Source organism: Frankia sp. CeCAU1 (genome assembly GCF_977971845.1).
The window spans coordinates 1-57257 of the sequence record NZ_CDWWXA010000003.1 but is presented as its reverse complement, the minus strand read 5'-3'; the positions used below and the strand labels follow the sequence as shown (position 1 = coordinate 57257).

General features: G+C 70.3%; 54 protein-coding genes, 2 pseudogenes and 1 riboswitch (1 of these 57 running past the window's edge). Of the genes and pseudogenes, 43 read left to right on the top strand and 13 right to left on the bottom strand.

Annotated features, from left to right (window positions below):
- The 19 genes from rplE to truA all read left to right on the top strand — a co-directional run.
- On the top strand, positions 1-94 hold the end of the coding sequence (rplE, locus tag AC08OO_RS01305; protein ID WP_011435049.1) for a 50S ribosomal protein L5. 506 nt of this gene lie to the left of the window's left edge; only the last 94 of its 600 coding nucleotides appear in the window; its start codon lies beyond the left edge, outside the window; the stop codon is at positions 92-94.
- 4 nt (positions 95-98) lie between these two features.
- Positions 99-284: a type Z 30S ribosomal protein S14 gene (locus tag AC08OO_RS01300; protein WP_011435050.1), complete on the top strand. Its 186-nt coding sequence runs from the start codon at positions 99-101 to the stop codon at positions 282-284.
- A gap of 154 nt (positions 285-438) precedes the next feature.
- Positions 439-849: a 30S ribosomal protein S8 gene (gene rpsH, locus AC08OO_RS01295; RefSeq protein ID WP_011435051.1), complete on the top strand. Its 411-nt coding sequence runs from the start codon at positions 439-441 to the stop codon at positions 847-849.
- A 12-nt stretch (positions 850-861) separates the two neighbouring features.
- Positions 862-1398 (top strand): 50S ribosomal protein L6, encoded by a 537-nt coding sequence (rplF, locus tag AC08OO_RS01290; RefSeq protein WP_011435052.1) that lies wholly within the window; start codon positions 862-864, stop codon positions 1396-1398.
- A gap of 10 nt (positions 1399-1408) precedes the next feature.
- The gene (rplR, locus tag AC08OO_RS01285; RefSeq protein WP_476608876.1) at positions 1409-1783 is read left to right on the top strand and encodes a 50S ribosomal protein L18; all 375 of its coding nucleotides are present in this window, start codon (positions 1409-1411) and stop codon (positions 1781-1783) included.
- Positions 1784-1854: 71 nt separating this feature from the next.
- The gene (rpsE, locus tag AC08OO_RS01280; RefSeq protein ID WP_011435054.1) at positions 1855-2463 is read left to right on the top strand and encodes a 30S ribosomal protein S5; all 609 of its coding nucleotides are present in this window, start codon (positions 1855-1857) and stop codon (positions 2461-2463) included.
- Positions 2463-2648 (top strand): 50S ribosomal protein L30, encoded by a 186-nt coding sequence (rpmD, locus tag AC08OO_RS01275; RefSeq protein ID WP_011435055.1) that lies wholly within the window; start codon positions 2463-2465, stop codon positions 2646-2648. Before rpsE ends, rpmD begins: the two co-directional genes overlap by 1 nt.
- 2 nt (positions 2649-2650) lie before the next feature.
- Entirely contained in the window at positions 2651-3181 is a 531-nt protein-coding gene (rplO, locus tag AC08OO_RS01270) for a 50S ribosomal protein L15 (protein WP_476608877.1), read from the top strand.
- A 261-nt stretch (positions 3182-3442) separates the two neighbouring features.
- The gene (gene secY, locus AC08OO_RS01265; protein WP_476605947.1) at positions 3443-4735 is read left to right on the top strand and encodes a preprotein translocase subunit SecY; all 1293 of its coding nucleotides are present in this window, start codon (positions 3443-3445) and stop codon (positions 4733-4735) included.
- Positions 4735-5388, top strand: coding sequence for an adenylate kinase (locus tag AC08OO_RS01260; protein ID WP_476608878.1), 654 nt, complete (start codon positions 4735-4737; stop codon positions 5386-5388). Before secY ends, AC08OO_RS01260 begins: the two co-directional genes overlap by 1 nt.
- Before the next feature lie 141 nt (positions 5389-5529).
- Positions 5530-6375, top strand: a complete 846-nt coding sequence (map, locus tag AC08OO_RS01255) for a type I methionyl aminopeptidase (RefSeq protein ID WP_476608879.1) — start codon at positions 5530-5532, stop codon at positions 6373-6375.
- A 300-nt stretch (positions 6376-6675) separates the two neighbouring features.
- Entirely contained in the window at positions 6676-6897 is a 222-nt protein-coding gene (gene infA, locus AC08OO_RS01250) for a translation initiation factor IF-1 (protein ID WP_006541558.1), read from the top strand.
- A 79-nt stretch (positions 6898-6976) separates the two neighbouring features.
- Positions 6977-7090, top strand: coding sequence for a 50S ribosomal protein L36 (gene rpmJ / locus AC08OO_RS01245; protein ID WP_003956441.1), 114 nt, complete (start codon positions 6977-6979; stop codon positions 7088-7090).
- A 200-nt stretch (positions 7091-7290) separates the two neighbouring features.
- The gene (gene rpsM / locus AC08OO_RS01240) at positions 7291-7671 is read left to right on the top strand and encodes a 30S ribosomal protein S13 (protein ID WP_462202433.1); all 381 of its coding nucleotides are present in this window, start codon (positions 7291-7293) and stop codon (positions 7669-7671) included.
- Between the two features lie 78 nt (positions 7672-7749).
- On the top strand, positions 7750-8154 hold the full coding sequence (gene rpsK / locus AC08OO_RS01235; protein ID WP_011435061.1) for a 30S ribosomal protein S11: 405 nt from the start codon (positions 7750-7752) through the stop codon (positions 8152-8154).
- A 95-nt stretch (positions 8155-8249) separates the two neighbouring features.
- Positions 8250-8879 carry a 30S ribosomal protein S4 gene (rpsD, locus tag AC08OO_RS01230; RefSeq protein WP_476605950.1) on the top strand — a complete coding sequence of 210 codons (630 nt, stop codon included), beginning with the start codon at positions 8250-8252 and terminating at the stop codon, positions 8877-8879.
- 176 nt (positions 8880-9055) lie between these two features.
- Positions 9056-10105 (top strand): DNA-directed RNA polymerase subunit alpha, encoded by a 1050-nt coding sequence (locus tag AC08OO_RS01225; RefSeq protein WP_011435063.1) that lies wholly within the window; start codon positions 9056-9058, stop codon positions 10103-10105.
- A 132-nt stretch (positions 10106-10237) separates the two neighbouring features.
- Positions 10238-10858 (top strand): 50S ribosomal protein L17, encoded by a 621-nt coding sequence (gene rplQ, locus AC08OO_RS01220; protein WP_476608882.1) that lies wholly within the window; start codon positions 10238-10240, stop codon positions 10856-10858.
- Between the two features lie 214 nt (positions 10859-11072).
- Positions 11073-11897, top strand: coding sequence for a tRNA pseudouridine(38-40) synthase TruA (gene truA / locus AC08OO_RS01215; RefSeq protein ID WP_476605954.1), 825 nt, complete (start codon positions 11073-11075; stop codon positions 11895-11897).
- A 58-nt stretch (positions 11898-11955) separates the two neighbouring features.
- Here the strand turns inward: truA and AC08OO_RS01210 are convergent, their stop codons facing one another.
- A complete protein-coding gene (locus AC08OO_RS01210; RefSeq protein WP_476608883.1) occupies positions 11956-13419 on the bottom strand; it encodes a hypothetical protein in 1464 nt (487 codons plus the stop codon).
- A 306-nt stretch (positions 13420-13725) separates the two neighbouring features.
- Here AC08OO_RS01210 and rplM point away from each other — a divergent pair, with 306 nt between their 5' ends.
- The 4 genes from rplM to glmS all read left to right on the top strand — a co-directional run bounded on the left by rplM (position 13726) and on the right by glmS (position 18157).
- Positions 13726-14169: a 50S ribosomal protein L13 gene (gene rplM / locus AC08OO_RS01205; RefSeq protein WP_476618156.1), complete on the top strand. Its 444-nt coding sequence runs from the start codon at positions 13726-13728 to the stop codon at positions 14167-14169.
- Positions 14170-14262: 93 nt separating this feature from the next.
- Positions 14263-14670 (top strand): 30S ribosomal protein S9, encoded by a 408-nt coding sequence (rpsI, locus tag AC08OO_RS01200; RefSeq protein ID WP_011435068.1) that lies wholly within the window; start codon positions 14263-14265, stop codon positions 14668-14670.
- A gap of 109 nt (positions 14671-14779) precedes the next feature.
- Positions 14780-16147, top strand: coding sequence for a phosphoglucosamine mutase (glmM, locus tag AC08OO_RS01195; protein ID WP_476608885.1), 1368 nt, complete (start codon positions 14780-14782; stop codon positions 16145-16147).
- A 105-nt stretch (positions 16148-16252) separates the two neighbouring features.
- Positions 16253-18157 carry a glutamine--fructose-6-phosphate transaminase (isomerizing) gene (gene glmS, locus AC08OO_RS01190; protein ID WP_476608886.1) on the top strand — a complete coding sequence of 635 codons (1905 nt, stop codon included), beginning with the start codon at positions 16253-16255 and terminating at the stop codon, positions 18155-18157.
- A 365-nt stretch (positions 18158-18522) separates the two neighbouring features.
- Here glmS and AC08OO_RS01185 read toward each other — a convergent pair whose 3' ends face one another.
- Positions 18523-19086, bottom strand: coding sequence for an SWIM zinc finger family protein (locus AC08OO_RS01185; RefSeq protein WP_476605958.1), 564 nt, complete (start codon positions 19084-19086; stop codon positions 18523-18525).
- 142 nt (positions 19087-19228) lie between these two features.
- Here AC08OO_RS01185 and AC08OO_RS01180 point away from each other — a divergent pair, with 142 nt between their 5' ends.
- The 4 genes from AC08OO_RS01180 to alr all read left to right on the top strand — a co-directional run bounded on the left by AC08OO_RS01180 (position 19229) and on the right by alr (position 23501).
- Complete coding sequence (locus AC08OO_RS01180; RefSeq protein WP_476608887.1) at positions 19229-20170, top strand: PadR family transcriptional regulator; 942 nt, start codon at positions 19229-19231, stop codon at positions 20168-20170.
- 129 nt (positions 20171-20299) lie between these two features.
- Positions 20300-20656: a holo-ACP synthase gene (locus AC08OO_RS01175; RefSeq protein WP_011435073.1), complete on the top strand. Its 357-nt coding sequence runs from the start codon at positions 20300-20302 to the stop codon at positions 20654-20656.
- Between the two features lie 81 nt (positions 20657-20737).
- Positions 20738-22342 carry an NAD(P)H-hydrate dehydratase gene (locus AC08OO_RS01170; protein WP_476608888.1) on the top strand — a complete coding sequence of 535 codons (1605 nt, stop codon included), beginning with the start codon at positions 20738-20740 and terminating at the stop codon, positions 22340-22342.
- A 4-nt stretch (positions 22343-22346) separates the two neighbouring features.
- Positions 22347-23501: an alanine racemase gene (gene alr / locus AC08OO_RS01165; RefSeq protein WP_476608889.1), complete on the top strand. Its 1155-nt coding sequence runs from the start codon at positions 22347-22349 to the stop codon at positions 23499-23501.
- Positions 23502-23548: 47 nt separating this feature from the next.
- On the opposite strand, the gene AC08OO_RS01160 is transcribed toward alr, so the two are convergent.
- Positions 23549-23872, bottom strand: coding sequence for a hypothetical protein (locus AC08OO_RS01160; protein WP_476608890.1), 324 nt, complete (start codon positions 23870-23872; stop codon positions 23549-23551).
- Between the two features lie 287 nt (positions 23873-24159).
- Positions 24160-24246, top strand: a riboswitch (ZMP/ZTP riboswitch).
- Between the two features lie 27 nt (positions 24247-24273).
- Between AC08OO_RS01160 and AC08OO_RS01155 the strand changes: the two genes are divergently transcribed.
- The 5 genes from AC08OO_RS01155 to rimI all read left to right on the top strand — a co-directional run bounded on the left by AC08OO_RS01155 (position 24274) and on the right by rimI (position 28837).
- Positions 24274-25536, top strand: coding sequence for a serine hydroxymethyltransferase (locus AC08OO_RS01155; RefSeq protein ID WP_476608899.1), 1263 nt, complete (start codon positions 24274-24276; stop codon positions 25534-25536).
- A 161-nt stretch (positions 25537-25697) separates the two neighbouring features.
- Positions 25698-26906 (top strand): alpha/beta fold hydrolase, encoded by a 1209-nt coding sequence (locus tag AC08OO_RS01150; RefSeq protein ID WP_476608891.1) that lies wholly within the window; start codon positions 25698-25700, stop codon positions 26904-26906.
- Entirely contained in the window at positions 26903-27376 is a 474-nt protein-coding gene (gene tsaE / locus AC08OO_RS01145) for a tRNA (adenosine(37)-N6)-threonylcarbamoyltransferase complex ATPase subunit type 1 TsaE (protein ID WP_476605964.1), read from the top strand. The genes AC08OO_RS01150 and tsaE overlap by 4 nt, the downstream gene beginning before the upstream one ends.
- Before the next feature lie 112 nt (positions 27377-27488).
- Positions 27489-28253, top strand: a complete 765-nt coding sequence (gene tsaB / locus AC08OO_RS01140; protein ID WP_476608892.1) for a tRNA (adenosine(37)-N6)-threonylcarbamoyltransferase complex dimerization subunit type 1 TsaB — start codon at positions 27489-27491, stop codon at positions 28251-28253.
- Positions 28250-28837 (top strand): ribosomal protein S18-alanine N-acetyltransferase, encoded by a 588-nt coding sequence (gene rimI, locus AC08OO_RS01135; protein WP_476616427.1) that lies wholly within the window; start codon positions 28250-28252, stop codon positions 28835-28837. The genes tsaB and rimI overlap by 4 nt, the downstream gene beginning before the upstream one ends.
- 141 nt (positions 28838-28978) lie before the next feature.
- On the opposite strand, the gene AC08OO_RS01130 is transcribed toward rimI, so the two are convergent.
- Entirely contained in the window at positions 28979-29614 is a 636-nt protein-coding gene (locus AC08OO_RS01130; protein WP_011435082.1) for an FMN-dependent NADH-azoreductase, read from the bottom strand.
- A gap of 151 nt (positions 29615-29765) precedes the next feature.
- Here AC08OO_RS01130 and AC08OO_RS01125 point away from each other — a divergent pair, with 151 nt between their 5' ends.
- A complete protein-coding gene (locus tag AC08OO_RS01125; protein ID WP_476605968.1) occupies positions 29766-30365 on the top strand; it encodes a MarR family winged helix-turn-helix transcriptional regulator in 600 nt (199 codons plus the stop codon).
- Positions 30366-30501: 136 nt separating this feature from the next.
- On the opposite strand, the gene AC08OO_RS01120 is transcribed toward AC08OO_RS01125, so the two are convergent.
- Entirely contained in the window at positions 30502-30804 is a 303-nt protein-coding gene (locus tag AC08OO_RS01120) for a hypothetical protein (protein ID WP_476605969.1), read from the bottom strand.
- Between the two features lie 313 nt (positions 30805-31117).
- Here AC08OO_RS01120 and groES point away from each other — a divergent pair, with 313 nt between their 5' ends.
- On the top strand, positions 31118-31423 hold the full coding sequence (groES, locus tag AC08OO_RS01115) for a co-chaperone GroES (protein ID WP_011435085.1): 306 nt from the start codon (positions 31118-31120) through the stop codon (positions 31421-31423).
- 124 nt (positions 31424-31547) lie between these two features.
- A complete protein-coding gene (gene groL, locus AC08OO_RS01110) occupies positions 31548-33188 on the top strand; it encodes a chaperonin GroEL (protein WP_476608893.1) in 1641 nt (546 codons plus the stop codon).
- A gap of 216 nt (positions 33189-33404) precedes the next feature.
- On the opposite strand, the gene AC08OO_RS01105 is transcribed toward groL, so the two are convergent.
- Both AC08OO_RS01105 and AC08OO_RS01100 read right to left on the bottom strand, forming a co-directional pair.
- Positions 33405-33737, bottom strand: a complete 333-nt coding sequence (locus AC08OO_RS01105; protein ID WP_011435087.1) for a WhiB family transcriptional regulator — start codon at positions 33735-33737, stop codon at positions 33405-33407.
- Positions 33738-34179: 442 nt separating this feature from the next.
- Positions 34180-34596, bottom strand: a complete 417-nt coding sequence (locus tag AC08OO_RS01100) for a DUF5319 domain-containing protein (RefSeq protein WP_476605971.1) — start codon at positions 34594-34596, stop codon at positions 34180-34182.
- Positions 34597-34990: 394 nt separating this feature from the next.
- Here AC08OO_RS01100 and guaB point away from each other — a divergent pair, with 394 nt between their 5' ends.
- The 5 genes from guaB (at position 34991) to AC08OO_RS01075 (ending at position 44150) form a co-directional block, all read left to right on the top strand.
- Positions 34991-36592, top strand: a complete 1602-nt coding sequence (gene guaB / locus AC08OO_RS01095; RefSeq protein WP_476608894.1) for an IMP dehydrogenase — start codon at positions 34991-34993, stop codon at positions 36590-36592.
- A 212-nt stretch (positions 36593-36804) separates the two neighbouring features.
- Positions 36805-37935 carry a GuaB3 family IMP dehydrogenase-related protein gene (locus AC08OO_RS01090; protein ID WP_476608895.1) on the top strand — a complete coding sequence of 377 codons (1131 nt, stop codon included), beginning with the start codon at positions 36805-36807 and terminating at the stop codon, positions 37933-37935.
- A 193-nt stretch (positions 37936-38128) separates the two neighbouring features.
- The gene (locus AC08OO_RS01085) at positions 38129-39346 is read left to right on the top strand and encodes a hypothetical protein (RefSeq protein WP_476608896.1); all 1218 of its coding nucleotides are present in this window, start codon (positions 38129-38131) and stop codon (positions 39344-39346) included.
- Between the two features lie 1568 nt (positions 39347-40914).
- Entirely contained in the window at positions 40915-42594 is a 1680-nt protein-coding gene (locus tag AC08OO_RS01080; RefSeq protein ID WP_476610686.1) for a hypothetical protein, read from the top strand.
- Between the two features lie 134 nt (positions 42595-42728).
- Complete coding sequence (locus tag AC08OO_RS01075; protein WP_476618155.1) at positions 42729-44150, top strand: ABC transporter substrate-binding protein; 1422 nt, start codon at positions 42729-42731, stop codon at positions 44148-44150.
- 59 nt (positions 44151-44209) lie between these two features.
- Here AC08OO_RS01075 and AC08OO_RS01070 read toward each other — a convergent pair whose 3' ends face one another.
- From AC08OO_RS01070 to AC08OO_RS01055, 4 genes are read right to left on the bottom strand one after another with little or no spacing between them, the layout of a single operon-like run.
- A complete protein-coding gene (locus tag AC08OO_RS01070) occupies positions 44210-44806 on the bottom strand; it encodes a GTP-binding protein (RefSeq protein ID WP_011435094.1) in 597 nt (198 codons plus the stop codon).
- A complete protein-coding gene (locus tag AC08OO_RS01065) occupies positions 44787-45146 on the bottom strand; it encodes a DUF742 domain-containing protein (RefSeq protein ID WP_011435095.1) in 360 nt (119 codons plus the stop codon). The genes AC08OO_RS01070 and AC08OO_RS01065 overlap by 20 nt, the downstream gene beginning before the upstream one ends.
- 25 nt (positions 45147-45171) lie before the next feature.
- Positions 45172-45594, bottom strand: coding sequence for a roadblock/LC7 domain-containing protein (locus AC08OO_RS01060; RefSeq protein ID WP_011435096.1), 423 nt, complete (start codon positions 45592-45594; stop codon positions 45172-45174).
- Entirely contained in the window at positions 45591-49505 is a 3915-nt protein-coding gene (locus tag AC08OO_RS01055; RefSeq protein WP_476618154.1) for a nitrate- and nitrite sensing domain-containing protein, read from the bottom strand. The genes AC08OO_RS01060 and AC08OO_RS01055 overlap by 4 nt, the downstream gene beginning before the upstream one ends.
- Before the next feature lie 539 nt (positions 49506-50044).
- On the opposite strand from AC08OO_RS01055, the gene guaA reads away from it, so the two are divergent.
- The 3 genes from guaA (at position 50045) to pcrA (ending at position 55836) form a co-directional block, all read left to right on the top strand.
- A complete protein-coding gene (guaA, locus tag AC08OO_RS01050; protein WP_476610687.1) occupies positions 50045-51613 on the top strand; it encodes a glutamine-hydrolyzing GMP synthase in 1569 nt (522 codons plus the stop codon).
- A gap of 232 nt (positions 51614-51845) precedes the next feature.
- Entirely contained in the window at positions 51846-53000 is a 1155-nt protein-coding gene (locus tag AC08OO_RS01045; RefSeq protein ID WP_476610683.1) for a threonine ammonia-lyase, read from the top strand.
- Positions 53001-53319: 319 nt separating this feature from the next.
- Positions 53320-55836, top strand: coding sequence for a DNA helicase PcrA (gene pcrA / locus AC08OO_RS01040; protein ID WP_476610682.1), 2517 nt, complete (start codon positions 53320-53322; stop codon positions 55834-55836).
- A gap of 288 nt (positions 55837-56124) precedes the next feature.
- On the opposite strand, the pseudogene AC08OO_RS01035 reads toward pcrA, so the two are convergent.
- Together AC08OO_RS01035 and AC08OO_RS01030 are read right to left on the bottom strand one after the other, a co-directional pair.
- Positions 56125-56607: pseudogene (locus AC08OO_RS01035) on the bottom strand (esterase/lipase family protein); the annotation flags it as partial.
- Positions 56608-56852: 245 nt separating this feature from the next.
- Positions 56853-57257 (bottom strand): annotated as a pseudogene (locus tag AC08OO_RS01030) (carboxyl transferase domain-containing protein); the annotation flags it as partial.

Here is a 57257-nt window from a genome sequence, read left to right as displayed (position 1 = left end):
GGGCATGGACATCACGGTCGTCACCACCGCGACCACCGACGACGAGGGCCGGGCGCTCCTGCGGGCGCTGGGCTTCCCCTTCCGGGAGAACTAGAGAGATGGCCAAGAAAGCACTGATCGAGAAGTCGAACCGTAAGCCGAAGTACGCGGTCCGGGGTTACACCCGATGCCAGCGCTGCGGCCGGTCCCGCTCGGTGTACCGGGGCTTCGGGCTCTGCCGGGTGTGCCTGCGGCAGATGGCGCACCGCGGCGAGCTGCCCGGCGTCACCAAGAGCTCCTGGTAGGCCGGTACCGCGGCCCCGGACCGGGGCCGGAACGGCGGCACCGGCAGCACGGTTCCACCGCACCACCACCGCACCTCCACCCGATCGCGGCAGGCCCGGCGGCCGAGGACGACCTCGGCACTGGCGGGAACCGCCGTGAGAAAGGCGTCAAGCCATGACGATGACCGATCCGATTGCGGACATGCTCACGCGTGTCCGCAACGCCAGCCGGGCGTACCACGACCGCGTGGTGATGCCCCACAGCAAGATCAAGACGCACATCGCCGAGATCCTCCAGCAGGAGGGATACATCTCCGGCTGGCACGTCGAGGACGCGACCTCGGCTGGCGGCGTCGGCCACACCCTGGTCATCGATCTGAAGTACGGCCCCAACCGGGAACGCTCGATCGCCGGGATCAAGCGCATCAGCAAGCCGGGTCTGCGGGTCTATGCCAAGGCGACGAACCTCCCGAAGGTCCTCGGGGGCCTGGGCGTCGCCATCATCTCCACCTCGTCGGGTTTGCTGACCGACAAGCAGGCGGGCAAGCGGGGCGTGGGCGGGGAAGTCCTCGCCTACATCTGGTAAGGAGGGCGAGCGATGTCACGGATCGGGCGCCTGCCCATTCCCGTCCCCAGCGGTGTCGATATCACCGTCGAGGGAGCCACCATCACCGTCAAGGGGCCCAAAGGGACCCTGAGCCACGTCGTGGCCGAGCCGATCGTGGTGAACACCGAGGACGGTCGGCTCCTCGTGACCCGGCCCGACGATGAGCGTCGCTCCCGGTCGCTGCACGGCCTGACTCGCACCCTGGTCTCCAACATGGTCACCGGCGTCACCGCCGGATACTCGAAGACCCTGGAGATCGTCGGCGTCGGTTACCGTGTCCAGGCCAAGGGCTCCGACCTGGAGTTCGCCCTCGGGTACAGCCACCCGGTGCCGGTCAAGGCCCCGGAGGGCATCCGCTTCGAGGTGCAGACCCCGACCCGCTTCGTGGTCCACGGGATCGACAAGCAGCTGGTCGGTGAGGTCTCCGCGAAGATCCGCGGGCTGCGCAAGCCTGACCCGTACAAGGGCAAGGGCGTGCGCTACCAGGGCGAGGTCGTCCGCCGCAAGGTCGGGAAGACCGGGAAGTAGGAGATAGATCATGGCAGTGAGCCTCGGCGCCAGCTCGCGTCGACGGACCGCGAAGCTCCGTCGGCACGTCCGGGTGCGCAAGAAGGTGGCGGGCACCCCGTCTCGCCCACGGCTCGTCGTCACCCGGTCCTCGCGGCACATCTACGCCCAGGTCATCGACGACGTCGCCGGCCACACGCTGGCGTCGGCGTCCACCCTGGACGTGTCGCTGCGCGGCGGCGAGGGGGACAAGACCGAGCAGGCCCGCAAGGTCGGCGCCCTGGTCGCCGAGCGCGCGAAGGCGGCCGGGATCGCCGCGGTCGTGTTTGACCGCGGCGGGCGGACCTACTCCGGCCGCATCGCCGCGCTCGCGGACGCGGCGCGGGGGAGCGGGCTGGACTTCTGATGACTGCCCCCAGCCTTTACAGTCAGTCCAGCCTTTACCGCCAGTACAGCCAGAACAGGGAGATGTTGTAGATGCCAGGCCAGCAGCGCCGCGGCGGCGGCTCCGGCGGCTCGGACCGTCGGGAACGCCGGGACCGGTCGGGCAGCGGCCCGGCGCAGGAGAAGAACGCCTACGTCGAGCGGGTTGTCGCGATCAACCGCGTGGCGAAGGTTGTCAAGGGCGGACGCCGGTTCAGCTTCACGGCGCTCGTTGTGGTCGGTGACGCGGACGGGACCGTGGGCGTCGGCTATGGCAAGGCCAAGGAGGTTCCGGCCGCCATCGCCAAGGGCGTCGAAGAAGCCAAGAAGCACTTCTTCAAGGTGCCCCGGATCGGTTCGACGATTCCGCACCCGGTGCAGGGCGAGGAGGCGGCAGGCGTCGTGCTGCTCAAGCCCGCCTCGCCCGGTACCGGGGTCATCGCCGGTGGTCCGGTCCGTGCCGTGCTGGAGTGCGCCGGTGTGCACGACGTGCTCTCGAAGTCGCTCGGCTCGTCGAATCCGATCAACATCGTGCACGCGACGGTCGCCGCTCTGCGTGGCCTGATGCGTCCCGAGGAGATTGCCGCCCGTCGCGGCCTGCCGCTGGAGGATGTCGCTCCGCCGGCCATGCTGCGTGCCCGTGCGGCGGGAGCCAGCGTCTGATGGCCAAGCTGCGCATCACACAGATCCGGTCGGGGATCGGTGGTACCTCGAACCAGCGGGCCACGCTGCGTACCCTTGGTCTGCGGAAGATCAACGCGACGACCGTCCGTGATGATCGTCCCGAGATTCGCGGGATGATTAGAACTGTGACCCATCTTGTCCGGGTCGAGGAGGTGGACTCCTAGCCATGGCCGAACTGACGAAGACCGACGCCGGTGACGACACCGGCGCCACCGGCGTGGGCACCGAGGCCGGCTCGGCGCCGGCCGTCCGTGGCCGCGGTCTGAAGGTGCACCACCTCCGGCCGGCCCCCGGCGCCCATAAGTCCAAGATCCGCGTCGGTCGCGGTGAGGGTTCCAAGGGCAAGACCGCCGGACGGGGCACCAAGGGCTCGAAGGCCCGCAAGCAGGTGCCCGCCCGGTTCGAGGGTGGCCAGATGCCCCTGCACATGCGCCTGCCCAAGCTGAAGGGCTTCCGCAACCGGTTCCGCGTCGAGTACCAGGTCGTGAACGTCGCCACCCTCGCGGAACTGTTCCCGCAGGGTGGTGAGGTCACCAAGGCCGACCTCGTGGCCAGGGGTGCGGTGCGGGGCAAGTCGCCGGTGAAGGTGCTGGGCAACGGTGACATCAACGTCGCGCTGCACGTGAGCGCGGACGCGTTTTCGGCCTCCGCGAAGGAGAAGATCGCAGCTGCCGGCGGGAGCGTCACACAGAGCTGAGAGCATGGGTGGGGGTGTGGGCCATGTCACCCAGCTCCCACCCCGGCCCCGCCCGTCCGGACCCCTCGCCAGACGGCCGTGCGCCTCGGCGCCAGCCGTCTCTTGCCGTCCACCATCGCTTACCCATGGTGATGTCGGGACGAGTGGGCCGGGTGTCCTGTTACAGTCGCCTAACCGACCTCGGCGACCGGCCGGGGGAGGCGATCCGCACCGGGCAGGATGTCCACTTCCCGTCGGTCCGCAATCCCAGCAGGAGGAGCCGTGCTCACCGCCTTCACGCGGGCATTCCGCACGCCTGACCTGCGCAAGAAGCTGCTGTTCACCGTCGGTATCGTGATGCTGTTCCGGTTCGGCAGCGTCATGCCGTCGCCGGGTGTCTCGACGTCCGCAGTGAACACCTGTCTGGACTCGGCGAGTGCCGACAGCAGCAACGTCTACTCGCTGATCAACCTGTTCAGTGGTGGGGCTCTGCTGCAGCTGTCCATCTTCGCGCTTGGCATCATGCCGTACATCACATCGAGTATCATCATTCAGTTGCTCGTTGTGGTGATCCCTCGGCTGGAGCAGCTGAAGAAGGAGGGCAGCTCGGGCGAGCAGAAGCTTACGCAGTACACCCGGTACCTGACGATCGCCCTCGGTCTTCTGCAGGCCACCGGCATCGTGGCGCTGGCCCGCAGCGGCCGGCTGTTCCCCAGCTGTTCGGCAGCCATCATCCCGGACACGAGCCTGTTCCGGATCGCGACAATTGTCATCACGATGACGGCGGGTACCTCGGTCATCATGTGGATGGGTGAGTTGATCACCGCCCGGGGGGTCGGTAACGGCATGTCGCTGCTGATCTTCACCTCGATCGCGGCAAGGCTTCCCTCCGAGGGCGGACGCATCCTCCAGGTCGCCGGCGGTGTGGTGTTTAGCCTGGTGCTCCTGCTCGGTCTCGCGATCGTCGTGTTCGTCGTGTTTGTCGAGCAGTCTCAGCGTCGCATCCCGGTCCAGTACGCCAAGCGCCTGATCGGGCGGCGGATGTACGGCGGGACGTCGACCTACCTGCCGATCAAGGTCAACCAGGCCGGGATCATCCCCGTCATCTTCGCGTCCTCGCTGCTGCAGCTCCCTCAACTCGCCGGGCAGGTGTGGAGCAACCGGAGCTTCCAGGACTTCGAGCAAAGATATCTCTCCAGGGGAGACCATCCACTCTATCTGGTGACATACTTCGCACTCATCATCTTCTTCACCTATTTTTATGTTGCGATCACCTTCAACCCAACGGAGGTCGCGGACAACATGAAGAAGTATGGTGGGTTCATCCCCGGGATCAGGCCGGGGAACCCGACGGCGGAGTACCTCAAACACGTACTCGACCGGATCACGCTCCCGGGATCGCTGTTCCTTGGCGTGATCACGGTCCTTCCGTTGGCACTGTTGAACCTGACCAAGGACCAGCCGTTCCCCTTCGCGGGCACGTCGGTCCTGATCATGGTGGGGGTTGGGCTGGAAACCGTGAAGCAGATCGAAAGCCAGCTCATGCTCCGCAATTACGAAGGTTTCCTCCGGTAGTGCGCCTCGTACTGGTCGGGCCGCCCGGTGCCGGAAAGGGCACCCAGGCCGCGTTCATTGCCCAGGCGCGGTCGATCCCTAAGATCTCCACCGGGGACATCTTCCGGGCGAACGTGCGACAGGGAACCGAACTGGGCGTCAAGGCCAAGACCTTCATGGATGTCGGTGATCTCGTACCGGACGAGATCACCATCGGTATGGTCCGCAACCGCTTGGCCGAGGACGACGCGGTCAAGGGATTCCTGCTCGATGGTTTTCCTCGCAACGTCCCGCAGGCCGAGGTGCTCGGGCAGATGCTCGATGGCATGGGGACCCGTCTGGACGTGGTGCTTGAGCTCGTCGTCGACGACGACGAGGTGGTGCGCCGGCTGTCCGGTCGGCGCACCTGTCGGAACTGCGGTCACATCTGGCACATCGACTTCGACCCGCCGTCGGTCGAAGGCGTCTGTGACCGGTGTGGTGGCGAGCTGTTCCAGCGCGACGACGATCGGTCGGAGACGGTCCGCCATCGGCTTGAGGTCTACGCGGACCAGACGGCGCCGCTGGTGGCGTACTACGCCGAAAAGGGCATCCTGATCGGTATCGACGCCACCGGACCGGTGGATAACGTCACCGACCGCGCGCTCGACGCCCTGCGGCACTACGGCGACTGAACCCGTCGGCCTGGTCCGGGCGCGGACCAGGCCGAACGTGGCTCCCGCGTTTTTCGCGGAAGATCGTTGGAGCACGTCCTGCGGGGTCGGCGGCTAGCATCGGAAACGGACACAACACGAACACGGACCGGGGCGACGAGCGTGGCGCGACGAGAGCACGTCCAGATCAAGACGGCGGCAGAGATCGCCAAGATGCGGGTTGCTGGCCTGCTCGTCGCGAAGACGCTGGCGCGGCTGCGTGACGCGGTTGTCCCCGGGGTCACCACGGCCGAGCTGGACGCCCTTGCCGAGAAGACGATCCGGGACGACGGCGGTATCCCGTCCTTCAAGGGCTATGCCCAGCCGCCGTATCCGGCCTCGATCTGCAGCTCGGTCAACAACGAGGTAGTGCACGCCATCCCCACCCGCAAGCGGGTGCTGCGCGAGGGCGATATCATCTCGATCGACTGCGGGGCCATCGTGGACGGCTGGCACGGGGACGCCGCGATCACCGTGCCGGTCGGTGAGGTCGCCCCGGAGGTTCTCGCGATGATCGACACGTGCGAGGGCGCGCTGTGGGCGGGCCTCGCCGCAGCCCAGCTCGGCGGAAAGCTCACCGACATCAGCGCCGCCGTCGAGCGGCACGTCCGTCCACATGGCTACGGCATCGTCGACCACTACGGCGGCCACGGCATCGGCAGCGAGATGCACCAGCCCCCCCACGTGCTCAACCACGGCCGGCCTGGCCGTGGCATCCGGCTGATCGAGGGCCTTGCGCTGGCCATCGAGCCCATGATCACTATGGGGTCGCCGGACACGGCCGTGCTCCCCGACGACTGGACCGTCGTGACCCGCGACGGCAGCCTCGCCGCCCACACCGAGCACTCGGTGGCAATCACTCCCCGTGGGCCGTGGGTGCTAACGGCGCCGGACGGCGGAGCGGCGAAACTCGCCGAGCTCGGGGTCGTCTGCGGGCAGCCGGCTGACGCCCCGTCCGGAACCGGCTGAACCGGCTGAACCGGCTGAACCGGCTGAGGTCGCGTCGGCCCTTGACGGGGATCGTGTTGACCCTTGACGGGGGTCGCAGCGTACACTCCTTAGCTGGCGGTCTTCTCACGCCGGTGTGCTCCACCGTGTCGATAGCAGTCCTGTCCATGGCAGTTGCGGTCGGTGGCAGTGTGGTTGGTGGGTTCGGGCTCCTCTCGGGGTAGTTCAAGCCTCTGACCTGGGCTTTTCCGGACATTTCGGGGGGCCGACCGGTCGCGGCCGAGCCGCCGTCCCATAGTCGACGTCAGGACAGCGGAGGACATGCCGAAGAAGGACGGGGCCATCGAGATCGAAGGCCGTGTGGTGGAGCCGCTCCCGAACGCGATGTTCCGGGTGGAGCTCCAGAACGGTCATCGTGTTCTCGCCCACATCAGCGGGAAGATGCGCCAGCACTACATCCGGATCCTGCCGGAGGACCGCGTCGTGGTCGAGCTCTCGCCCTACGACCTGTCCCGCGGCCGCATCGTCTACCGCTACAAGTAGTCGATCTCTTCTCACTCGCCCGTAGCTCCACTCAATCGCCACGCGCGGCCCGCGGCTGCGCAGGAGGTCCGCAACAGCCGTGAAGGTCAAGCCCAGCGTCAAGAAGATCTGCGACAAGTGCAAGGTGATCCGTCGCCACGGGCGAGTCATGGTCATCTGCGACAACCTTCGTCACAAGCAGCGTCAGGGCTGATGTCCTGACGGGTGCGCCTCGTCCCGGCGGGTGGCACAGCACGTGCCGCCCGCCGAGATGTGGCCCACCGCATCCAAGCGATGCCAGGCGTCCTCTTCGGGACGACCCACCCCCGGTCGGAGGCCGGGGCCCGCCCGGCCCGGCGCCGGCCGGGACGGCATCGCCCGAGACCTCCGGCCGCAGGAAGGAAACATCCGTTCATGGCACGCCTCTCCGGCGTCGACCTTCCCCGCGAGAAGCGGGTTGAGATCGCTCTGACCTACATCTTCGGGATCGGCCGCAGCCGCTCCCGAGACACCCTCGCCGCCACCGGGGTCAACCCGGACACGCGTGTTCGTGATCTGAGCGAGGAAGAGATCGTCAGGCTGCGCGACTGGATCGACGCGAACTACCGGGTCGAGGGTGACCTCAACCGGGAGATCAAGCAGGACATCCGCCGCAAGATGGAGATCGGGTGCTACCAGGGGCTCCGTCACCGGCGTAACCTGCCCGTCCACGGCCAGCGCACGCACACCAACGCGCGCACCCGTAAGGGCCCGCGCCGCGCCATCGCCGGCAAGAAGAAGGCTGGCAAGAAGTAGTCAGGGTCCCCGGTGGACCGTTCGGGTCCGCCGCCGACCACTGATCGACGACCTCGTACACGGAGACCACACGCGAATATGCCTCCCAAGACGCGCGCAGCCGGCGCCAAGAAGGTCCGGCGCAAGGAAAAGAAGAACGTCGCCCACGGACACGCTCACATCAAGAGCACGTTCAACAACACGATCGTCTCCATCACCGACCCGTCCGGGAACGTGATCTCCTGGGCTTCGGCGGGCCATGTCGGCTTCAAGGGCTCCCGCAAGTCCACGCCCTTCGCCGCCCAGATGGCGGCCGAGAACGCGGCCCGCAAGGCGCAGGAGCACGGGATGCGCAAGGTCGACGTCTTCGTGAAGGGCCCGGGTTCCGGCCGGGAGACCGCGATCCGTTCCCTGCAGGCCGCGGGGCTCGAGGTCGGTGCGATCCAGGACGTCACCCCGACCCCGCACAACGGTTGCCGCCCGCCCAAGCGGCGCAGGGTGTGACCATGCGGCGAGGCGGCCGTGGCCGGGGCTCCACGCCGGCCGGTGTCGTGGCGTCGTGTTCGAGTTCGCGCCAGGAAACGAGAGAGAAGGATTAGATGGCCCGTTACACCGGCGCGGACTGCAAGCGTTGCCGCCGCGAGAAGACCAAGCTGTTCCTCAAGGGCAGCAAGTGCGACACCCCGAAGTGCCCGATCGAGATCCGACCCTACCCGCCGGGCGAGCACGGCCGTGGCCGCACCAAGGACTCCGAGTACCTGCTGCAGAAGCGCGAGAAGCAGAAGTGTGCCCGGATCTACGGCGTGCTGGAGAAGCAGTTCCGGGGCTACTACGACGAGGCGAATCGCCGGGCGGGCAAGACCGGTGACGAGCTGCTGAAGATCCTTGAGTCGCGGCTCGACAACGTCGTGTACCGGGCTGGCTTCGCACCCTCGCGGGACGCCGCCCGTCAGGCTGTCCGGCACGGCCACGTCCAGGTGAACGGCCGCAAGGTCGACATCCCCAGCTATCGGATCAGCGAGAACGACATCGTCGAGATCGCGCCGAAGGCCCGGGAGCTCACCCCGTTCATCGTGGCCCGGGAGACCGCGGGTCAGGGTCGGGCCGTTCCAGCCTGGCTGGAGGTGATCCCGAGCCAGCTGCGGATCCTGGTGCACTCGCTGCCGACGCGGCAGGTGATCGATACCCAGGTGCAGGAACAGCTGATCGTCGAGCTCTACTCCAAGTAAGATCTACCGGCGTCGTCCCCGCAGCCAGGGGGCGGAGCACACTGGTGTCCGGGCGGGCCTCCGCCCGGACACCACCCGTGGGTGGAACGGACCGATGTTCCGCCCACCGGCTCCCGTCAGGGGGCCCGCACCACACGGCGTCATATGGCGGTCGCCGTGGTCGGAAGGACGTTCTCATGCTGATCGCTCAGCGTCCCACCCTCATCGAAGACCCGATCTCCGAGTTCCGTTCACGCTTCGTGATCGAGCCGCTGGAGCCGGGCTTCGGCTACACCCTCGGTAACTCGTTGCGCCGGACCCTGCTGTCCTCCATCCCCGGTGCCTCGGTCACCAGCATCCGCATCGACGGTGTGCTGCACGAGTTCTCCACCGTGCCCGGCGTCAAGGAGGACGTGACCGACCTGATCCTGAACCTCAAGGAACTGGTCGTCAGCTCCGACAACGACGAGCCGACCGTGATGTACCTGCGCAAGCAGGGCCCCGGCGAGGTCACGGCGGCGGACATCGCCCCGCCGGCGGGCGTCGAGGTGCACAACCCCGAGTTGCGGCTCGCCACTCTGAACGACAAGGGCAAGCTCGAGATCGAGCTGACCGTCGAGCGGGGGCGCGGGTATGTCAGCGCGGCCCAGAACAAGCAGGCCGGCCAGGAGATCGGGCGGATCCCGATCGACTCGATCTACTCGCCGGTGCTGAAGGTGACCTACAAGGTCGAGGCGACCCGCGTCGAGCAGCGGACCGACTTCGACCGGCTCATCGTTGACGTCGAGACCAAGCCGTCGATCTCCCCGCGAGACGCGATGGCCAGCGCCGGCAAGACCCTGGTCGGCCTGTTCGGGCTGGCTCAGGAGCTCAACGCCGAGGCGGAGGGCGTCGACATCGGCCCGTCCGCCGCGGACGCGGCGCTGGCGGCCGACCTCGCGCTGCCCATCGAGGAGATGGACCTGACCGTCCGCTCCTACAACTGCCTCAAGCGCGAGGGCATCCACACGATCGGCGAGCTGGTCTCCCGTAGCGAGGCCGACCTGCTCGACATCCGTAACTTCGGGCAGAAGTCGATCGATGAGGTCAAGACGAAGCTGGGCGCGATGGGCCTGCAGCTCAAGGACTCCCCGCCCGGGTTCGACCCGCGCCAGGCCGTGGACACCTACGGCACCGACGCGTACAGCCCGTCGTTCTCCGACCCGTCCGACGACGGCGCGGAGTTCATCGAGACCGAGCAGTACTGATCTCCACGAGGGCCTCCGCTTCCGGCGGGGGCCCTCGGCGACCCTCCGGTGGCGAGAGCCGCGTCCTTCGGGCGGGCAGCCTGGCTAGGCCGGTGACCAGCAGGACAGTGAAAGGAACGAGGAGCACTCATCATGCCCACGCCAACCAAGGGCGCCCGGCTCGGCGGCAGCCCCGCACATGAGCGGCTGCTGCTGGCCAACCTCGCCACCGCGCTGTTCGAGCACGGCGGCATCACCACCACCGAGGCGAAGGCCAAGCGGCTGCGTCCGTACGCCGAGCGTTTGGTGACCTTCGCCAAGCGGGGGGACCTGCACGCCCGTCGGCGTGTCATGCGCCAGGTACGCGACAACTCGGTCGTGCACACCCTGTTCACCGAGATCGGTCCGCGCTACGCGAACCGGAACGGTGGCTACACCCGGATCGTCAAGATCGGCAACCGGAAGGGTGACAACGCCCCGCTGGCCCGGATCGAGCTGGTCGAGGCGCTGACCGTCGGCCAGCAGGCCGTCAGTGAGGCCGAGCGGGCGCGGAGCACCCGTTTCGAGGCTCGTCGCAAGCCCACCGGTGCCACCGCGGAGGCTGCGGAGGAGCTGGCCCAGGAGTCGCCAACCGCGGCTGCTGTGGCAGCCGAGGCCGCGGAGCCAGCGGAGACCCCCGCCGAAGGGGCCGCTGGCAAGCCGACGACCGCGCAGACGGACGACTCCGGCGCCGGGGACGACTCCGGCGCCGGGGAGCAGAACTCCGCAAACTGAGATCCGGGCCGAAGGCCGAAATCTTCGGCCGAATCTCGCGTCCTGGAGTAGATCCGCGCAGGCCCGCCGCCCATCATGGGCGGCGGGCTTTCGTTTTAGTGCCGCCGCACCGCCGCGTCGTCGCTTGCACGGGGGAGAGGCAGATGTCCGATCCGGGAGTTTCCGCGGGACGTCGTCCCGCGGGTCGCGAGGCGGCTGCCCGCCGGTGATGACGATGACCGACGGGCTGGTTCGGCTGCGGCTGAACCTCTCTTATGACGGGACGCCGTTCGCGGGATGGGCCCGCCAGCCCGGCCAACGCACCGTGCAGGGCGATGTGGAGGACGCCCTCATGCGGGTGGCGCGGTTGCCGGCGGTACGGCTCACCGTCGCCGGACGGACCGATTCGGGTGTCCATGCCGTCGGTCAGGTAGCGCACGTTGATCTCCCGGACGACGTGCCGCTCGGCGGCCTCGCGCGGCGGCTGAACGGTGTCCTGGACCGGGCCGTGCGGATCATCGGGCTCGCCCCGGCACCGCCCGGCTTCGACGCCAGATTCTCCGCGCTCTCCCGCCGCTACGTCTATCGGATCACCGACGCTCCGTATGGAGCCGAACCCCTGCGGCGCTTCGACACCCTGGCCTGGCCTCGTCCGCTCGACGTGCCCGCGATGGCGGCGGCGGCGCTGTTCCTGGTCGGCGAGCATGACTTCGCCGCGTTCTGCCGGCGCCGGGAAGGCGCGACGACCGTCCGTACGCTGCTGCGCCTCGATGTGCTCCGCCGGCCTGAGGGGGTCGTCGTGGCCGACGTCGAGGCCGACGCCTTCTGCCACTCCATGGTCCGGGCGCTGGTCGGCGCCCTGCTCGCCGTCGGGGAGGGCCGCAAGCCGCCCCAGTGGCCCGCGGCGGTGCTGCACCGAGGTGTCCGGGACCCCGCCGTCACCGTGGCGCCGGCGCACGGCCTGACGCTGGTGGACGTGCGTTACCCGCCCGATCCTGAGCTGGCCGCCCGGGCCGAGGTCACCCGGGCCGTCCGGATTCCCCCCACGCCGTCCGGTTGAGGGGGCCCCGGTCGCCGGTGAGTCAGTGGTCGCCGGTGAGTCAGTGGTCGCCGGTGAGTCAGTGGCGCGGACCGTGGCCGAGTACTGCTCGGTCTCCGATGGGCTCGGTCGCGAGCGTGCTCAGATCGGTCTGGGCGTTCCGCAGCGCGGGATCGATCCCCGCACCCTGGGTGCCGTCGGTGTAGGCGACCTGCGTGTAGATGAGGTAGTGCCCGCGGGTGATCGCGCCCCGCCACGAGTTGTTCCCACCCGGGCCGGTGATCCGCGCGTTCGGAATCGAGTTGGCCGGGACGGGGAGGGGCACAATGCCACCGCGTCCCTGGTTGAGGATGTCCGCGGTGGCGGTGGCGGTGGCGAGCTTGTCGAGGACGAAGACGGTGACGCCGGCCAACACCTGGCCTTCGCCGTCCCCCGGGGTGCTGAGGAACAGCGTCCGCACCACCTGCCGGCAGCGCCGGTCCTTGAGCTGCGTGACCAGATCACCAGTGAGATCCGGGCAGCTGTTGTCCAGTTTGCGGGCGAGCCGTCGGTAGTTCCGTCCTTCGGCCTCGACCTGCTCGTCGGAGAAGAACTCGTTGGCGGTCACCGGATCGGAGTCGAGGGTCGCGCTGTCGAGGAAGCCTGCCGGGATCGGTGGGAGCGTCTGCCGGGTGGTGGGCGTCTTGTTCCCGTTGTCTCCGCTGCGCCCGTTGTCCCCGCTGCGCACCGCCACGACCGCGACCGCCGTGATGAGGACGAGGACGGCCCCCGCGACGCCGGCCAGCAGCCGCCGAGCGCCGCGGACCCCACGGTCCCCGGCCTGGTCCTGAGTGCTCCGCCCCCACCTCGGCGGGTACGCGCCACGGGCGCTCGATGCGGCGGTGGCGGACGGTGCCGACCCGTTGACCGGATCGCCGTCGACCGAATGGAGGTCGACTGGATCGCCGTCGCCGAATCCGCCGTCAGCCGCGGGGGGTGGGTGGGATTCGCCGGTTTCACCGATGCGGGTGGGACCGCCGGTAACGGCATCCGTGTCAGGGAAGACACCTGGGCGCGGGGAGACACCCGGATAGGCCGGCGTGTCCGAGTCCCGTGGACGGGATGCCGGGCGCTCATAGCGGGTCGGACCGGACGGCGGCACGGATGCGGCGCCGGTCCCGGCTGGCCCCGTGCTCAAGTTCGTGGTGGTCGGGGACGGTGTTATGCCGGGCGGCGTGGTGTCGGGCGGCGTGATCCGCAGGGAGGTCGGCTTCGGCGAGAACGAGTACGTCCGGGACCCCCCGAACAGGGGATCGTCGGCCGGGGGAGTCCAGCCGTCGAGGTCGGGGTGCGGGCCACCCGGGCGGGGAATCGTCGCCGCTGTCGGGCCCGTGGTGCCTCCCCGGCCGGCCGACGCGCCGCCCTCCGACGCGTCGGCCGACCGGCGGCCCTCGGCCGGTGCGGGAGACGTCCGATCGTGGCCGGCGTCTCCGGACAGCGGGGTCGGCCCCTCGTGCCCGGGGGCCCCGGGCCCCTCGCGCCCGTCAGATCGCCCGCTGCCCATCTCCGTCATCCTGGTGAGAATAGCCAGGTTGTCGGCGGGATTCAGCTCGGTCAGGTGTCCATGGTCGGTGGCCGGACCGACTGCATGTCCGTACTCCCGGTACTCCCGGTGCTCTCCCGTACTCCCGATACTCTCCCGGTACTCCGGCCTTCCGTGCCCCCCCGGTGAACCGCTCCGATCGCCTGGTAACCTCAAAGACTGCTGCGCGTGACACGTCCCGTCTGCGCGCTCCACATTCTTGACGAGATCCGTGAGAGGCCCCCTGGGAGTCTCCTGGCGGGATCGTCCGAACGAGAAGGCAGACCTGTGCGCACGTACCAGCCCAAGCCCGCGGATGTCCAGCGTGTGTGGCACGTCATCGATGCCACCGACGTGGTGCTCGGTCGGCTGGCGACCCAGGCCGCCACGCTCCTGTGTGGAAAGCACAAGCCGTACTTCGCTCCGCATATCGACACCGGCGACTTCGTTGTCGTGATCAACGCCGGTAAGCTCGCCCTGAGCGGGAACAAGCGGGAGCAGGCCCAGTACCACCGGCACTCCGGCTTCCCGGGCGGTTTGCGCAGCACCTCCTACGGGGAGCTGCTCGACACCCGTCCGCAGATCATCGTCGAGAAGGCGATCAAGGGCATGCTGCCGAAGAACAAGCTCGGCCGAGCCCAGGGGACCAAGCTGAAGGTCTATGCGGGTCCGACTCACCCGCATCAGGCGCAGCAGCCCACCCCGTTCGAGATCATCCAGGTCGCGCAGTAGCCGCGGACCTCCTGAGCCGGTCGCCGGGCGGAGTCTTCCCGCCCGGCGGTATCGGCCCCGGGAACCACGCATCAACCGAGGAAGGAACGCGACGTGGCTGTCGTGACCGACGTACAGGGCAATCCCCGCGCCACCGGGCGGCGCAAGGAGGCGGTCGTCCGGGTGCGTCTGCTCCCGGGGACCGGGCAGTGGACGCTCAACGGGCGCACGCTTGAGCAGTATTTCCCGAACAAGGTGCACCAGCAGCTCGTCAACGAGCCGCTCAAGGCACTGGATCGGATGGAGTCGTACGACATCGTCGCCCGGCTGCACGGCGGCGGCGTCTCCGGGCAGGCCGGTGCGCTGCGGCTCGCCCTCGCCCGCGCGTTGACGCTGGCGGAGGAGGAGTCCCGGCCTACCCTGAAGAAGGCCGGCTTCCTGACCCGTGACGCTCGGGTCAAGGAGCGTAAGAAGTACGGGCTCAAGAAGGCCCGCAAGGCTCCGCAGTACAGCAAGCGCTGACCTTGGATCCCCTTCGCGGGCGTGCCCCCGGAGGCGTGCTCCCGGAGGGGATCGGTGCCACCGGTGCCCCCCTCGGTCTCCGCCACGATCTTCGACGAGGGAGACCTCAATGGTGAGGCTCTTTGGCACCGACGGCGTCCGAGGTGTCGCCAACATCGATCTGACCGCGGAGCAGGCGTTGTCGCTGGCTTCCGCGGCGGTCGAGGTCCTCGCTGGGCCGAACCGGACCAGCGGGCCCTCCGGCGGCGGTAAGCCGGTAGTGGTCGTCGGCCGGGACACGCGGCCCTCCGGGGAGTTCCTGGAGGCTGCGGTGGTCGCCGGGCTCGCGGCCTCCGGTGCCGACGTGGCCCGGATCGGGGTGGCACCCACGCCCGCGGTGGCTCACGCCGTCGCGGCCAGCGGCGCGATGTTCGGCGTCATGCTCTCCGCCAGCCATAACCCGATGCCGGACAACGGCATCAAGCTGTTCGCCGCCGGCGGCCTCAAACTGCCCGACGAGGTCGAGGATGCCATCGAGCGGCGGATGGCCCTACCTCCCAGCCGCCGTCCCGTCGGCGCCGACGTCGGTCGGGTCCGCGACGAACCGGTTCTCCTCGACCGGTATGCGGCGCATCTGCTGGCCACGCTGCCGGTGCCGCTCGACGGCCTGCGGGTCGTCGTCGACTGTGCCCAGGGCGCCGCCTCCACCTTGGCCCCTCGGGTGCTGCGGGCGGCCGGAGCCGACGTCGTCGCGCTGCACGCCGACGGCGACGGGACAGCGATCAACGACGGCAGCGGTGCCACCCATCTCGACAGCCTGCGTGCCGCGGTCGTGGCGCACGGCGCCGACGTCGGCATCGCCCATGACGGCGACGCGGACCGTTGCCTCGCCGTGGACGCGACCGGTGAGGTCGTCGACGGCGACCAGATCCTGGCGATGTGTGCTCTGGCGCTGGCCGAGCGGGGTGAGCTGGTTGACGACACGGTGGTGGTCACCGTGATGTCGAATCTGGGCTTTCACCACGCGATGCGGGAGGCCGGTATCACCGTCGTCACTACACCCGTCGGGGATCGGTACGTGCTGGAGACGATGCGCGCCGGAGGCTACGTGCTCGGCGGTGAGCAGAGCGGGCACGTGGTGTTCCTGGACCACGCGACGACCGGCGATGGGTTGTTGACGGCGTTGCGGATCCTGGGCCGGGTCGCCGAGACCGGACAACCGCTCGGCGAGCTCACCAAGGCGATGACCCGGCTGCCCCAGGTGTTGGTGAACGTGCGTGGCGTCGACCGGACGCAGGTGGACACCAATGAGGAACTGCTGCGGGCCGTCGCCCTGGCCAAGGCGGAACTCGGTGACGAGGGTCGGGTGCTGCTGCGGCCGTCCGGCACCGAACCCCTCGTGCGGGTGATGGTCGAGGCGGGCACCGACGCCGCCGCGCGGGCGGTCGCACAGCGACTCGCCGCCGTCGTGCGCACCGCGTTGCCGCCGGCGCGCTGACTGGTCCCGTCGCTGACCGGTCCCGCCGCGGCCACAAGCGGACACCTTGCCCCGAGCGTCCCCCGGTACGCTCTCACCTCCGGGAACCTGCGTACGCTGAGCCGCATGTGCGGGATCATCGGTTACGTCGGCGACCAGGCGGCCCTGGATGTCGCGTTGAACGGTCTGCGGCGGTTGGAGTACCGCGGTTACGACTCGTCGGGTGTCGCCGTGGTCGGCGCCGGGGCACTGCGGACGGCGCGTCGTGCCGGCAAGCTGTCCAACCTCGAGAAGCTGCTCGCCGAGAATCCGGATTCCAGGCCGATGCCCGGCACCACCGGCATGGGGCATACCCGGTGGGCCACGCATGGTGGACCGACCGACGCGAATGCCCATCCGCACACCGACTGCACCGGCGCCATCGCGGTCATCCACAACGGGATCATCGAGAACTTCGCCGCGTTGCGGGTCGAGCTGGAGACGGTCGGCCACGAGCTCGCCAGTGAGACCGACACGGAGGTCGTCGCCCATCTCCTCGAAGTCGAGCTTGCTGGCACCGGTGCTGGTGCTGGTGCCGGTGCCGACCGCGGGTACGACGGGGGCGCGCATCCGCTGACCGCCGCGCTGCGACGGGTCTGCCGGCGGCTGGAAGGCGCGTTCACCCTGGTCGTGCTGCATCGCGACTTCCCGGAGGTGGTTGTCGGGGCCCGGCGCAACAGCCCGCTGGTCGTGGGGCTCGGTCAGGGGGAGACCTTCCTCGCCAGCGACGTCTCGGCCTTCATCGCCCACACCCGGGAGGCGCTGGAGATCGGGCAGGATCAGGTGGTCGAGGCCCGCCGGGACGGCGTGACGGTGACTGACTTCGGCGGCCAGATCATCGAGGGTCGGCGGTACCACGTCGACTGGGATGCCAGCGCCGCCGAGAAGGGCGGCTACCCGTACTTCATGCTCAAGGAGATCAGCGAGCAGCCGACCGCCCTGGCAGACACGCTGCGCGGTCGGCTTTCCGCCGACGGTGCGATCGTGCTCGACGAGGAGCGGCTGTCTGGCCAGGATTTCCGGGACGTGGACAAGGTCTTCATCGTCGCCTGCGGCACCGCCTACCACGCCGGCCTCATCGCGAAGTACGCGATCGAGCACTGGACCAGGCTGCCCTGCGAGGTCGAGATGGCCTCGGAGTTTCGCTACCGCGACCCGGTGCTCGACCGGTCCACCCTCGTCATCGCGATCAGCCAGAGCGGCGAGACGCTGGACACGCTGATGGCGGTCAAACACGCGCGCGAGCAGAAGGCGCGGGTGCTGGCCATCTGCAACACCAACGGTTCTACGATCCCTCGGGAGTCCGATGCGGTGCTGTACACCCGCTGCGGCCCGGAGGTGGGGGTCGCGTCCACCAAGACCTTCCTCGGGCAGGTCGCCGCGTGCCTTCTCGTCGGCCTGTTCTTGGCTCAGGTGCGCGGCGTGCTCTACGGCGACGAGGTCGCCGCGTACGTCGAGCGGCTCCAGCGCATGCCCGAGCTGATCGAACGGACGCTGGGAACGGTCGAGCCGGTGCGGGAGCTTGCCCGCGCCCTGGCCGACGCGAAGGCGGTGCTATTCCTCGGTCGTCATGTGGGGTACCCGGTGGCCCTGGAAGGGGCCCTCAAGCTCAAGGAACTCGCCTACATGCACGCCGAGGGGTTCCCGGCGGGGGAGCTCAAGCACGGGCCGATCGCGCTCATCGAGCCCGGCCTGCCGGTGTTCGTCGTTGTGCCGTCCCCGCGGGGTCGTGCCAACCTGCACGGAAAGATCGTTTCCAACATCCAGGAGGTCCGGGCGCGTGGCGCCCGCACGATCGTGATCGCGGAAGAGAGCGACACCGCCGTCGAACCGTTCGCCGATCATCTCATCCGCGTACCCGCGACCGCGTCGCTGTTCGCGCCCCTGGTCACGACGCTACCGCTGCAGGTCTTCGCGTGCGAGCTGGCGCTTGCGCGCGGCCTCGATGTCGATCAGCCGCGTAACCTGGCGAAGTCGGTCACAGTCGAGTAAGCCCTTCCCCACACGGCGCCTTCGGCGCAGTGTGGGGCCCCTGGCGTCGGGCGCCGTTCGGGGTTTCCGTCAGCTCGCCTTCGGCGAGCTTCCTGGGGTAGCCGACGGTGCCTTCGGCGCAGTGTGGGGCCCCTGGCGTCGGGCGCCGTTCGGGGTTTCCGTCAGCTCGCCTTCGGCGAGCTTCCTGGGGTAGCCGACGGTGCCTTCGGCGCAGTGTGGGGCCCCTGGCGTCGGGCGCCGTTCGGGGTTTCCGTCAGCTCGCCTTCGGCGAGCTTCCTGGGGTAGCCGACGGTGCCTTCGGCGCAGTGTGGGGCCCCTGGCGTCGGGCTGCGGGGGCTCGGGCCTGCGGGTCAGGGGCCTGCCGGTCAGGTGGACGGCGTCGCTCCGTGCTGACGGCCGTGCCAGGCGACCGTCGCCTCCCACAGCGCATCGGCGACGGCGTCGTTGTCGTCGGCGGCGTCGAGCAGGGTCTCGACGAGTTCGGCGCGAGGGGCGCGGCTGAGGAAGACGCGCATCGCGGCGTGGACCGGGTCGTCGGTGAAGAGGGTCTCCTCGCCGAGGATCGTGCCGTCCTCCCCCTCATCGTCCTCCTCGGCGAGCCCCGCCGAGCCGGTGGCCACGAGGGCGACCGCGACCGCGTGCCGGCAGAACGAGCCGGTGGATCCCTCGGTGCAGGTACAGCCTGTCCGCGGCCCGTCGTCGGCAGCCTCCAGGCGGACCTCGTACGAACCGTCGTCGTCCACCGTGCCGGATGCGTTGGTGGGGCGGATACGGAGTTGTTCGACTCGACCGAGAAGGGCCAGATTCACCCCTTCCATGAAGACGGCGGTGCCGGCGTGCTGTGCGCAGGCGCGTTCCTCGAAGGCTGCCTCGAGCGGGGTGACGGCGTCTCCGCCGTGCCCGTTCTCCCCGGACCCCGAAATGATCACTGCTCAATCCTACGGAATTCGCGCGGTTCGGGGATGCCCAGGCGAGCAGGTCTTGTCGTCGATTGCATCGCGATATATCGTGATCCTACGTGATGGGGTGTGGGCGGATGGCTTCGGTCACGCCGATCCGAAGGGGATGATCATGGTTTCACAGATGATGCCGGGTCCATGGGGCCACTGGGGATGCGAGGCCGGGTTCGGCCCGTCCCGGCTGCGGGACTTCTTCGAGGCGATGAGCGCTTGGGGGCGGTGTGGTGGCCGGTCGGAGGCGGTGGCCGGCGAGCAGGACCACCCCGAGAGCGGTCGGGCCGGTCGCGTCGGCCATGGCGGCCACGGTGGGCATCGTGAGCACGGTGGGCATCGTGAGCACGGTGGGCACGCGGGAGGCGGGCCGAGAGGCCGCCGGGGCGGACCGGGCTGGCCGTTCGGCGGCTTTCCCGGCCCGGGGTTCGGTCCGGGCTTCGGTGGCCCCGGCTTCGGCGGTCCCGGCAGCTTCGGCGGCCGTGGGCCGAAGGTGGGGCGGGGCGACGTCCGGGAGGCGCTGCTCGCGCTGCTGGCCGAGGAGCCCATGCACGGCTACCAGATGATCCGCGAGCTTGCGGAGCGCAGTGGTGGCGTCTGGCGGCCGAGCCCGGGGTCGGTCTACCCGGTCCTGTCGCTGCTGGCCGACGAGGGTCTCGTGCGCGCGGAGGAGGCGGAGGGCAAGCGGGTCTTCCATCTCACCGACGCCGGGCGGGCGCACGTCGAGGCACGCGCAGGGGAGCGCAAGCCGTGGGAGACTGCTGCGGCGGCGGTCGATGACGATCTCACCAGTTTGCGAACGCTGGCGTTCGCCGTCGGTGCGGCCATCGTCCAGGTGGCCCAGGCCGGAGACGAAGCGCAGATCGCCGCGGCGCGGTCCCTGCTCGCCGAGACCCGCCGTGGTCTCTACCGGATCCTCGCCGGGGACGATGTCGAGCCCCCGATGAGACCGGGGGGTGCCGCCACGGGCACCGGCGCGGACAAGGGCCGCACCGCTCCCGATGGCGACAGCAAGGACGACGGCAACGGCGGATCGGCCCCAGGGCGGGCTGCGCCCCGCTGATCGACGAAGCGTTGATCGGCGGGGCGCGGGCGCCCTCGGCGAGGTGGGCGTGAACCGGCTGGCGGGGACCTCACCGGCCGCCCCGGTGCCGACGGCGGCGCAACACCGCGTTTGTGGGAACCTTTCCGGGTGGCGGTGGTGGGCGTCGGAGTGGACGTGGTGGATGTCGACCGGTTCGCCGCGACGCTGGCGCGCACGCCGGGCATCGCGATGAGGCTGTTCACCGCGACCGAACGCGGCCTCGCCCGGCCTGAGCGGTTGGCTGCCCGGTTTGCGGCGAAGGAGGCGGTCGCCAAGGTTCTCGGCGCACCCCCCGGTCTCGAGTGGCACGACACCGAGGTTGTTCTCGGTACCGGGGGGCGACCGTCGTTACGGATCATCGGCACGGTGGCCGCCGCGGCGGCCCGGCTCGGCATCGCGTCCTGGCACCTCTCGCTCACCCACGACGGCGGCGTGGCCGTGGCGATGGTCGTCGCCGAGACCTGAGCACGGTCGGGTCCGGTGGGTCCGGTGGGTCCGTGCCGGCCTGTCGGGCGCCTGCGGATCGGAGCGGGGCAGCATGTCGGCATGCGCAATGCCCATACGGTCGAACAGGTTCGAGGTGCCGAGGCGCCGCTGCTCGCCTCGCTGCCCCCCGGCGCTCTGATGCAGCGGGCGGTGCACGGGCTCGTCGCGCACGCCGCACGACGCCTGGGGCGGGTCTACGGTGCCCGCGTCGTCGTGCTCGCCGGCGGTGGCGACAACGGTGGTGACGCCCTCTGGGCCGGAGCGCGGCTGGCCGCCCGAGGGGCGCGGATTGATGCGGTGGCACCCGGCCGCACCCACCCGGAAGGCACCGCAGCCCTGCTCGCGGCCGGTGGCCGACTGCACCATCCGGGTCCGGTGGTGGGCGCGGGCGGTCCGGCGGGTGCGGGGCAGCCGATCGACGATGAGCGGCTGCGTATCCTGTTCGCCGCCGCCGATCTGGTGCTGGACGGGTTGCTCGGCATCGGGGGCCGGGGCGGGCTGCGCGAACCGTACGCCCGGCTCGCCGTTCTGGCACCCCCCGAACGGACGGTGGCGGTCGACGTCCCCAGCGGGGTGGACGCGGACACCGGGGCCGTCGCGGGGCCGGCGGTCCGGGCGAGCAGTACCGTCACCTTCGGTACCCGCAAACGCGGCCTGTGGCTCATGCCCGGTGCCGCCTACACCGGTCCCGTCGAGCTGGTCGACATCGGACTGGACCTGCCTGAACCCGACCTGTGCGCTCTCGACGACGCCGACGTCGCCGCGGCATTGCCCGTTCCCAGCCCGACGGCGTCCAAGTACAGTCGCGGGGTCCTCGGCCTCGTCGCCGGCAGCGACGCCTATCCGGGCGCCGCGGTGCTCGCGGTCGGCGGCGCGCTGCGTGGTGGCGCCGGCTACCTGCGGGTAGTGACCGCGGGGCACGCCGAGAAGGTCGCGGGCGAGGCCGTCGGCGCGGTCGTGAGCAGGGCCGGCGATTTCGTGCGGATGGCGCATCCCGAGGCCGTCGTGACCGTCATCGAGGCCGGTGACGCCGACACGATGCTGGCCGCCGGCCGGGTCCAGGCCTGGGCGATCGGCCCGGGCCTGGCGCCGGGACCCGCGGTCCGTACCCTGCTGACGGCGTTGCTGGCGACGGACCTTCCGGTCCTGGTCGACGCGGGGGGCCTCGACCCGCTTGCCGAGATCATCGCGGCGCGGCCCGCCGTCGCCGAGCGGGCGGCGCCGGTGCTGATCACACCGCATGAGGGCGAGTTCCAGCGGTTCGTCTCGGTCGCCCTTGGCCGGGACACGCAGGCCACCGCAGCCGAACTCGCCGACGATCGGCTCGCCGTTCTCCGGCGGGCCGCGGCGGTGACGGGAGCGGTGATCCTGCTCAAGGGCGCCCGCACGCTCGTCGTGCGGCCGGATGGATCGGCGCTGGTCAACACGACCGGATCGGCATGGCTGGGGACCGCCGGGACCGGTGACGTGCTGACCGGCCTGATTGGCTCGCTGCTCGCCGCCGGGCTCGCCCCCGCGACGGCCGGGGCGGTCGGCGCCTATCTGCACGGCCGGGCCGCCGAGCGGGCCCCGGTGCCGCTGGCAGCGAATGATCTGCCCGCCCTCCTGCCCCAGGTCATCGGCGACCTGCTCGACCGGCGACGGATGCCACGCGGAGTAGCGTGACGGCGTGACCGAACAGCGAGCCGATCCTCCTGCCGGGAATGATCTTCGTTCCTGTGCCGTCATCGATCTCGACGCGGTCCGCACGTCGGTGGCCGCCCTCGTCGCCCGGGCAGGCGACGCCGCCACCATGGCGGTCGTCAAGGCTGACGGCTACGGCCACGGCATGATCCCGTGCGCACGGGCGGCCCTGGAGGGCGGGGCCACCTGGCTCGGCACGGCGTTCCTCGAGGAGGCGCTCGCCCTGCGCGCGGCCGGGTTCACCGTCCCGGTGCTGTCCTGGCTCGCGGCGCCCGGTGAATCGTTCGCCGCCGCCATCGCCGCGGATGTCGACCTGTCCGCGTCCGCGGGCTGGGCGCTCGAGGAGGCCGCCGCCGCGGCCCGGCGGACCGGCCGTACCGCCCGGGTGCACCTCAAGGCGGACACGGGCCTCGGCCGGGCGGGAGCCACGGAGGCCGACTGGCCGGCGCTGTGCGACGCCGCGGCGGCGCTCGAGGCCGAGGGCGTGATCGAGGTGATCGGTGTGTGGAGCCACTTCGCGTTCGCCGATGCCCCCGGGCATCCCACGGTGCAGGGTCAGATCGGGCGTTTCCGGGATGCGATCGACATCGCCACGAAGGCGGGGCTGCACCCGTCCGTGCGGCATCTGGCGAACTCGGCGGCTACCCTGGTCAGCCCGGATGCGCATTTTGACCTGGTCCGACCGGGAGTGTCCGTTTACGGACTGTCCCCGGGTCCGGAGGTCGGGCCGCCGGCGGCCTTCGGCCTGCGCCCCGCGATGACGCTGACGACGCACGCCGCGTTGACCAAGCGGGTACCGGCGGGAACCGGCGTCTCCTACGCGCACCGGTACACGACAACACGCGAGACGACGCTCGCCGTGGTGCCGCTGGGCTACGCCGACGGCATCCCCAGGTCCGCGACGAACACCGCGGAGGTGCTGTTCGGCGGGCGGCGCCGACGCATCGCCGGCACGGTCTGCATGGATCAGTTCGTCCTCGACGTGGGTGACGACCAGGTGGCGGCCGGCGACGAGGTGCTGCTCTTCGGCCCCGGTGACCGCGGCGAACCGACCGCGGACGACTGGGCTGCGGCGCTGGGCACCATCAACTACGAGATCGTCAGCCGGGTCGGGGCTCGGGTCCCCCGTCGCTACGTCTGACGGCCCGCCGGGCGGCGCCGGACGAGTCGAAGATGCGGGATGCGGGCTCAGCCGCACCCGCCGGGGCCGCAGGCACCGCCGGAACCGTGACCGCCGGTGGGCGACACGTGGCCGCCGAGCGAGCCGCGCTCCATCCGCCGGCGCACGGGACGGGGGACGGCGGCCTCGCGCTCGGCCTCCTCGAGGCGGGAGCGGGTGGTCAGTGTCAGCATCACCGGCCCGGCCGGCACCGGAGCCGGAGCCGCGGCGCCGGGGCCCCCGGCCGGCTCGGTGTCGTCCGGCACCCCCAGTGCGGCGGCGCGCTCCGGGCCCGTCAGACGACGGCCGGCGCTCGCCGGGATGTCCTTGCTCCTGTGCCACCTCAGCCGCACGATCTCCGCCTCCGGTCCACACTCGCTGATCGATCTGATCCCACTGGATCCGCCCGCTCCCGGCTTCTCGACCCAGCCGATCCAGCCGATCCAGCCGATCCAGCCGGGGCGGCACTTCCACGGTAGTCGGCCCGCTCCCACCCGGTCCGGTGGACGTCGGTGCTGTGGCCTGCGCCCGGCTTGTCGTCTTCACGACGTTTGTCGTCTTCGCGACGCCCGGTGCCGTCGCGACGCGTCGCACCGGCGTGGATCCGGTGCCGTGGGGCGGGGCTCATCCCCTAGACTCGGCCCGGAGTCGTGACTGGCGCATCGAGGTGGAACTGACCACCGGGGAGCGATCGAGCGGAACGGTGCCGCGCGCCTGGGCACCCCCGGCCGGATCAGACCTGCCGGAGGTCAAGGTGCATCAACCACCGATTCCCCACCTCGCCGTCGCCGATCCCGAACTCGCTGGTCTCGTCGAGGCCGAAGCCACGCGCCAGTTCTCGTCGGTCAGGCTGATCCCGTCGGAGAACTACGTCTCTACCGCGGTGCTGGAGGCGTCCGGCTCCGTGCTGACCAACAAGTACTCCGAGGGCTACGTCGGTCGGCGTTACTACGAGGGCCAGCAGGTCATCGATCCGATCGAGACGCTTGCGGTCGACCGTGCCAAGGCGCTGTTCGGGGTCGAGCACGCCAACGTCCAGCCGTACTCGGGTTCCCCGGCGAACCTCGCCGTCTATCTGGCCTTCGCCGAGCCGGGGGACACCGTGATGGGCCTGTCGCTGCCGATGGGCGGCCATCTGACCCACGGCTGGAGTGTCTCCGCGACCGGCACGTGGTTCCGCAGTGTCCGGTACGGCGTGCGCGCCGACACCGGCCGCATCGACCTGGACGAGGTGCGCGACCTCGCCCTGGCCGAGCGTCCCAGGATTATTTTCTGCGGCGGTACGGCGATCCCTCGGACGATCGACTTCCCGGGGTTCGCCGCGATCGCGCGGGAGGTCGGGGCGGTGCTCGTCGCGGACATCGCGCACATCGCCGGGCTGATCGCGGGTGGGGCACACCCCTCGCCGGTGGGGCACGCCCCGGTGATCTCCACCACCACGCACAAGACGTTGCGCGGCCCGCGCGGGGCGATGCTCCTCTCCGACGCCGAGCATGCCACCGCGATCGACAAGGCGGTGTTCCCGGGCCTGCAGGGCGGGCCGCACAACCACACCACCGCGGCGATCGCCGTCGCACTGCGCGAGGCGGCGGCACCCGCGTTCCGCGACTACGCGCACGCGGTCGTGGCGAACGCCCGCGCGCTGGCCGAGGCCCTGGTGGAGCGGGGCTTCGATCTGGTCACCGGCGGTACCGACAACCATCTGATCCTGATCGACCTGACCGGCAGGGACATCGGTGGCAAGCCCGCGGCCCGGGCGCTCGACCAGGCCGGGATCGAGCTGAACTACAACGCGGTGCCCTTCGACCAGCGCAGGCCCTTCGACCCGTCCGGTATCCGGCTGGGAACCGCCGCCATCACCACCCGCGGTCTGGGGGTCGGTCACATGCCGGTGCTCGCCGGCTGGATCGACGATGTCGTCAAGGCCGCCGTGGTCGGCGACACCGTGACCATTACCCGGGTCCGGGAGCAGGTCACCGAGCTGACCGCAGCCTTCCCGATGCCGGGCTTCGCCTGAGCACGGGATCCGCGCACAGGCCCGGTGAGCTTCCCCGGCCGCGCATCCGACGCCCCCCAGGTCCCGGCCGACGCCCCCCCACGTCCCGGCCGGGGGCCCGTCGGCCGGCGTGGCCGGGTGCATCATCGGTGCAGAAGAGGCACCGAGGAGAGGTGGCGCCGATGGCGAAGACCGTGGGTGCGATCGCGGGTTCCCGCACGGCTCGGGCCACGGGATCGCTCGGGGTGGTTGGTGCCGCCGCCGCCGTTGCGGCGGGCCTGGTCGCCGAGCGGCGGATGATCCGCCGTCGGCGTGAGACGGCCGATCTCGCGTCCGACGCGCGGATGGGGCCGATCGGGGGCTGGGTCACCACCGTGATCGCGGGGGACGGTGTTCCGCTGTATATCGAGGAGACCGGCCCGTCGGACGCCCCGGTGACGCTGGTGTTCGTCCACGGGTTCTGCGTCACGGCCGATTCCTGGATCCTGCAGCAGCGGGCGCTGACGGACCTCGGCCGGATGGTCTTCTACGATCAGCGGGCGCATGGGCGTTCCGGGCCGTCCGAGGCCAAGAACTGCACCATCGACGCACTCGCCGACGACCTCTTCCGGGTGATCACCGAGCGGGTCCCCCGGGGGCCGATTATCCTGGTGGGCCATTCGATGGGCGGCATGACGGTGCTGGGCCTGGCCGACACCCACCCGGAACTGTTCGATGACCGCATCGTCGGGGTGGCCCTGCTCGCCACCAGCGCCGGTGAGCTGGCCCGGCTGACCTTCGGGCTGCCGGCGTCGGTGACCGGGGTGGTCCGCCGCGTTCTGCCGGGTTTCGCGGTCGGTATGCGGCACGCGCCGAGCCTGCTCGAACGTGCCCGGCGGCGGGGCAGCGACCTGTCGTGGGAGCTGACGCGGCGCATCGGGTTCGGATCGACGGAACTGCCGCCGTCGGTGGTCTCCTTCCTGGAGACCATGGTCGCGGACACCCCGATCCCGGTCATTGCGGCGTTCCTGCCCACCCTGCTCGACCACGATCGGCTCGCGGCGGCCGAGCGACTGGCGGAGATCCCGACCGTGCTCATCGTCGGGGACGCTGACCTGATGACCCCGCTCGCCCACAGCCGTACCCTGGCGGAGGCGTTGCCCCGGGCGGAGCTCATCGTCGAGGAGGGCGCCGGGCACGCCATCATGTTGGAACGCCCGGACGTGGTGAACGCCGCCATCCGGGAGATTGCACGGCAGGCGACGGCGCCACGTGCCATGCCGCGCCCGCGGTCGGGGTCGGCACAGACAGGTCGGTCGGCGCCGGCACAGACAGGTCGGTCGGCACGGTCCGAGGCATTCTCCGTCTCCCCACGCGGGCCCCGGAACGAGGCGACGACGGAAGGCGCATGAACACGGTCGAGGTGTCCACGGCGGAGCGCATGCGGGAGTTCGGGGCCTGGTTGGCTACCCTGCTGCGACCCGGGGACCTGCTCGTGCTCTCCGGCCCGCTCGGCGCGGGCAAGACGGTTCTGGCCCAGGGGATCGCGGCCGGGCTGGGCGTGCGGGAAACGGTCACCTCGCCGACGTTCGTGCTTGCCCGGATCTACCCGGACGGGCGGATTCCCCTCGTGCACGTGGACGCCTACCGGCTCGGTGGAGTCGCCGAGATCGACGATCTCGACCTCGACGCCGACGTCGACACCTCGGTCACCGTGGTCGAGTGGGGTGCCGGTCTCGCGGAACGTCTCACGCCGGATCATCTGGAGATCGTGATCTCCCGGCCACGTGCCGACGAGGTCGGGGAGACTCGGATAGTCCGCCTCGTCCCGTCCGGGGCCAGCTGGATCGAACGGCTGCGCGCACGTGCGCCGGTGAGTTGAGACTCCCCGCATCGACCAGCCGCGCGCGGCGTGACATCGGTGGCCCCATGGTGGTGGGGTGGGTGCCCGCCGTGGTCGGCGAGGCGATCCGTAGTCTGGACGAGTGCTGGTGATGGCTCTTGACACATCCACGGCAGCGTGCTCGGTTGCGCTCGCCGAGCTGACGTCGTCCGACCCCGCGCGGCCGGTGAGTGGGACGGGTGGTGAGCGCGCCGCGCCCGGGGTGCACGTGTGGCCGCGAGCGGTCATGGTCACCGTCGACGCCCGTCGCCACGGGGAGCTGCTGGCGCCGTCGATGCGCGCGGTGCTCGCCGAGGGGGGTGCCCGCCCTACCGATCTCGACGCCGTGGTCGTGGGCGCCGGTCCCGGGCCGTTCACCAGTTTGCGGGTCGGGATGGTGACCGCCGCCGCCTTCGCCGACGCACTAGGCGTGCCGGTGCACGGGGTGTGCTCGCTGGATGCCATCGGTGCCGCCACCGGCGGCTCCGTCGCCGTCGTGACGGATGCCCGTCGGCGCGAGGTCTTCTGGGCCTGTTACCGCGACGGGGTGCGGGTCGGCGATCCGGCCGTTGGCCGTCCGGCCGACGTCGTCCGGTTCCTGCGCGGTCTCGGTGTCGACCGCGTCGTCGGCCCGGGAACGGTGCTCTACCCGGAGATCTTCGCCGAACTCGCCGGTACCACGGCCGGTGCCACCGCCGGGGAGGTGGCCGCGCCCGGCGCAGGTCAGCCGGACGACGGCTATCCCCGGCCAGAGCTGCTCGTCGGTCTCGCCGGGGCCGACGTGCTGGCCGGGCGTGCTCCCCAGCCCCTCGTCCCGCTCTACCTGCGGCGGCCGGACGCGACCGAACCGCACACACCGAAGCCGGTCACGGTTTGACGCAGCCGCGACCACACCCCGCCGGTCCGGATGGGCCGGATCTGCTCCTGGTTCCGATGCGCTGGTGGCACGTGGCGATGGTCGCCGAGCTGGAGCAGACGGTATTCGACATCGATCCGTGGACGGCCGAGCTGTTCTGGTCCGAACTCGCGCAGGGCGAGCAGCGGCGGTACCTGACGGCGCTGTGGCGTCCACAGGGCGTCCCGACGCACGACACGTCCGCGATCGTCGGTTATGCGGGGCTGGCGCTCGCCGAGGACGGCGCCTACATCCAGACGATCGGCGTCGTGCCCCGGATGCGCGGGCGGGGGGTGGGCGCCCGTCTGATGATCGCCCTGCTGCGCGACGCCCGGCGGGCGGGTGCCCGCAACTGTGGGCTGGAGGTCCGCACCGACAACCAGGCGGCCCGTGCCCTCTACAGCCGGCTTGGCTTTGTCGACATTGGGCTGCGCCGCGGTTACTACCAGCCTTCCGGTGGAGATGCCTACGTGATGCGGGTCCGGAAGATCGACACCGTTGGTTACGCGGAGCTGCTCGACCGCGCCGAGGCGACGTTGCTCATCACCTCTCGGGTCGAGCCCTGACACCCGCCTGACCCCACCGCCACCAGGCGGTACAGCCCGGCCAGCCGTCCTCTCCTCGTATCCCGCCGGCGTCCCGGGTATCCCGCCGGCGTCCCGGCCTGTCTACGGACGGCCGGGCGCGCGACGGGTGGGGCGGACGGCTCAGACGGAGGCGCGTAGCCGAGCCGCGGCCGCCGCCTCCGCCTTGGAGCGCTGGAACAGGTCGATGAACTCGGCCAGCGCCGGATTCACCGGGGCGAGCGTCATCTCGACGCGGATGAACTCGATGTCCGTGGCGCCGAGTGCCGCCAGGATGTGTGCCACGTAGGGCTGCTGGTGATCCCAGCCCTCCTTGGGTGTGCCTGGCCCGTAGGACCCGCCCTGGGCGGTGACCACCGTCACCTTCTTGCCGGTGAGGGCGCTGTCGTCCGGAGCCTGCCGCACCGTGCGTCCCATGACGATGATCTGGTCGATCCACGCCTTGAACGTCGACGGCACCGCGTAGTTGTACATCGGTACCGACAGCAGGTACTCGTCTGCCGCCTCCACCTCGGCGATCAGCTCCTCTCCTTTCTTGACCGCCTCGGCCTGCTCCGCCGAGAGCTGCTCGGGCGGGGTGAACCTCGCCGACACGGTCGCCCAGTCCAGGTGCGGAGGAGGGGTGACAGACAGATCACGATAGGTGATGATCCCGTCTGGGTGTGCCTCGCGCCAGGCCTCGGCGAAGATGGTGGCGATCGATCGGGACGTCGAGCTCTCGGTGGCGAGGCTCGAGTCGACGTGCAGCAGGTGCGGCATCGGGGGAACCCTCCATCATTATTCGATCATCAATATGATCGATCTTCTTTGACGAGAAGATCGGATTTATGGAACATCTTAACAGTAGATTGTCTAATTAAGCACTTATATCGCGGTAGATTATTCCTCTGTGGGCCTGTACCTTGTTAGGGTGAGCGACGCGGCGGTGGCCGCCGGGCTTCCCCCGGGGCCGGAGAGCCTCCCCGACGGCCCGGGGAAGGACCTCGGCTGGCTATTGGGGCAGGTGCGGTACGGCTATGCGGCCGCTTCGGCCGCCGCCGTCGGCCGGGTGCCCGGCGGGCTGCGTGGGCTGCACGTTCTCGGTGCCGCGGTCGAGGGTGAGGCGCGCAACCAGATCGAGGTGGCCCGTCGGTTCGGTATCGACCGGACGGTGATGGTCCGCCTGGTCGATGATCTGGAGCGGGCCGGCCTGGTTGAGCGGCACCCCGATCCCGCGGACCGGCGGGCCCGGATCATCATCGCGACCGAGCACGGGGTCCAGTTGTACCGGGCCAGCCAGGAGGATCGGCTTCTCGTCGATCAGCACGTGCTCTCCCCGCTGACTCCGGCGGAACGGGTGACCTTCATCGATCTGTTGCGGCGTGTCGCTGCCCACATGCTTGCTGTGGACCCCACGCACGGAGCGGCCGCCTGCGACGCCGCCAGGCGGGAGATCGACGCGCGGGACATTGGGATGGCGTGCGCACCGGACGGGACGTGCCCCGGTCAGTCGGCCCCGTCCGACGGGTAGTCCTGTTCCGCTTGGCGGTCCCTTTCCGATGGGTGGTTCGGCCTCTGGGTGGTCCGGCCCTGGCCGGGTGCCGGACCCGGCCCGGACGCGGCAGCGCCGGACACGGCCCGGACGCGGCAGTGCCGGGCCCGGCCGATCAGTGCGGCGGGTGTACCTGCTCGAACTGCCAGGTATGCGGATCGCCGTTCGCCAGCTCGGCCGGTGGCTTCGGCAGCGGACAGCGGGTGTCCCCGGTGGTCTGTGCGGACATGCCCGCATCGGGCGGCGTCCGCAGCATGATGACGACGAGATCCTCGCCCCGTTGGCTGCTGACGTAGACCTCGCCGTCCCGCCCCGCGAGCGCATCGATCGCCCAGTCCCGCAGGCCGCTCGCCCGGCCGGGCGCCGCCTTGGCCTCCCACATCCAGATCATGTCCTCATGGTGCCCCCATGTCCTCATGGTGCCCCCATGTCCTCATGGTGCTTCCCATATCCCAGGGTGCTCATGTGCTCATGGGGCCTCCTGGCGCCGGGCGCCGACCGGCGGGAACGGGCCGTCGCGAAGGAGAGCCGGGCCTTGGCCAGGCCCGCTCGGGACGACCCGAATTCCCGCCGTCTTGACAGATCCGACCGTCTTGGTTGACGTCTGCGGCGCGGGTGCTAAGTTGGCACTCGGCACGTGAGAGTGCCAGCGACAACAGGCGCCTGTTCACCCGCGACGGCAGGCCGCCAGGGTCGCTCTCTCATCCAGCGCAGGAAGGGGGAGGTCGATCGTGACGACCGCCACCAAGGTTGCTATCAAGCCGCTCGAGGACCGCATCGTCGTGCAGCCCTCCGATGCGGAGCAGACCACCGCGTCCGGGATCGTGATTCCGGACACGGCGAAGGAGAAGCCCCAGGAGGGCATCGTTCTCGCGGTCGGCCCGGGTCGGTTCGAGGACGGCAAGCGCGTCCCGCTCGACGTCAAGGTCGGCGACGTGGTGCTTTACAGCAAGTACGGCGGCACCGAGGTCAAGTACTCGGGCGAGGAGTACCTCGTGCTCTCCGCTCGCGACGTCCTCGCGATCATCGAGAAGTAGGTCGCTCGCCGGTAGCACCAAGGGGCGCGTCCCGCTGGCGGCCGCCCGGTTTCCGCCGGGCTCGCCGGCGGGGCGCGCTCCTGCTGTTTTTCACCGGTGTTCGGTGTCGGGAGGACAACCAGGTATGCCGAAGATTCTGACGTTCAACGAGGACGCCCGCCGCGCGCTCGAGCACGGGGTGAACGCCCTGGCCAACGCGGTCAAGGTGACGATCGGCCCGCGTGGTCGCAACGTCGTCATCGACAAGCACTACGGCGCCGCGACGATCACCAATGACGGGGTGACGATCGCGCGCGAGATCGAGCTGGAGGACCCCTACGAGAACCTGGGCGCCCAGCTCGCGAAGGAAGTCGCCACCAAGACCAACGACGTGGCTGGCGACGGCACCACGACGGCGACCGTGCTAGCCCAGGAGATGGTGCGCTTCGGTCTCAAGCAGGTGACCGCGGGGGCCGCCCCACTGACGCTGAAGCTGGGCATCGAGGCCGCCGTCGAGGCCGTCTCCGCGGCCCTGCTGAAGCAGGCCATCGAGGTCAACTCGAAGGAGACCATCGCCCAGGTCGCCGCCATCTCCGCTCAGGACACGCAGGTCGGGGAACTGATCGCCGAGGCGATCGACAAGATCGGCAAGGACGGCGTCATCACGGTCGAGGAGAGCCAGACCCTCGGGCTGGACCTTGAACTGACCGAGGGCATGCAGTTCGACAAGGGCTACATCTCGCCGTACTTCGTCACGGACGCCGAGGCCCAGGAGGCCGTGCTCGAGGACGCCTACGTCCTGCTCTACCCGGGCAGGATCTCGGCGCTGAACGAGATCCTGCCCGTGCTGGAGCAGGTCGTCCAGGAGCGCAAGCCGCTACTGATCATCGCCGAGGAGGTCGAGGGCGAGGCCCTGTCCACCCTGGTGGTGAACTCGATCCGCAAGACCTTCCAGGTCGTCGCGGTCAAGGCTCCCGGGTTCGGGGACCGCCGCAAGGCACTGCTGCAGGACATCGCCGTGCTCACCGGCGGCCAGGTGGTGGCCTCGGAGGTCGGTCTCTCCCTCGACGCGGTGACGTTGGCCGACCTGGGCCGGGCCCGGCGGGTCGTGGTGGACAAGGACAACACCACCATCGTTGACGGGGTTGGCGAGGCCTCCTCGATCGCCGATCGGGTGCGTCAGCTCAAGCAGGAGATCGAGGTCAGCGACTCCGACTGGGACCGCGAGAAGCTGCAGGAGCGGTTGGCCAAGCTCTCCGGTGGGGTCGCGGTCATCCGCGTCGGCGCCGCCACCGAGGTGGAGCTCAAGGAGAAGAAGCACCGCCTCGAAGACGCCGTGTCGGCTACCCGCGCGGCCATCGAGGAGGGCATCATCGCCGGCGGCGGTTCCGCGCTCACCCACGTGGCGTCCGTGCTCGATGACGGGCTCGGTCGCACCGGGGACGAGCTCGCCGGGGTGCGGATCGTGCGCCGCGCGCTCGACGCCCCGCTGTCGTGGATCGCGCGCAACGCTGGCCTGGAGGGCGCGGTCATCGTCTCCAAGGTCAAGGAGCTCGAGCCGGGTCGTGGGTACAACGCGGCCACCGGCGAGTACACCGATCTGATCGCGGCCGGCGTCATCGACCCGGTCAAGGTCACCCGGTCGGCGGTGGCGAACGCCGCCTCGATCGCGGCTCTGCTCATCACCACCGAGGGCCTGGTCGTCGAGAAGCCGGCGGAGCCCGCTCCCCAGGACGGCCACGGCCACGGCCACGGGCACAGCCACCCGCAGGGTCCGGGTTTCTGACCGGATTGGCGTCGTGGGGCCCCGCCGGGTGCGGCCCGGTCCCCGGGCCCCGGTACGTCCGGAGCCCGGTCGGTCCTCGAGGATCGACCGGGCTCCGGCGCGTTGGGCCGTCGGCGCGTTGGGTCGCTGCCGGGTCACTCACCCGTCGTGGGTGATCCAGGAGACCAGGACCGGATATCCCGACCCGTCCGCCTATCGGCACCCGGCGGCCCTCCTTCAGCAGGCCGGTGCGAGTCCGGGGCGGGCCGGGGTACGTCTCGCGGCCCCCCGCCGGGAGCGGCCGGTGAGGATCGCATCCCGTTCGGACTCGCTCAGCCCGCCCCATACGCCATAGGGCTCCCGGGCGGTCAGCGCGTACTCACCGCAGTCGCGGATGACCGGGCAGCGGGCGCAGACTGCCTTGGCCGCGGCCTCACGGGCGGCTCTGGCCGGCCCCCGTTCGCCCTCCGGGTGGAAGAAGAGCTCCGTGCTCTCACCACGGCACGCCCCGTGCAGCTGCCATTCCCACTTTTCCGCGCCGGGGCCTGGAAGTCGTCGGACGTCGGTCATCGGTCTGAGCCCCCTTTCGACCTGAGCGGCAAGCGCCGCCGCTTCACCGTAGTACTGGGCCACCCTCTGGATGATCTTGAAATTTCACCCGGGTGAGCCTGCGTCACGGGTCGTTCCGCCCGGCCGCTACACGGTCGGGAAGTCCCTGGATGTCCAGGGATCTCAGGCGGATCAGGGTCCGAGTCGGCCGCGGGACTCCCGGCCGGCGCCGTGTTCCGTCATGGCCGACCGACCGCGCCGGATCCGCAGGTCCGGCGGAACTTCTGTTGACGGTCGAACGCCTACCCCGGTGGTCGGCTGGTCACACGGCCTGAGCGGGAATTAGCGTGGCCACCGCCGGCCGCGCTCTGCCGGCGCGCGGCATCCACCCCGGCCGGGGTCATCCCCGGCACGCGGGATCTACCCGGCCGGGTGTCCGGCCAGGCGGCGACGCGGGGCCGCCTCAGCGCGAGTCCGCCTCCGAGGCGGCGGACGCCTCGTAGATCCCGTCGGCGAAGCCGCGGGCGTACTCCCAGCTGACGTAGCACGACGGGTCCGGCGCGAACGCCGGCTCGTGGACTCTTGTCCGCCCCTCGTTGAGAAGGTTGCGCAGGTTGCCGACCAGCAGGTCCCAGTCGAAGAAGTGGGGCTCGGCGCAGCCCTCGCAGTCGACGACAAGGCCGCGGTAGCCGCGCGGCTCGAGCAGCGTGCGGAAGACGTCGAGGTCCCCCAGCTCGGCGAGGACTTCCTCCCGCTCGTGCAAGGACAGCGGTTCGAGCAGGTCGAGGTCGTCAACGGAGTCGAGGCGCGCGAGCTCGACAGCCGGATCCTCGGGGTCGCCCGCGAAGGGGTCGACAGGCTCGTCGCTCACGACGACCACGCTACGCTTGCCCGGACTGCTTAGTGGTCCCGATCCGGAGTCTCGGCACCGATGTGCGGCCCTCTGGACATGGTCCGTCGTGGTCGGTCCGCTGTTCTGCCGGGCGCGCGGGTCCGGATCAGGCAGGTTGGACGGCGCTGTGGTATAGGAAGATGTCATCCATGGCGATGTCGGTCACGCCGGAACCGCCGACAGGTGCCGGTGACCTCTACGATGGAGTCCGTGCCGCCGCTCGGTGCCCGATTCTGGTAGCCCAGTTCTGGTAACCCGGTTCTGGTAGTAGGTAGAATTTTCCGCCGTTGCGCGTGGCCCGTCACTCCAAGACGGCGGGCGGGCTCGTGCCGCGGCGTCGCTCTGGGTCCGCGGCCTCGGTCAACGCGGAATGGAAGGTGCCATGAACGGTCCCCTCGCCACCGATTTCACGTTGCCGGCCGGGGTGGGCACCCACGTCGGCGTGCGTCCCGACCTGCTGGGAGCCGAGGCCGCCGCGGTACCGCCGAAGCTGGCGATGCTCGGGCTGACCTTCGACGACGTGCTGCTGCTTCCGGCTGCCTCCGATCTGGTACCGGCGGAGGCGGACACGACGACCCGCCTGTCGCGGAACATCGGTCTCGCCGTGCCGTTGGTGTCGTCGGCCATGGACACGGTGACCGAGGCCCGCATGGCCATCGCGATGGCGCGCCAGGGCGGTGTCGGGGTGTTGCACCGCAACCTCTCGATCGACGAACAGGCGCAGCAGGTCGACATGGTGAAGCGTTCCGAGTCCGGGATGATCACCGCGCCGGTGACCTGCGGGCCCGGCGCCACCCTGGAGGACGCGAACGTCCTCATGGCGCGGTACCGGATCTCGGGTGTCCCGGTGACGGAATCCGACGGCCGGCTGGTCGGCATCGTGACGAACCGGGACATCCGCTTCGAGCGGGACTACTCGCGTCGAGTGCAGGACGTCATGACCCCGATGCCGCTGATCACCGCACCGGTGGGCGTCTCGCCGGAGGACGCGCTCGCCCTGCTCCGCCGCCACAAGGTCGAGAAGCTGCCGATCGTGGACGAGCGTGACCGGTTGCGCGGTCTGATCACCGTCAAGGACTTCACCAAACGGGAGCAGTACCCGCACGCCACCAAGGACACCGACGGCCGGCTGATGGTCGGCGCCGCCGTCGGCGTGGGGGAGGATGCCTACAAGCGCGCCCAGGTCCTCGTCGCAGCCGGGGTCGACTTCCTCGTCGTGGACACCGCGCACGGGCATCATCGAGCCGTGCCCGACGTGGTGCGCCGGATCAAGACCGACATGCCGACCGGGGTGGACGGCCGGCCGCTCGACGTGATCGGTGGCAACGTGGCGACCGGGGCCGGCGCGGCGGCGCTGATCGCGGCCGGGGCGGACGCCATCAAGGTCGGGGTCGGACCCGGCTCGATCTGTACCACCCGGGTGGTGAGCGGCGTCGGCGTCCCCCAGGTCACGGCCATCTACGAGGCATCGCGCATCGCCCGGGAGCACGGTGTGCCGGTGATCGGCGACGGCGGCCTGCAGTACTCGGGTGACATCGCGAAGGCCATCGCCGTCGGCGCCGACACGGTCATGCTGGGCAGCCTGCTGGCTGGTGTCGACGAGAGCCCGGGAGAGTTGATCTTCATCAACGGCAAGCAGTACAAGGCTTACCGGGGTATGGGCTCACTCGGCGCCATGCGTAGCCGCGGCGGCGCGCGGTCGTACTCGAAGGATCGGTACTTCCAGGACGACGTGCTCTCCGATGACAAGCTGGTTCCCGAGGGCGTCGAGGGCCAGGTGCCCTACCGGGGTCCGCTGGCGGCCGTGGCCCATCAGCTGGTCGGCGGTCTGCGGGCGGCGATGGGCTACACCGGCTCGCCCACCATCCGGCGGATGCAGGACGAGGCGCAGCTGATCCGTATTACCTCGGCGGGGCTGATCGAGAGCCACCCCCACGACATCCAGATGACCGTCGAGGCGCCGAACTACAACTCCGCGCGCTGACGCCGTCGCGTCGCGCGACCGACCAGGCCGTCGCCGGGCCGTCCCCAGGCCGGTGACGGCCGCCGTGTCTCGGGCGCGGTCACCTCGGCAGGGTGGGACGAGCCGGTGGCCACCCGATCGGATGGTCACCGGGATGTTCGGTCAGTCGTGGAGCAGATACGTCAGTTTTCCGGTCGGCACGAGCCCGCCGGCCCAATCAGGAGGCGCCAGCAGTGGCAGAGGTCGAGATCGGCATCGGCAAGAGCGCGCGGATCGCGTATGGTCTCGACGCCGTCGGCATCATTCCGTCCCGTCGGACCCGTGACCCGGCGGACGTCTCGCTCGCCTGGGAGATCGACGCCTACCGGTTCGACCTGCCGCTGGTGGCCGCTCCGGCCGACGCGGTGACCTCACCCGCGTCGGTGATCGCGCTCGGCCGGCTCGGTGGTCTCGGTGTTCTGCACATCGAGGGGCTATGGACCCGGTACGAGGAGCCGGAGAACCACATCGCCGAGCTCAGCAAGATCGGGGCCGCCCAGGGCCCGGACGCGGCGACCGAGCGGCTGCGTGCGTTGTACTCCGCGCCGGTCCAGCCGGGGCTGATCGCGCAGCGTCTCACCGAGCTTCGGGACGCGGGGGTGGTCGTGGCCGCGGCGCTGCGTCCGCAGAAGGTCAAGGCCCTGTGCCCGCACGTGCTGGCCGCCGGGATCGATCTGCTCGTCATCCACGGTACGGCGGTCTCGGCGGAGCATCAGTCCCGCCGCAGCGAGCCGCTCAACCTCAAACGGTTCATCGGCCAGCTGGACATCCCGGTGCTGGTCGGCGGGTGCGCGTCGTTCTCCACCGCACTGCACCTCATGCGCACCGGGGCGGCCGGTGTCATCGTGGGCGTCGGGTCCGGCTTCGGTGACCGCACCCGGGACGAGCTCGGGGTCGGCGTGCCGCTCGCCACCGCGATCGCGGATGCGGCCGGTGCGCGCATGCGTTATCTCGACGAGTCGGGCGGCCGCTACGTCCACGTCGTCGTGCATGGTGATCTTCGGACTGGCGGCGACGTCGCGAAGGCGGTGGCCTGCGGCGCGGACGCGGTCATGGTGGACGCGGCGCTCGCGGCCGCACGGGAGGCCCCGGGCCAGGGCGGGGTCTGGCCGATGGACGTGCTGCACTCCGACCTGCCGCGGGGACGCTGGTCGCCGGTGACCCCGACCGGGACGCTCGCGCAGATCGTGACCGGTCCGGGCACGGCGACCAGAACAGGTGTCCTCAACCTGGCCGGCGGTCTGCGTACGGCAATGGCGACGACGGGATACGCAACTTTGAAGGAGTTCCAGAAGGCGGAGATCATGGTGACCGCCGGTCCGTGACCGACGATGCACGTCATGCGTGGTCGTCGGGCGTCCCGCGAGGCGGTAGCCGTCGCGTGAGGTGTCGCTCGCTGATGCGCGAGCTCGACGGATGTGCCCATGGTGTGTCACCACCGGCGGTACCCGGTCGATCCGGCCTCTTACCCGACATGGCACCCTGGAAGCGGTCCGTCTCCGGCATGAAGGACGACAGATGCGCCTCGACGAGCACGGCCGTTGGGTCAGCGACGACGGTGCCTACGTCTGGGACGAGGCTGCCCAGACCTGGCAGCCGTCATCGGCAGCGCCGCCGGCTGGTTCGTCGGCCTCGGCGCGATTCGGCAACCATCCCGGTGGGCCCGCCTTCGGTGCCGGTCCGGCCGGGAAGCCCGGGTCCGGTCGGGCCGGGTCCGAGGTAGGAACGCAGGGCGGTTCGTTTGGTGGGCGGCCCGGTGCTGCCGGCTCGTCGCCCGGTGCCGGGCCCGGTGCCGGGCCCGGTGCCGTGGAAGCGGCTCCGGCAACGCCGAGTTGGGGCGGGGCGCTCACCGATCCACCCCGCACCATGGGCGGGGTGGTGGCCACGCCGTCAGAGCCGGACGCGCGGGGGCTGGCACCCTACGGCCCCACCGGCCAGCGCGGCCAGTGGGGGGAACCGGCCGCGGACGTCATTGCACCGCACGGGCCGTCGGAGTGGGGCGATCTGACCGGTCCGGCCCGCCGCGCGGGTGCGGCGGATCCCGCCGATCCGGTGGCTGCGTCCGCCGGGCCGGCCGCGGCGCAGACGACCTGGGGCGACGGCGACTCGACCGGCGAGATCCGGCGTGTCGGGGGCCTGGCGGCGACGTACGCCCCGTCCGCCGGCGGTGCGGCGGACGGCACATCGCGGTGGGACGACGATCCGGACGACGAGCCGGGGCCGTACGCCGGGTCGTTCGACGAGCACGACAGTGGATGGGCACCGTCCGGGCCCATCTCCCGGCGCGGGGCGACGGCTCGGCGCGGGGCGACGGCTCGGCGCGGGGCGACGGCTCGGCGCGACGAGGCCGGCGGGCTGCCGGCACGGGTCACCGCGTTCGTCCAGCGCGTGCGCGACCGTCCGCCGTTGCTGATCGGCGCCGCCGTCGTTCTCGTCTGCCTCGGGCTCGGCGTCATCGGATTCCTCGCCCTCGGCGGCGGTGGATCGGACTCCGGGACCGCGACCGGCCCGGCCGCGGCGGAGAAGGGCCGTTACTCCCCGGAGGTCCGTCAGGCATATCTCAGCTCGTGCCTTGACGTCAGCAACGGTAACGAAGGCTATTGCACCTGCACGCTGGAGAAGTTGGAAGCCGGCTACACCCAGGAGGAGTACCAGCGGTTCAGTGACAACGTCCAGTCCGAGTCGTCGCAGCGCATCGTGCGGGAGATCTATGCCGCCTGCCGTGACAAGCGATGACGAATACCAGTGTACAGTGGACTGATAGAACTATTGTCAGATGCCTGGATGAGCTACGGGACGACGGACGAGAGTGCTATTGCTTTTTCGTCGGTGATGTGATAGGACGTCCTTCGCGCATCGGTGGGCGGTCATGGCGGTGCGACTCTCTGGGACACATCCCGAGACCGCCCCTCCCGGAGCGAGGCTGCTCCACGTGCATTCGTCCGGCTGGGCGGGGGACCCGGCGGCGTGACCAGATCACACATTTACCCGACGCACGTCCACACGATGACTGCCCGCATCGTGCTGACCAGGGGGGGCAGGAGATGCCGCCCTATGATCAAATACAGCGGTTCAGCGGCCATGATGCCTGAAGCTGGGATAACGTCGCCGACGCCCGGCGCCCGCACCCGGAGGCGGGTGATAGTTCTGTGACGAACTATGACACCGACCGCAACGGTGCCACGGGGCGCCCGGCTGCCTCCCGTCGTGACGACGATTTCTTCGCGGTGGAGCGGGTGGGCGAGCAGGCAGCCCGTCCTGTCTCCCGTGAGCCCGCGCCCGCATCCTGGGATCCAAACCCCTGGTCCCGGCGTGAGCCTGCGCCGGGACCGCGACCAGCCATGCCGCCGGCAGGCGGCGGTGCGCGTCCCGCCGATCCCTTCGACGTGACCACCACCTGGGACGGTCCGGCGCCGGGACCCGCCGGTGGACGCCCGCCGGGCATCTCGGTGACCCCCCCCGCTCCCGCGGGCCCGTCCACCCCGGCGGGGTCATCCGCCGCTCCGGTGGCTTCTCCTGCTCCTCCTGTTCCCAGGGGTCCTCGGGTTTCCGCCGGTCCGCCGCCGGCTGCGTCCCGGCCGACGTCCTACCTCCCCTCGGCCTTCCCGCCACCGTCCGCGGTGTCCAGGACGGCTACGACGCCGTCCGACCTGCAGGTGGGCGGACCCGGTCAGGAGGCCTACCCGGTCCCGACCGGTCCGCCGTCGGGACCGGTGCACATGGGCCGTTCCCCACGGGCCGGCGGGGCGGCGGGAACCACCTCCGGGACGAGACCGGGGGGTGGGGCTTCCGCGGACCCGTTCACCGGTGGGTTTCCGATCTCCGCCCGACCGGTTCCTGCGCTGCCGTCCCGGGCCGTTCCCACGCCGCCGGCGGACCTCAGGGGAGTTCCGGGCCAGCCGGGCACCCCGAGCCGGGTCACCGGCCCGGCCTTTCCGGTGGTGCCCGGGAGCTTTGGCGTGACCGCCGCCGCGCCGCCGTCCGATGCCGGGCCCCAAACCGCATACTCCTCGACGGATCCCTGGAACGGGCACAGCTCGCCCCGTGTTCAACTGCCCGGTGTGGGCACGCCCGCAGCGGGCCCGGGCGCCCCGAACCGGGAGGCCGGCGAGGTCCGTCCCGGTAGCGGCGGATCCGCTGGTCCGGGCGCGACCTCATCAACTCCGCCCCGCGGATTCGGGGGCGCGGAAGCCTATCTGCCGGGATCGGCGTCGAGTCGTCCCGGCAGGGACCCAGGTCCGGGAAGAAGGGGCCCGAACGGCGGTTCCGGGGTCAACGGCGCCGGGGGCCTCAACGGCCTTCCCGTGGGTAAGGCCGCCGGCGGGAACGGCGCGTTCCTCGCATCCGCCGACCTCATCGTCGGCCGGCAGGGTCCGGCCACCGGGGGCCTGCCCCCACACTTCCGCCAGGACCGTCTGCGCTCCCGCCAGGATCGTCCGCGGGACCCCCGCGACGGCGGAGCGGATCTTGCAGGCTGGCGGACTCCCCTGCCCGGCACCGGAGATGCCGTCCGTTCTCTCCCGCCCAACGGGCCCAACGGGCCCAACGGGATCGCCGGACTGGTCCCCGGCCGCCAGGACCCGCTCTCCGGACCGCTCCCGGTGGCCCGGCGACGATCGCCGGTGGAGGCCGCGACGGGGAGCGACTGGCGGGTGCCGGCGAATCGGGTGTCTGGACCAAGGGACTCGTTGGCCGGTCCGACCGACCGGCTGTCCGGCCAGAACGGGCCGTCCGGCCAGAACGGGCCGTCCGCTCCGGCCCGCGGCCGGGCGCTCGCGGCCCCGGAGCGGCGGGCGGCTGCCGAGGTCGACGCCGATGCGTCGCGGGCCAGCGGCCGGCCCGGCGACCTGGCTGTACCTCGGGTCGAGGAGACGATGACGACCGCTCGTCCGCTGTACCGGCCAGACGCCTCCGCGTCGCCGGCCGGGACCGGTGCGCGTGGCCTGGTCGGAACTCCGTTGTCGCCGGTGGGGCGCCGACCCGAGTCTCCCTCGGAGAGGACGTCCCTGGTGCCCCGGCGGGGATCGGGAAAGGCCAGAGGTGCCGGCGCCGTGCCGGGTGACGACAGCGGCTGGCAGCCCTCCCGGTCGGTGCGCAAACCGAGTGGTCGCAGTGTGCCTGCCGACCGCCGCCGCACCCCGAATCCGGTGACCGACACCAACAGTCTCCAGCCGGTCTCGGCTCCCCAGCCCATCCGGTCATCCGGATCGACGCGATCGGGTGAGCGGAGTGCGGCGAGCGCCGGCGAGCGCCGGCGTGGCACCGCGGACCGGGCCGGTCGCGCGGGCGGAACCGGCGCCAGGAGCCGTGGACATGCTGGCCGGCATGAGGAGGGCGCCGGGGTCGGCGGCCATTCCAGGCCCGGGCGGCGGGCCTACGGACGTGATGCCCGCGCGGTGGGGCCGCGGGAACAGGGGGATGCCCGGGATGAGCCGGAGGGCGAGGACTTCTCCGGCGAGGATCGCCTCGCCTGGCTTCGTCAGGATTGGATCGGTCCTTTGGCCGTTGCGTTGGTCCTCGCGTTGCTCGCGGTCGGCGGCTATGCACTCCTGCGCGGCGATGGCGGCGGCAAGAGCGCGCCGTCGGTTTCGCCGGCTCCCCCCAGTGGCTCGCCGACGCCCACCACGACCAGCCCGGACGCGATCAATGGCAAGGCCATGATTGATGGCAGTTGGGAATGCCGGCTGGTTACCGGGACGAATCCCCTGAAGCTGTCCGACAATGTCGTCGGTGTGCTCGTGGTCGAACGGACCGCCGGTGCCTACAGCTGGGACGGCACCGCCGGTCAGTACACGATCACGCCGGTGGCCGGTAACGACGGCGGGAATGTGATTGGCAACGTGAAGTTCACCAGCGGGCCACTGAAGGATCTTTCGGGGGTGCACATCGCCAAGCCCGGGGCCGGAATCCGCGACAAGGCGCAGGGCACGCTGGAACTCACCGCGAGTGGCAGTGCACCGCACCGATACTGCGGGGTGAACTGAGGAGATCCATCCCCACGCTGACGGTAAGTGAAACACCGATATGTCGGATCTAAGGCGCCTCTGGTAGCCCGGGATCTGCCGAGTTCCGACCCCCGTTGTCGGATTCAGGATGGCATGGGGCAGGATCAGGTGCCATGCTCAGGTCTGACCGTGGTGAGGGTGGCGGACGGTGTGCCGCCGCTGGCAGGACGGATGTGGCTGGCGGTGCGGACGGGGGCGTCCCCGCTCCCCGGGAGAGCGGCCGACGGACCGTTAACCGGCGTGGTCTGCTTCGCTGGGCCGGGACCGCGGCGGTCGCGGCACCGGCCGCCGGGCTGTTGGCCGCGTGTGGGGGCTCATCCTCCTCGGCCAGCGCGGCGCGCAAGGTACGTCTCGGCTATGTGACGTCCCGGACGGGGGCGTTCCGCAGCCACAGCGTGGTCGACTCGTATGTGGTGCAGACGATGCGCACGATCTTGGCCGATGGCGTGAAGGTGGGGAACCGCACCTATCCCGTCGAGATCTTCGTCCGGGACTCCGAGTCGGACCGCCATGGCGCCGGGATCGCGACAACCGACCTGATCTTCAAGGACAAGGTCGACGTCGTGCTGGTCGGTGGCACCTCCGACACCGCCGTTCCCGTCGCGGACCAGTGCGAGATCAACCAGGTTCCCTGTATCTCCACGATCGCCCCGTGGCAGGCCTGGTGGAATGGCCGGGGCGGCAACGTCGACATGCCCTTCCGCTGGACCTACCACTTTTTCTGGGGCATGGAGGACCTGGTGGCGACCTACGTCGCGATGTGGAGCCAGCTGGGGATCACCAAGGTGGGGCTCATGTATCCGGACGACGACGACGGCCGCGCCTTCGCCAACCCGGACTTCGGAATTCCCACCATCCGCAATTACAACAATCTCCGGCTGACGTCGCCGATGCCCGCCGGCTACGCAAGCGGGGCGCCCTCATTCAAGACCTATATCGATGAATTCGAGAAGAACGGGGTGCAGGCCGTCGTCGGCGTGTCCCGGGCCGCGGACTTCGCCACCTTCCGGAAGGAGACCAGGACCTTCGGTTACTCGCCGAACGCCCTGACGATCTCCAAGGCGATCTACTTCCAGGAGGATGTGCGTGGCCTCGGTACCGGTGGTGACGGTCTTACCACCGAGGTGGCGTGGTCACCGGCGCATCCCTTCCGCAGCTCGCTGACGAACAAGACGTCCCTGGAGCTGGCCAACGACTTCACCAGCGCCCGCGGCCAAGGGTGGACCCAGATCCTTGGATTCTCGTACGCCCTGTTCGAGGTCGCCGTCAAGGCGCTGAGCAACGTCGACTCCCTCGACAACCGGGAAGCCGTCGCCACGGCCATCCGCGACGTCGACGCCCAGACCATCGTCGGACCTGTGGCGTTCGGAGCTCAGCCCAACGTCCCGAAGAACGTGGCTCGCATCGCCCTCGTCGGTGGTCAGTGGAACCAGAACCAGCAGGCGAACGATTTCGACCTCAAGATTGTCAACAATGCGGGTAACACCAAGGTCCCGCTGGATGCCGAACTCCGCAAGCTTCCCCCGCCCGTCTGAGCTCGGGTCGGCTCGCTTGTCCGGGGCGACTGGCACCGGCTGCCCCGGGGCGGATCACCTCAGGTCCCTGCGGTCGCCCGCGACATCGTGTGCTCGACCACCGCGATCAGCGCACTCTTGGTGGAGTCGCGGTTGCGGGCGTCGCAGGTGATGACGGGAACGGCCGGGCTGACCTGCAGTGCTTCCCGGACGTCCTCGATCGAGTGCCGCAGGATCCCGTCGAAGCAGTTGACGCCAATCACGAAGGGCAACTGCCGCTGCTCGAAGTAGTCGACCGCGGCGAAGCAATCGGCCAGTCGGCGGGTGTCGGCGAGCACGATCGCACCGATGGCTCCCCGCACGATGTCGTCCCACATGAACCAGAAGCGGTACTGCCCGGGGGTGCCGAACAGATACAGGATCAGATCTTCGTCCAGCGAGACTCGGCCGAAGTCCATGGCGACCGTGGTGGTGGTCTTGTCCATCAGGTGGGTGAGGTCGTCGATGTGGGCTCCCGCCTCGGTCATGACGGCCTCGGTGCGCAGCGGGACGATCTCGGACACCGAACCCACGAATGTGGTTTTCCCGGCGCCGAATCCGCCCGCTACCACGATCTTCACCGAGGTCGTGGCGACGGCGGAGTTGACCCGCCTGTTGTCAGAGCTTTCGAAGGCCACTGAGAACCCTTTCGAGCAACGCGAGATCCGGTGCCTCGTCGCGGTCAGGCTGCTGGTGGACGCGGACGAAGCCTTCGTCCGCCATATCGCCTACCAGCACGCGGGCCACCCCGAGGGGCACCCGGAGGCCGGCGGCGATCTCCGCGATGGATCGCACCTGCCGGCACATGGCGGCGATGGTCTGTTGCTCCAGGTTGAGGCCGATCGCTCGTTCCTCGCCGAGAGGCGTCGTGAAGACGAGTGCCTCGATGGCGAGTTCATAGCGCGACCGAGTGCGCCCGCCGGTCATCGCATACGGACGGACGACCGGCCCGGGCGTGCCCTCGGGATCGATACTCACCCTGACTCCCTGTGTTGCCGTCCGGTCACCGCGGAAGGGTTCCCTGCAGTTCGGCGCGCAACGCCGGGGTCAGGACGTCCTTCGCCCGGCTGACCAGCAGTGCCATCTCATAGCCGACCAGACCGATGTCGCAGGACGGTGCCGCGAGCACTGCCATGCTCGCGCCGTCACTGATTGCCATGATGAAGAGAAAGCCGTGCTCCATCTCCACGACCGTCTGGGTGACGCCACCCGCCTCGAAGACGCGGGCGGCGCCCTGGGTCAGGCTCACCAGTCCCGAGGCCACCGCGGCGAGCTGGTCGGCGCGATCCCGGGGGAAACCGTCGGAGACGGCGAGTAGCAGGCCGTCTGCGGACACCACAACGGTGTGGGCGACACCCGGGACGCGATCGACAAAATTGTTGATCAACCAATTGAGGTTCTGGGCTTCAGAACTCACGGGTGTCACCGTTCCTCCTGCGCGTCACGTCGAGGATTCCTCGCGGTGTCGACTCCGACATCACGTCCCTGCCGTACGCCCTGGTAGAAGCTGGCAAGCCGGCCTCCTACAGCCTCAGGAGATCTGGCCGAGGTGTCGGTGGGACGCCGGCGGGGCGCGGGTTCGGCGCTGCCGGGCACGAGATGGGTCATGGGAACTCGCACCGGTAGGCCCGACCGCGTCACGCCGCCTGTGCTCGGCTGACGCAACAACTCGGCCGCCTGCCAGCCGGCGTCCCCGGGAGATGTCCAGTTCTCCCGGGACGGGGGCTGCTGGGGCGTTGCCTGGTGCTGTGCTGGCTGGTATTGCCCTGCTGGTTGATGGTGCGGGGCTGGTTGATGGTGCGGGGCTGGTTGATGCTGTGGGGCTGGTTGATGCTGTGGGGCCGTCTGGTGCTGGGCCGCGAAGGCCGGGACGGGCGGAGCCGCTGACGGCGCGTCCGTCGCGGGCTCCTCCCGTGCCGGTGTCCGGGTAGCCGTGAGCGGATCGACTCCGGAGCGGGCGGGGCCGCGTTGCCCGAAGGCCCCACCGAGCCCCGGACGGACCGGGGAACGGGGCGGTGGCGCCGCCCCACCGGCACCCGGCCCGGTGGGGCGGGCCGCCGCGGCCGCCGTCGAATGCTGGGCGGGCGCCCGATCGGACGGCGAACGTCGCTGGAACCACGCCGACACGGAGTCGAAGATCGGCGACGTCTCGATGCCGTCGGTGTCCCGGTCTGCCGTGGTCTGTTCGCCGGTGTCCTCGCCGGAGACCGCCTCTGTCGTCCCGGTGTCGCGCAACTGCCGGGACGCGAGCGCCGACGCCGGCCGGTCGCGGGGACCGGTGGACGCCGTGGACTCCGATCGTTCCTGCGGAACGGGCCGGTTCTCGGAGCGGGCGAACACGCTGCCGGCCCCGAGGGGCGGCTCCTCGGCCGACCGGGGCCGCTCACCGGCATCGGGCCGGGTCTGGCCGGGCGGTGTCGGGGCAGGCGGTGTCGGGGCAGGCGGTGTCGGGGCGGTGTCGGGCTGCCCGGTCCGAGCGGGCCCGGTGGCGCCGCCGGGACGTGGTTTGGTCCCCCAGCGGTTGTCCCCGAACGACACCGGTCTCGTCTCGTCCGTGACCGGATCGTCCCGTCGTCCGAATCCGCGCCGGTCGATGGTCTGGGTGTCCGGTACGACGTCGGGGGGCGGTTCGAGCCGGCCACCGGGCGCGGTGCCGCCGCGGCCGCGAAGGGCATCGAGGTCGAGCCCCCGGCCGTCGAGCCCCCGTGGGTCACGGGGATCGTCCTGCCCACTGGAGCCGGGCCGCTCCCGGGCTCCCGGGACCGGGTGGTCCTCGTCGTTTCCTCCCCGCCCGAGTAGATCGTGCGGCAGGGTCGGCGGAGCGGCGCTGATGCCATCCGTCTCGCTGCCGCGCTCGGTGTCGCCGTCGAGGCCGGGAGCGAAGTCGTCCGGCCCGAAGTCGCGATCATCCGTGGTGGGCGGCGAACCCGTCCGGTCGGATCCGAGCTGGGCGGCGGCCAGCGGCCCGGTGAGAGGGAACGGCCCGGTGAGAGGGAACGGCCCGGTGCTGGGGAACCGCCGGGGCCCACTGGAGTCGTCGAAGAGGCTTTCTGGTCCGTCGGATTCACTCGCGGTCCGGTGCCCGTTGGCCCCGGTGCCGTTCGTTGACGCGACCCTGCCGTCCACCGGTTCGGGAGTTCCCGAGCCGGTGCGTTCCGGCCGCTGCGGTGCATGCGGTCCGGTCGGGGAACCGGGGATGGCCGGCGAGTCGCCGACGCGGGTTCCCAACGCCGGCGCGGCGGGCCGGGCCGGTCCCGTGCCGGCCCCGCCGTCTCCGGTCACCAGCTTGGCGGGCAGCCGGACGACAGCGGTGATACCTCCGGAGGCGGACTCACGCAGCTGGACGTGAATGCCGTGGCGGCTGGCCAGCCGACCGACCGCGAACAGGCCCATGGTCCGTGACACCGACACGTCGACCACCGGCGGGTTCGCCAGTCGGTCGTTGACCCGTTCGAGTTCCTTGGCCGGCATGCCGATGCCCTGGTCCTCGATCTCGATCATCGCCCCGGCCCCCGGACCGAGCGAGCGGCTGGTGACGAGGACGCTGGTGGCCGGCGGCGAGTACGAGGTGGCGTTCTCGAGGAGCTCGGCGACCAGATGGACGACGTCGCTGACACCGTTGCCGGCGATGGACACCGCGGCGGCCGAGGTCTGCTTGACCCGGGTGTACTGCTCCACCTCGGAGATGGCCGCCAGTACGACCTCGTTCAGTGGGACGGGGTGTGTCCAGCGCCGAGCGGTGTCCGTGCCGGCGAGGACGAGCAGGCTTTCGTTGTTCCGCCGCATACGAGTGGCGAGGTGATCCAGCTTGAACAGGTTGGACAACTGGTCCGGATCCTGCTCGCGGTTCTCCAGCTCGTCGATGAGACGCAGCTGCCGTTCGACCAGTCCCTGACTGCGCCGAGAGAGGTTCACGAACATCGCGTTGACGTTGTTCCGCAGCGACGCCTGTTCGGAGGCCAGCCGGATCGCCTCCCGGTGAACCTCGTCGAAAGCCCGCGCGACTTCACCGACCTCCTCGTCGGTGTCGATACCGATCGGTTCGATCGAGTCGTCGATGTCCAGCTCGGTGGAATCGCGCAACCGACGGACGGCCTCGGGAAGCCGATGGTCGGCGACGTCCAGCGCGGCAGTCCGCAGCGCCAGCAGGGGGCGGACCAGCGATCGCGCGACGATCAGTGCGGCGAGCAGGGCGAGGGCCAGGATGAGCACAATCAGCAGACCGGACAGCAGCGCGTGGCGCTGGATGTTGCCCCGCAGGGTGCCCGCGCGGGCGTCGACGAGACCCAGGAGCTTGTCAACGGCTTCCGTGCCGGTGTCGATGGTCCGCTGGGTCGCCTGGTCCCATTTCTCGGCTTCCAGCGCGGTCAGCGGCTGACCGATGGGCGCATTCAGAATTTCTTCGACGTAATTCTGGGTGTTGCGGATGTCCCCGTTGGTCTCGGTGTCGATCGTCGGTTCGTAGACCGCGAGCTGGTTCGGTAGAGCGGCGTTCTCGAGATCGTTGCGCTGGCGGCCCCGCTGGGTCTCGGCCGACAGGAACTCGCGATAGTCGTCTGCCGTGAAGACCTGGTTCCCGTTGCGGGTAAACAGGCCGTGGATGAGTGCCTGCTCCTCGGCGAGAAGTTCCGTCCCGGACATCAGGAAGTAGGCCGTGTTGACCCCGGCGTTGAGCTCCTGGTCGTCATTTCCCTGTGGGATCAGCCGGATCAGGTTGACCAGTGAGTCAATGATCGGCTGAAAGGCGGTCTCGACCGCCTTCCTGTCGATCAGCCTTTCGATCGTCTGCCGCTTGGCGGGCAGCGTGTCCATCCGGCTGCTGACGTCGTCGAGAGCGCGGCGTACCTCACTGCCGAAGGAGCCTCGCCGCTCGTTCGCAGCTGACTTGTACGCCCTGTAGGCTTCATCGACCGCCGCCCGGCGGGTTGGAATCGTGCTCCCGTCCCGGGCGCCGACGGGACCGCTGGCGACGAATCCGGTGCTGTAGGTGCGCTCGGCCTGCAGGGCGTGGACCAGCCCGGCTGCGGAGCGGCTGAGCTCGGTCAGATCGGACACCCGGTTGACGTCCCGCGTGCTCGTCAGCACCGTACCCGCCTCGATGGACGAGTAGGCGAGGATCGCGATGACAGGCACGGCCAGAATCGCGATCAGCTTGGTGCGTACCCGCCAGTTGGTGGGGTTGGCGGCGGCGCGACGAAGGCGCGCCAGTCCCGACCCGGCTGGGTTCGGTGGCGCGGCGGATCGACCATCGCGCTGCCCGCCGTCTTCGGCGTCCACGGGCGAACCCGGCGCCACTGTCGGCTCCGAGTCTGCGGCGATGCCCGTGCTGCTGGCCATCGGTTGTCTGCGCACGTACCTTCGCAACCTCTCCGCCAGCCTCCCGGAACAGGTCGTACCAGGATGGCTCGGTATCGGGCCCGGATGTCCCTTGTCAGGCACCATAGCGGTACGAAGTCGGCATCCGAAAGGCGCCTACCGTAAGCGCCTTGGTGGCCGCACGTCAGTTGTCGCTACTGCGCGCGGAGTCACCACTACCGTAACCGCCGGGGAAGCCCGACATCGGGCGTCACTGATGATCGAAGCGCTTGTCGGGGTGAGTGAACCGGGCTGAAGGCGCAAACTCGGCATCCTAGACATCTCCTACATGAGCCCTTACCGCCTTCGCGGCGGCGTCCGGTGCGCTTCGTCTGTTCCGGTGAAGGCCGTGGGAGATGGTTGGGCGCCTGGGCGGACCGGTGGGGTCGCCGTGTCCGTAGGCTTGCGGGGTGAGCGAGTTGCAGCGTAGCAGTGCTGGCCGCGGTGCGGAGCCGACGGATACCGGCGCGGTTCGGGATGTTCCGCGGTCCCCGGCGGACGGCCCCAGCGGCCCGTCCGCGGTGGGGCCTGCGGGCTACGACACCGTGCTGGTGATCGATTTCGGTGCTCAGTATGCCCAACTGATCGCCCGGCGCATACGCGAATGTCATGTGTATTCGGAGATCGTCCCGTGGGATATGTCGGTGGACGAGATCCTCGCCCGGCGTCCGTCCGCACTGATCCTTTCTGGCGGCCCGAAGTCCGTCTACTCGCCTGGCGCGCCCCGGGTGGATCCTGCGTTGTTCGCTACCGGAGTGCCTATTCTCGGTATCTGCTATGGCCATCAGGTCATGGCTCAGGCGCTTGACGGCGCCGTCGCGCGCACGGGAACCGCCGAGTACGGAGCAACTCGTCTGTCGGTGTCGGATCCCGGGGTTCTCTTCGACGGTCTGCCCGTTGTCCAGCAGGTCTGGATGTCGCACGGCGACTCGGTGACCGCCGCGCCGTCCGGCTTCCGGGTAACGGCTTCCACGCCGTCGGCCCCGGTCGCCGCCTTCGAGGACCCCGCGCGTCGTCTCTATGGCGTGCAGTTCCACCCGGAGGTGGTCCACAGCGAGCGAGGCATGGACGTGCTGCGGCACTTCCTGCTCGTGGGTGCGGGCTGCCGGCCCACCTGGACAATGATCAACATTGTCGACGAGGCTGTCGCGGCCGTCCGGGCCCAGGTCGGGACCGGACGGTTGATCTGCGGCCTGTCCGGCGGGGTGGACTCCGCGGTCGCTGCCGCGCTCGTGCACCGGGCGGTGGGAGACGCGCTCACCTGCGTCTTCGTCGATCATGGTTTGCTGCGGGCCGGCGAGGCGGAACAGGTCGAACGCGATTTCGTCGCGACTACCGGCGTGGATCTGGTCCATGTCAAGGCGGCCGACCGGTTCTCCGCCGCGCTGTCCGGAGTGACCGACCCGGAGCGGAAGAGGAAGATCATCGGTCGTGAGTTCATCCGGGTTTTCGAGGAGTCCGCCCGCGAACTGGAGGTCCGGGCGGAGGCGGAGGGCGCGACGATCGACTTTCTCGTGCAGGGGACATTGTATCCCGACGTGATCGAATCCGGTTCGCCGACGGCCGCGAAGATCAAGTCGCATCACAACGTCGGTGGACTGCCCGAGGACCTGCGGTTCGATCTGGTCGAGCCGCTTCGGACCCTGTTCAAGGACGAGGTCCGTCGGCTCGGCGAGGAGCTGGGGCTGCCCGAGGAGATCGTCTGGCGTCAGCCGTTCCCGGGCCCGGGCCTCGCCGTCCGCATCATCGGCGAGGTCACGCCCGAGCGGCTCGACGTGGTGCGGGCGGCCGACGCGGTGATCCGGGAGGAGATTCGCAAGGCCGGCCTGGACCGCGAGATCTGGCAGGTCTTCGCGGTGCTGCTCGCCGACGTGCGATCGGTGGGCGTCCAGGGTGACGAGCGTACGTACGGCTTCCCGATCGTCCTGCGCGCGGTCACCAGCGAGGACGCGATGACCGCCGACTGGGCCCGGCTGCCCTACGGCCTGCTGGAACGCATCTCGAACCGGGTGGTCAACGAGGTGCCGCAGGTTAACCGGGTGGTGTATGACATCACCTCCAAGCCTCCCGGCACGATCGAGTGGGAGTGACGATCCCGGATCGGAGCGCGTGCCCGTCGGACGACCCCCGCCGACGGGCACGTTTGACGTCTGGGCGGGACCGGAGCACCCTGGATGATGTGACCCCGCACGAGATGGCCATTACCTAGGCGCGCGACCGATCATCGGGTCCGCGCCTCGCCCTTCCGCCTTGTCCTGGCGGGGGGCTTTTTTATTGCCGCGGTCATGGTGAGGTGGCCGCTCAGCCGCCGGGAGATGCTCCATGACCGCAGCAGCCGCAGACGACCGATCGGTAGCCCCGGACGCCGAACTCTGGGCGCCGGACATCCGCGCCGCGGCCCGCGTCCTTGCCGGGGTGGCACGACGGACCAGGGTCGTGCGGGATCTCGGCCTGTCGGCGGCGGTCGGTGCGCCCGTCTGGCTCAAGTGTGAGCACGAGCAGCACACCGGTTCGTTCAAGCTTCGGGGCGCCTACCACCGGGTGGCCACCGCGGATCCGGCGACGCGGGCCCGGGGGGTGGTGGCGGCCAGTGCCGGTAACCACGCCCAGGGAGTGGCCTTCGCGGCCGCGGCCTTCGGCGTCGAGGCGACCATCTTCGTGCCGGTAGGGGCCAATCCGGTCAAAGTGGCGCGGACGCGCCGGTGGGGCGCCCGGGTCGAGAAGATACCCGGGGGGGTGGAAGCGGCGCTCGCTGCGGCTGCCACCTTCGCCGCCCGGGGAGACCGGCTGCTGGTCCACCCGTTCGATGACCCGACGGTAGTGGCCGGGCAGGGCACGATCGGCTTGGAGTTGCTCGATCAGGTGCCCGATCTCGGCACCGTTCTGGTCGGGGTGGGCGGCGGAGGGCTGATCGGCGGGCTGGCCGCGGCGGTGCGGTCCCGGCGCCCCGATGTGCGAGTGGTCGGAGTGCAGTCCGTGCTGTCGTCGGCGTTCGCCGCGTCGCTGCGGGCTGGCCGGCGGCTCACGGTGCCCCCCGGTGGGGCTGCGACGCCCGGTGCCGGAACGACGCCCGGTGCCGGAACACTGCGGGGAGTCGGGACGATTCCGGGCAGCCGGACGTCCGAACAGCCGACGGCGCCACGTTCGTCACGGGTGGTCCCGGCGTCGACCACGATCGCCGACGGTATGGCGGTGAACGCTCCGGGGGTCCTGACCTTCGCCCTTGCCGCACGCCTGGTGGACGAGATCGTCACGGTCGATGAGGCGGCGTTCTGGGAGGCGATGGTGTTGCTGCACCGGGCCGGCCACCAGGTGGAACCGGCCGGCGCCGCGGGGGTCGCGGCCTTGTTGCGTCGAGGTGATCTCGCGCAGGGCCCGACGGTGGCAATCCTGTCGGGTGGCAACATCGACCCGGGGGTGGCCAGCAGGGTGAAGGCGCTCGCGGCCATCCCGCCGAGCGCGTCGAGTAGCGCGTGACTACGTGACCGCGCGGCCACGTGGCGTGGCCGCCTGACCGCCGGTGGGCCGGGCGTTGACGCGGACCACGGCCATCGACGGCCCGCCCTCGCGCGCGGGGCGGGGCGGGAACGACGGACAACAGGCTGGTCAGCACGCGGGTCGACGACCACTGGGCGTGGACGTGTGATGGTCATGCGGTGGCATGGACGCGCGAGGACCGCGGCCGGGTGGGACCGTCGGTGCATCTCGCGGACCACACCGCGGACCGGGCCGTTGGGTGCGATCCGGGCATGCCGCGGTCCGACCTGCCCGACGTCGAACGTACGATCGGAGTCCCATGAGCGGCTTTTTCGGCGATTCCCACGGCGGCGGATCCGGCATCGCCGGGTCGGTCGGGACGGATGTCCACGGCGGTGCGCACGTGCCCTACGACCTGTTCGGCCCGGCGGTGCTGGCGCCGCCGGTGGGCGGGGACGAGCCCGGTGGCTTCTCCTCGCCACGCCTGGATGCCGAGGGCCTGCTCGACGGGCTCAACCTGCAGCAGCGGGCGGCGGTGGTGCACATCGGGGCACCCCTGCTCGTCGTCGCGGGCGCGGGGTCCGGCAAGACGCGGGTGCTGACCCACCGTATCGCGTACCTGCTGGCGGCCCGGGGGGTCCGGCCGGGGGAGATGCTGGCGATCACGTTCACCAACAAGGCTGCCAACGAGATGCGCGAACGGGTCTCGGCGCTGGTCGGCCCCCGGGCGCGGGCGATGTGGGTGAGCACCTTCCACTCGGCCTGCGTGCGCATCCTGAGGTCCGAGGCGAAGCGTCTCGGGTTTGGCTCGGCCTTCTCCATCTACGACGCCGCCGACGCGCAGCGTTTGATCATTCTGGTCATCCGTGACCTTGATCTTGATCCCAAGCGGCATCCCGCCCGAGGTCTGGCGGCGCAGATCAGCAACCTGAAGAACGAACTGATCGACTGGGAGGCCGCACGGGACCGGGCCACGAACCACCTCGAGCGGACCGTCGCCGAGGTCTACGCCGCTTATCAGCAGCGGCTGGCTCAGGCCAATGCCCTCGACTTCGACGATCTGATCATGATGACGGTGAACCTCCTCCAGGCGTTCCCCGACGTCGCCGAGCACTACCGGCGCCGATTCCGACATGTGCTCGTGGACGAGTACCAGGACACCAACCACGCGCAGTACGCCCTGGTGCGTGAACTCGTCGGCCAACCGGCGTACTTCGGTGGCGGGTCCGCGCCGGTGGAGCCGGCCGAGCCGGCGGCCGGGCCGGCTACCTGGGCCTCGGGCGCCGTCCCACCGGCGGAGCTGTGCGTGGTTGGCGACGCGGACCAGTCGATCTACGCCTTCCGTGGGGCGAACATCCGCAACATCGTGGAGTTCGAGGAGGATTTCCCGAACGCCGCGGTGATCCTGCTGGAACAGAACTACCGCTCCACCCAGACCATCCTCTCCGCCGCGAACGCGATGATCGCGCGTAACAACCAGCGCAAGGCCAAGCGGCTGTGGTCGGACGCCGGTGACGGTGAGAAGATCGTCGGATTCGCCGCCGACAACGAGCACGACGAGGCGGCCTTTGTCGCCGAGGAGGTCGACCGGCTCTCGGACGCGAAGATCGCGCGGCCCGCCGACGTCGCGGTGTTCTACCGGACCAACGCCCAGAGCCGGGTGTTCGAGGAGATCTTCGTCCGGGTCGGGCTGCCCTACCGGGTGGTCGGCGGGGTGCGGTTCTACGAGCGCAAGGAGATCCGTGATCTCCTTGCCTACCTGCGGGTCCTCGCCAATCCTAGCGACACGGTGAACCTGCGTCGCATCCTGAACGTGCCCCGGCGCGGGATCGGCGAGCGGGCCGAGGCGGCCCTGGCGGGCTTCGCCGATGTCGAGCGGATCGGGTTCGCGCAGGCGCTGGAGCGTGTCGACGAGGTGCCGGGGATCGCCGCGCGCTCGGCGAAGGCGGTGCGCGAGTTCACCGCGCTGCTCGCCGAGCTACGCGCCGTAGCGGCCGACAACCCGGTGGCCGTGGTCGAGGCGGTGCTTGAACGCACCGGCTACCTGTCGGAACTCCTCGCCGAGGGCACCGTCGAGTCCCAGGGCCGGGTGGAGAACCTGCAGGAACTGGTCGGAGTGGTCCAGGAGTTCGCCCGGCGGCTGCCCGAGGGCACGCTCGCGGAGTTCCTCGAGCAGGTCTCGCTCGTCGCCGACGCGGACCAGGTTCCGACCGACGACGGTTCCGATGGTGTGGTCACTCTCATGACGCTGCACAGCGCCAAGGGCCTCGAGTTCCCCGTCGTCTTCCTTACCGGTCTCGAGGACGGCGTCTTCCCGCACCTGCGGACCCTGGGAGATCCCACCCAGCTCGAGGAGGAGCGCCGGCTCGCCTATGTGGGTGTCACCCGGGCCCGGATCCGGCTCTACCTGACCCGCGCGGTGATGCGCAGCGCCTGGGGCCAACCGGCCTACAACCCGCCGTCGCGTTTCCTCGGCGAGGTGCCGGACACGCTGGTTGACTGGCGCCGGCTGGCCGATCCCCCGCCAGCGCCCGCGGGGACGTCCTGGGGCTCGTCTGGCGGGTTTGGGTCGGGCGCGACCGGCCGGGGCGCCGCCGGTGCCCCGGCGGCGCGTAAACCGCTACCGAACTCGCCATTCTCGGGTCGCGCGCGGCCGGCCGCTCGGGCCGTCCTGGAGCTGCGTCAGGGCGACCGGGTGACGCATGACAGTTTCGGTCTCGGAGTTGTCGTCGCCACCGGCGGGGTCGGTGACTCCGCGGAGGCGACCATCGATTTCGGCGAGAACACCGGCACGAAGCGCCTGCTCCTGCGGTATGCCCCCGTCGAGAAGCTCTGACGGTCCCGAGGGTCCCGGCCGGTCCGCCGCCCCGGCGAGGCAGCTCGCGACCAGGTGGGCGACCTTGCCGCTGAACGCCAGGGAATGATGCCCGAGGCCCGGCACGGTGTAATTTTCGATGTCGAGATCGGGATGGTCGAGCGCCGCCTCGGCGGGCCGCACCACGCTGTCCAGCCCGGCGCCGATCGCGACGAACCGGGTCCGGCAGCCGGGGGCGGGTGCGGCGAGTTCGCGTAGGAGCGCCGATCCCGGCCGTAGCTGGGTGACGAGCCGGTACGGCACCGACCGGGGGACGAGTCCGGCGAGACGGGTGCCGGAATGAGGCGTCGCGAGAGTGATCAGCGTGTCCACGTACTGATCGCCCCCGAGTTGCTGCACGTAGTAGCGGGCCACCAGCCCGCCGAGTGAATGGGCGACGATGTGCACGCGCTGCCTGCCGCTGTCCGTCATCGCGGTGTGCACGGACGCGGCGAGTCGGAGCGCCGCTTCCTGCACCGTCGGCACGAGCAGCGGCAGCTCCACCGTGCGCACCCGGCGGAAACCGCGGCGGCGTAGCGACCGGCCCAACCGGGTGAACACGGACCGGTTGTCGATCAGGCCGTGGATCAGCAGGATCGGGGTACCTGCCGCGTCGGGAGCGTTGACCAGCAGGCTGCGGTGCAGCGGGGAGAGCGCGCTCAGCGAGTAGGGCTCGTGCTCGCGCGGGCACTGCCGGCGCAGCGCACTCGCCGGGTAGAGGGCGAGGTGGGTGGCGATCCAGGCCGCTTCCACAGCGAGCCCGCGGGCGTTCACCGGGGTCGTGCGCAGGCCGGTGAGGACCGACCGCCCTGGAGCGGCGATGTTGTCTGCGGCCACGGCCCGCCTCAGGCGGGCCGTGGCCGCAGACAACGATGGCAGTATCCACTCGCCGATGGCCTGCTCGCCTTCCCTCGCCGTACCATCCGTGCCGCCAGCCGTGGTGCTCGCCCCCAGATCGGCAGATATCCCGGTGGCCAAGTAAAGACCGGAGAGAGATACTACAGACTGTTAGGTAGCCCTGTCGACCATCGAGCCTGCCGTCGGCGCAGCCGATCGTCCTGGTCCCCCCGGCTCAGGGATGCGAGCAGCGATGCGGCGTCGCGCGCCGTCTCGGCTGCGGTGATGGCGGACAGGAGCCGATCGGCGAATCCCAGCGCGTTCAGGTCGGTCGGCCGTAGCCCGCAGACGTTTGCGGCCCGCTCGACCGGTATCCGCAGCGTGGCGGCGGTGCCCTCCGGGGAGAGCGCGGTGAAGTAACTGTCCGGGGTCATGGCGACGACGTCGGTGACCGCCGCGGCGAGAGCCCCGCCAGAGCCGCCCTCACCCAACACGATCGACAGCGTCGGCGAGGGGCAGGCCAATACCGCGGCCATCGCATCCCCGATCGCCGCCGCGATGCCCGC

Coding starts and splice junctions, on each gene's coding strand:
- rplO (WP_476608877.1), top strand. CDS start 2,651: ATGGCCGAACTGACGAAGACCGACGCCGGTGACGACACCGGCGCCACC.
- rplR (WP_476608876.1), top strand. CDS start 1,409: ATGGCAGTGAGCCTCGGCGCCAGCTCGCGTCGACGGACCGCGAAGCTC.
- guaB (WP_476608894.1), top strand. CDS start 34,991: ATGAACGGTCCCCTCGCCACCGATTTCACGTTGCCGGCCGGGGTGGGC.
- rplF (WP_011435052.1), top strand. CDS start 862: ATGTCACGGATCGGGCGCCTGCCCATTCCCGTCCCCAGCGGTGTCGAT.
- rplQ (WP_476608882.1), top strand. CDS start 10,238: ATGCCCACGCCAACCAAGGGCGCCCGGCTCGGCGGCAGCCCCGCACAT.
- rpsK (WP_011435061.1), top strand. CDS start 7,750: ATGCCTCCCAAGACGCGCGCAGCCGGCGCCAAGAAGGTCCGGCGCAAG.
- rpmD (WP_011435055.1), top strand. CDS start 2,463: ATGGCCAAGCTGCGCATCACACAGATCCGGTCGGGGATCGGTGGTACC.
- AC08OO_RS01300 (WP_011435050.1), top strand. CDS start 99: ATGGCCAAGAAAGCACTGATCGAGAAGTCGAACCGTAAGCCGAAGTAC.
- AC08OO_RS01225 (WP_011435063.1), top strand. CDS start 9,056: ATGCTGATCGCTCAGCGTCCCACCCTCATCGAAGACCCGATCTCCGAG.
- rpsE (WP_011435054.1), top strand. CDS start 1,855: ATGCCAGGCCAGCAGCGCCGCGGCGGCGGCTCCGGCGGCTCGGACCGT.
- groL (WP_476608893.1), top strand. CDS start 31,548: ATGCCGAAGATTCTGACGTTCAACGAGGACGCCCGCCGCGCGCTCGAG.
- AC08OO_RS01170 (WP_476608888.1), top strand. CDS start 20,738: ATGCGCAATGCCCATACGGTCGAACAGGTTCGAGGTGCCGAGGCGCCG.
- infA (WP_006541558.1), top strand. CDS start 6,676: ATGCCGAAGAAGGACGGGGCCATCGAGATCGAAGGCCGTGTGGTGGAG.
- glmM (WP_476608885.1), top strand. CDS start 14,780: ATGGTGAGGCTCTTTGGCACCGACGGCGTCCGAGGTGTCGCCAACATC.
- pcrA (WP_476610682.1), top strand. CDS start 53,320: ATGAGCGGCTTTTTCGGCGATTCCCACGGCGGCGGATCCGGCATCGCC.
- AC08OO_RS01180 (WP_476608887.1), top strand. CDS start 19,229: ATGGTTTCACAGATGATGCCGGGTCCATGGGGCCACTGGGGATGCGAG.
- tsaB (WP_476608892.1), top strand. CDS start 27,489: ATGGCTCTTGACACATCCACGGCAGCGTGCTCGGTTGCGCTCGCCGAG.
- AC08OO_RS01130 (WP_011435082.1), bottom strand. CDS start 29,614: ATGCCGCACCTGCTGCACGTCGACTCGAGCCTCGCCACCGAGAGCTCG.
- AC08OO_RS01075 (WP_476618155.1), top strand. CDS start 42,729: ATGCTCAGGTCTGACCGTGGTGAGGGTGGCGGACGGTGTGCCGCCGCT.
- tsaE (WP_476605964.1), top strand. CDS start 26,903: ATGAACACGGTCGAGGTGTCCACGGCGGAGCGCATGCGGGAGTTCGGG.
- rpsM (WP_462202433.1), top strand. CDS start 7,291: ATGGCACGCCTCTCCGGCGTCGACCTTCCCCGCGAGAAGCGGGTTGAG.
- AC08OO_RS01210 (WP_476608883.1), bottom strand. CDS start 13,419: ATGGGCAGCGGGCGATCTGACGGGCGCGAGGGGCCCGGGGCCCCCGGG.
- rpsH (WP_011435051.1), top strand. CDS start 439: ATGACGATGACCGATCCGATTGCGGACATGCTCACGCGTGTCCGCAAC.
- AC08OO_RS01045 (WP_476610683.1), top strand. CDS start 51,846: ATGACCGCAGCAGCCGCAGACGACCGATCGGTAGCCCCGGACGCCGAA.
- glmS (WP_476608886.1), top strand. CDS start 16,253: ATGTGCGGGATCATCGGTTACGTCGGCGACCAGGCGGCCCTGGATGTC.
- AC08OO_RS01055 (WP_476618154.1), bottom strand. CDS start 49,505: ATGGCCAGCAGCACGGGCATCGCCGCAGACTCGGAGCCGACAGTGGCG.
- AC08OO_RS01120 (WP_476605969.1), bottom strand. CDS start 30,804: ATGAGGACATGGGGGCACCATGAGGACATGATCTGGATGTGGGAGGCC.
- rpsD (WP_476605950.1), top strand. CDS start 8,250: ATGGCCCGTTACACCGGCGCGGACTGCAAGCGTTGCCGCCGCGAGAAG.
- AC08OO_RS01150 (WP_476608891.1), top strand. CDS start 25,698: ATGGCGAAGACCGTGGGTGCGATCGCGGGTTCCCGCACGGCTCGGGCC.
- AC08OO_RS01085 (WP_476608896.1), top strand. CDS start 38,129: ATGCGCCTCGACGAGCACGGCCGTTGGGTCAGCGACGACGGTGCCTAC.
- AC08OO_RS01105 (WP_011435087.1), bottom strand. CDS start 33,737: ATGACCGACGTCCGACGACTTCCAGGCCCCGGCGCGGAAAAGTGGGAA.
- truA (WP_476605954.1), top strand. CDS start 11,073: ATGACCGACGGGCTGGTTCGGCTGCGGCTGAACCTCTCTTATGACGGG.